General features: G+C 40.0%; 53 protein-coding genes and 1 rRNA gene. 20 read left to right on the plus strand and 34 right to left on the minus strand.

All coding sequences use genetic code 11. The features are described 5' to 3' along the window. A 16S ribosomal RNA gene (locus BLP46_RS02400) occupies positions 1–158 on the minus strand; the annotation flags it as partial. Between the two features lie 863 nt (positions 159–1,021). Between BLP46_RS02400 and BLP46_RS02405 the strand changes: the two genes are divergently transcribed. Next, a complete protein-coding gene (locus tag BLP46_RS02405) occupies positions 1,022–2,143 on the plus strand; it encodes a resuscitation-promoting factor (RefSeq protein ID WP_167669146.1) in 1,122 nt (373 codons plus the stop codon). Positions 2,144–2,270: 127 nt separating this feature from the next. Then, positions 2,271–2,843, plus strand: coding sequence for an LptM family lipoprotein (locus tag BLP46_RS02410; RefSeq protein WP_092975071.1), 573 nt, complete (start codon positions 2,271–2,273; stop codon positions 2,841–2,843). Between the two features lie 111 nt (positions 2,844–2,954). Here BLP46_RS02410 and BLP46_RS02415 read toward each other — a convergent pair whose 3' ends face one another. The 3 genes from BLP46_RS02415 to rplM form a co-directional block, all read right to left on the minus strand. Next, the gene (locus tag BLP46_RS02415; protein ID WP_092975074.1) at positions 2,955–3,470 is read right to left on the minus strand and encodes a GNAT family N-acetyltransferase; all 516 of its coding nucleotides are present in this window, start codon (positions 3,468–3,470) and stop codon (positions 2,955–2,957) included. 225 nt (positions 3,471–3,695) lie between these two features. Then, positions 3,696–4,097: a 30S ribosomal protein S9 gene (rpsI, locus tag BLP46_RS02420; RefSeq protein WP_092975077.1), complete on the minus strand. Its 402-nt coding sequence runs from the start codon at positions 4,095–4,097 to the stop codon at positions 3,696–3,698. Positions 4,098–4,114: 17 nt separating this feature from the next. After that, on the minus strand, positions 4,115–4,543 hold the full coding sequence (gene rplM, locus BLP46_RS02425) for a 50S ribosomal protein L13 (RefSeq protein WP_092975080.1): 429 nt from the start codon (positions 4,541–4,543) through the stop codon (positions 4,115–4,117). 267 nt (positions 4,544–4,810) lie between these two features. Here rplM and BLP46_RS02430 point away from each other — a divergent pair, with 267 nt between their 5' ends. Then, positions 4,811–5,227, plus strand: coding sequence for an adenine nucleotide alpha hydrolase family protein (locus tag BLP46_RS02430; RefSeq protein ID WP_092975083.1), 417 nt, complete (start codon positions 4,811–4,813; stop codon positions 5,225–5,227). Positions 5,228–5,394: 167 nt separating this feature from the next. Here the strand turns inward: BLP46_RS02430 and BLP46_RS02435 are convergent, their stop codons facing one another. The 3 genes from BLP46_RS02435 to BLP46_RS02445 all read right to left on the minus strand — a co-directional run bounded on the left by BLP46_RS02435 (position 5,395) and on the right by BLP46_RS02445 (position 8,525). Then, positions 5,395–6,255, minus strand: coding sequence for a Cof-type HAD-IIB family hydrolase (locus BLP46_RS02435; RefSeq protein ID WP_092975086.1), 861 nt, complete (start codon positions 6,253–6,255; stop codon positions 5,395–5,397). A gap of 52 nt (positions 6,256–6,307) precedes the next feature. Next, complete coding sequence (locus BLP46_RS02440) at positions 6,308–7,771, minus strand: sensor histidine kinase (protein ID WP_318259421.1); 1,464 nt, start codon at positions 7,769–7,771, stop codon at positions 6,308–6,310. Between the two features lie 70 nt (positions 7,772–7,841). After that, a complete protein-coding gene (locus tag BLP46_RS02445; RefSeq protein WP_092975089.1) occupies positions 7,842–8,525 on the minus strand; it encodes a response regulator transcription factor in 684 nt (227 codons plus the stop codon). 231 nt (positions 8,526–8,756) lie between these two features. Here BLP46_RS02445 and BLP46_RS02450 point away from each other — a divergent pair, with 231 nt between their 5' ends. Together BLP46_RS02450 and BLP46_RS02455 are read left to right on the plus strand one after the other, a co-directional pair. Continuing rightward, positions 8,757–9,602 (plus strand): fumarate hydratase, encoded by an 846-nt coding sequence (locus tag BLP46_RS02450; protein WP_092975349.1) that lies wholly within the window; start codon positions 8,757–8,759, stop codon positions 9,600–9,602. 16 nt (positions 9,603–9,618) lie between these two features. Continuing rightward, positions 9,619–10,167, plus strand: coding sequence for a Fe-S-containing hydro-lyase (locus BLP46_RS02455; protein WP_092975092.1), 549 nt, complete (start codon positions 9,619–9,621; stop codon positions 10,165–10,167). Positions 10,168–10,276: 109 nt separating this feature from the next. Here BLP46_RS02455 and BLP46_RS02460 read toward each other — a convergent pair whose 3' ends face one another. The 14 genes from BLP46_RS02460 to rpmH all read right to left on the minus strand — a co-directional run bounded on the left by BLP46_RS02460 (position 10,277) and on the right by rpmH (position 22,780). Next, positions 10,277–11,083 (minus strand): prolipoprotein diacylglyceryl transferase, encoded by an 807-nt coding sequence (locus tag BLP46_RS02460; protein ID WP_167669147.1) that lies wholly within the window; start codon positions 11,081–11,083, stop codon positions 10,277–10,279. A gap of 72 nt (positions 11,084–11,155) precedes the next feature. After that, positions 11,156–11,521, minus strand: coding sequence for a hypothetical protein (locus BLP46_RS02465; protein ID WP_092975098.1), 366 nt, complete (start codon positions 11,519–11,521; stop codon positions 11,156–11,158). Between the two features lie 174 nt (positions 11,522–11,695). Continuing rightward, positions 11,696–12,979, minus strand: a complete 1,284-nt coding sequence (serS, locus tag BLP46_RS02470) for a serine--tRNA ligase (RefSeq protein WP_092975101.1) — start codon at positions 12,977–12,979, stop codon at positions 11,696–11,698. 40 nt (positions 12,980–13,019) lie between these two features. After that, the gene (locus tag BLP46_RS02475) at positions 13,020–13,868 is read right to left on the minus strand and encodes a ParB/RepB/Spo0J family partition protein (RefSeq protein ID WP_092975104.1); all 849 of its coding nucleotides are present in this window, start codon (positions 13,866–13,868) and stop codon (positions 13,020–13,022) included. After that, a complete protein-coding gene (locus tag BLP46_RS02480; protein WP_092975107.1) occupies positions 13,868–14,635 on the minus strand; it encodes a ParA family protein in 768 nt (255 codons plus the stop codon). Before BLP46_RS02480 ends, BLP46_RS02475 begins: the two co-directional genes overlap by 1 nt. A gap of 342 nt (positions 14,636–14,977) precedes the next feature. Next, positions 14,978–15,802, minus strand: a complete 825-nt coding sequence (locus BLP46_RS02485; RefSeq protein WP_318259422.1) for a ParB/RepB/Spo0J family partition protein — start codon at positions 15,800–15,802, stop codon at positions 14,978–14,980. Between the two features lie 146 nt (positions 15,803–15,948). Next, a complete protein-coding gene (gene rsmG, locus BLP46_RS02490) occupies positions 15,949–16,665 on the minus strand; it encodes a 16S rRNA (guanine(527)-N(7))-methyltransferase RsmG (RefSeq protein ID WP_092975113.1) in 717 nt (238 codons plus the stop codon). Continuing rightward, the gene (gene mnmG, locus BLP46_RS02495; RefSeq protein WP_092975115.1) at positions 16,655–18,538 is read right to left on the minus strand and encodes a tRNA uridine-5-carboxymethylaminomethyl(34) synthesis enzyme MnmG; all 1,884 of its coding nucleotides are present in this window, start codon (positions 18,536–18,538) and stop codon (positions 16,655–16,657) included. Before mnmG ends, rsmG begins: the two co-directional genes overlap by 11 nt. Positions 18,539–18,638: 100 nt before the next feature. Beyond that, positions 18,639–20,021, minus strand: coding sequence for a tRNA uridine-5-carboxymethylaminomethyl(34) synthesis GTPase MnmE (mnmE, locus tag BLP46_RS02500; protein WP_167669148.1), 1,383 nt, complete (start codon positions 20,019–20,021; stop codon positions 18,639–18,641). Between the two features lie 41 nt (positions 20,022–20,062). Continuing rightward, positions 20,063–20,857, minus strand: a complete 795-nt coding sequence (gene jag, locus BLP46_RS02505; protein WP_318259424.1) for an RNA-binding cell elongation regulator Jag/EloR — start codon at positions 20,855–20,857, stop codon at positions 20,063–20,065. Between the two features lie 67 nt (positions 20,858–20,924). Beyond that, positions 20,925–21,923, minus strand: coding sequence for a YidC/Oxa1 family membrane protein insertase (locus BLP46_RS02510; protein ID WP_092975120.1), 999 nt, complete (start codon positions 21,921–21,923; stop codon positions 20,925–20,927). A 62-nt stretch (positions 21,924–21,985) separates the two neighbouring features. Beyond that, on the minus strand, positions 21,986–22,213 hold the full coding sequence (gene yidD, locus BLP46_RS02515) for a membrane protein insertion efficiency factor YidD (protein WP_092975123.1): 228 nt from the start codon (positions 22,211–22,213) through the stop codon (positions 21,986–21,988). Between the two features lie 21 nt (positions 22,214–22,234). Further along, positions 22,235–22,579 (minus strand): ribonuclease P protein component, encoded by a 345-nt coding sequence (gene rnpA / locus BLP46_RS02520; RefSeq protein ID WP_092975355.1) that lies wholly within the window; start codon positions 22,577–22,579, stop codon positions 22,235–22,237. A 66-nt stretch (positions 22,580–22,645) separates the two neighbouring features. Next, the gene (gene rpmH, locus BLP46_RS02525) at positions 22,646–22,780 is read right to left on the minus strand and encodes a 50S ribosomal protein L34 (RefSeq protein WP_092975126.1); all 135 of its coding nucleotides are present in this window, start codon (positions 22,778–22,780) and stop codon (positions 22,646–22,648) included. 318 nt (positions 22,781–23,098) lie between these two features. Here rpmH and guaB point away from each other — a divergent pair, with 318 nt between their 5' ends. Then, positions 23,099–24,580 (plus strand): IMP dehydrogenase, encoded by a 1,482-nt coding sequence (gene guaB / locus BLP46_RS02530; protein ID WP_207645196.1) that lies wholly within the window; start codon positions 23,099–23,101, stop codon positions 24,578–24,580. A gap of 19 nt (positions 24,581–24,599) precedes the next feature. Next, positions 24,600–25,556 (plus strand): ROK family protein, encoded by a 957-nt coding sequence (locus BLP46_RS02535; RefSeq protein ID WP_092975129.1) that lies wholly within the window; start codon positions 24,600–24,602, stop codon positions 25,554–25,556. Between the two features lie 123 nt (positions 25,557–25,679). Here the strand turns inward: BLP46_RS02535 and BLP46_RS02540 are convergent, their stop codons facing one another. Genes BLP46_RS02540 through BLP46_RS02550 form a run of 3 tightly spaced genes read right to left on the minus strand, consistent with a single transcriptional unit; the run spans position 25,680 to position 28,312 of the window. Next, positions 25,680–27,035 (minus strand): sensor histidine kinase, encoded by a 1,356-nt coding sequence (locus BLP46_RS02540; protein WP_092975131.1) that lies wholly within the window; start codon positions 27,033–27,035, stop codon positions 25,680–25,682. A 3-nt stretch (positions 27,036–27,038) separates the two neighbouring features. Then, the gene (locus BLP46_RS02545) at positions 27,039–27,710 is read right to left on the minus strand and encodes a response regulator transcription factor (RefSeq protein ID WP_092975134.1); all 672 of its coding nucleotides are present in this window, start codon (positions 27,708–27,710) and stop codon (positions 27,039–27,041) included. Next, positions 27,710–28,312, minus strand: a complete 603-nt coding sequence (locus BLP46_RS02550; RefSeq protein ID WP_318259425.1) for a GTP pyrophosphokinase — start codon at positions 28,310–28,312, stop codon at positions 27,710–27,712. Before BLP46_RS02550 ends, BLP46_RS02545 begins: the two co-directional genes overlap by 1 nt. 229 nt (positions 28,313–28,541) lie before the next feature. Between BLP46_RS02550 and BLP46_RS02555 the strand changes: the two genes are divergently transcribed. From BLP46_RS02555 to BLP46_RS02565, 3 genes are read left to right on the plus strand one after another with little or no spacing between them, the layout of a single operon-like run. After that, complete coding sequence (locus tag BLP46_RS02555; protein WP_092975139.1) at positions 28,542–29,027, plus strand: hypothetical protein; 486 nt, start codon at positions 28,542–28,544, stop codon at positions 29,025–29,027. A gap of 60 nt (positions 29,028–29,087) precedes the next feature. Then, a complete protein-coding gene (locus BLP46_RS02560; RefSeq protein WP_092975142.1) occupies positions 29,088–29,645 on the plus strand; it encodes a hypothetical protein in 558 nt (185 codons plus the stop codon). Further along, positions 29,645–29,902 carry a hypothetical protein gene (locus BLP46_RS02565; RefSeq protein ID WP_092975145.1) on the plus strand — a complete coding sequence of 86 codons (258 nt, stop codon included), beginning with the start codon at positions 29,645–29,647 and terminating at the stop codon, positions 29,900–29,902. Before BLP46_RS02560 ends, BLP46_RS02565 begins: the two co-directional genes overlap by 1 nt. Before the next feature lie 313 nt (positions 29,903–30,215). Here the strand turns inward: BLP46_RS02565 and BLP46_RS02570 are convergent, their stop codons facing one another. Further along, positions 30,216–31,748 (minus strand): alpha-amylase family glycosyl hydrolase, encoded by a 1,533-nt coding sequence (locus tag BLP46_RS02570; protein WP_092975148.1) that lies wholly within the window; start codon positions 31,746–31,748, stop codon positions 30,216–30,218. 288 nt (positions 31,749–32,036) lie between these two features. On the opposite strand from BLP46_RS02570, the gene BLP46_RS02575 reads away from it, so the two are divergent. Beyond that, positions 32,037–32,591: a hypothetical protein gene (locus tag BLP46_RS02575; RefSeq protein WP_092975151.1), complete on the plus strand. Its 555-nt coding sequence runs from the start codon at positions 32,037–32,039 to the stop codon at positions 32,589–32,591. A 90-nt stretch (positions 32,592–32,681) separates the two neighbouring features. Here the strand turns inward: BLP46_RS02575 and BLP46_RS02580 are convergent, their stop codons facing one another. Genes BLP46_RS02580 through BLP46_RS02590 form a run of 3 tightly spaced genes read right to left on the minus strand, consistent with a single transcriptional unit; the run spans position 32,682 to position 36,144 of the window. After that, positions 32,682–33,893 carry a glycosyltransferase 87 family protein gene (locus BLP46_RS02580; protein WP_092975154.1) on the minus strand — a complete coding sequence of 404 codons (1,212 nt, stop codon included), beginning with the start codon at positions 33,891–33,893 and terminating at the stop codon, positions 32,682–32,684. Positions 33,894–33,918: 25 nt separating this feature from the next. Next, a complete protein-coding gene (trpS, locus tag BLP46_RS02585; RefSeq protein ID WP_092975157.1) occupies positions 33,919–34,941 on the minus strand; it encodes a tryptophan--tRNA ligase in 1,023 nt (340 codons plus the stop codon). Positions 34,942–34,956: 15 nt separating this feature from the next. Further along, complete coding sequence (locus BLP46_RS02590) at positions 34,957–36,144, minus strand: aminotransferase-like domain-containing protein (protein WP_092975161.1); 1,188 nt, start codon at positions 36,142–36,144, stop codon at positions 34,957–34,959. Positions 36,145–36,469: 325 nt separating this feature from the next. On the opposite strand from BLP46_RS02590, the gene BLP46_RS02595 reads away from it, so the two are divergent. From BLP46_RS02595 to BLP46_RS02605, 3 genes are all read left to right on the plus strand, one after another. Further along, positions 36,470–37,870 (plus strand): DHHW family protein, encoded by a 1,401-nt coding sequence (locus BLP46_RS02595; RefSeq protein WP_092975164.1) that lies wholly within the window; start codon positions 36,470–36,472, stop codon positions 37,868–37,870. A 98-nt stretch (positions 37,871–37,968) separates the two neighbouring features. Further along, a complete protein-coding gene (locus BLP46_RS13255) occupies positions 37,969–38,664 on the plus strand; it encodes a bis(5'-nucleosyl)-tetraphosphatase (RefSeq protein WP_318259427.1) in 696 nt (231 codons plus the stop codon). A 365-nt stretch (positions 38,665–39,029) separates the two neighbouring features. Continuing rightward, positions 39,030–39,539, plus strand: a complete 510-nt coding sequence (locus BLP46_RS02605; RefSeq protein ID WP_092975167.1) for a hypothetical protein — start codon at positions 39,030–39,032, stop codon at positions 39,537–39,539. 227 nt (positions 39,540–39,766) lie between these two features. Here the strand turns inward: BLP46_RS02605 and ilvB are convergent, their stop codons facing one another. From ilvB to BLP46_RS02620, 3 genes are all read right to left on the minus strand, one after another. Then, positions 39,767–41,434 (minus strand): biosynthetic-type acetolactate synthase large subunit, encoded by a 1,668-nt coding sequence (gene ilvB / locus BLP46_RS02610; protein WP_092975171.1) that lies wholly within the window; start codon positions 41,432–41,434, stop codon positions 39,767–39,769. A 101-nt stretch (positions 41,435–41,535) separates the two neighbouring features. Further along, positions 41,536–42,231 (minus strand): 5'-methylthioadenosine/adenosylhomocysteine nucleosidase, encoded by a 696-nt coding sequence (locus BLP46_RS02615; RefSeq protein WP_092975173.1) that lies wholly within the window; start codon positions 42,229–42,231, stop codon positions 41,536–41,538. Between the two features lie 483 nt (positions 42,232–42,714). After that, complete coding sequence (locus BLP46_RS02620; RefSeq protein ID WP_092975176.1) at positions 42,715–43,440, minus strand: 16S rRNA (uracil(1498)-N(3))-methyltransferase; 726 nt, start codon at positions 43,438–43,440, stop codon at positions 42,715–42,717. Between the two features lie 236 nt (positions 43,441–43,676). Between BLP46_RS02620 and BLP46_RS02625 the strand changes: the two genes are divergently transcribed. The 3 genes from BLP46_RS02625 to BLP46_RS02635 all read left to right on the plus strand — a co-directional run bounded on the left by BLP46_RS02625 (position 43,677) and on the right by BLP46_RS02635 (position 48,297). Beyond that, entirely contained in the window at positions 43,677–44,234 is a 558-nt protein-coding gene (locus BLP46_RS02625) for a CinA family protein (RefSeq protein WP_502685981.1), read from the plus strand. Between the two features lie 205 nt (positions 44,235–44,439). Continuing rightward, entirely contained in the window at positions 44,440–45,927 is a 1,488-nt protein-coding gene (malQ, locus tag BLP46_RS02630; protein WP_092975182.1) for a 4-alpha-glucanotransferase, read from the plus strand. A 3-nt stretch (positions 45,928–45,930) separates the two neighbouring features. Further along, complete coding sequence (locus tag BLP46_RS02635) at positions 45,931–48,297, plus strand: glycogen/starch/alpha-glucan phosphorylase (protein ID WP_092975185.1); 2,367 nt, start codon at positions 45,931–45,933, stop codon at positions 48,295–48,297. 315 nt (positions 48,298–48,612) lie between these two features. Here the strand turns inward: BLP46_RS02635 and lepA are convergent, their stop codons facing one another. Continuing rightward, entirely contained in the window at positions 48,613–50,424 is a 1,812-nt protein-coding gene (lepA, locus tag BLP46_RS02640) for a translation elongation factor 4 (RefSeq protein WP_092975188.1), read from the minus strand. 236 nt (positions 50,425–50,660) lie between these two features. Between lepA and BLP46_RS02645 the strand changes: the two genes are divergently transcribed. Then, entirely contained in the window at positions 50,661–51,119 is a 459-nt protein-coding gene (locus BLP46_RS02645; protein WP_092975191.1) for a C-GCAxxG-C-C family protein, read from the plus strand. Positions 51,120–51,361: 242 nt separating this feature from the next. Here the strand turns inward: BLP46_RS02645 and BLP46_RS02650 are convergent, their stop codons facing one another. Together BLP46_RS02650 and BLP46_RS02655 are read right to left on the minus strand one after the other, a co-directional pair. Then, positions 51,362–52,114: a tRNA threonylcarbamoyladenosine dehydratase gene (locus BLP46_RS02650; protein WP_092975194.1), complete on the minus strand. Its 753-nt coding sequence runs from the start codon at positions 52,112–52,114 to the stop codon at positions 51,362–51,364. Positions 52,115–52,135: 21 nt separating this feature from the next. Further along, positions 52,136–54,985, minus strand: coding sequence for a YfhO family protein (locus BLP46_RS02655; protein WP_092975197.1), 2,850 nt, complete (start codon positions 54,983–54,985; stop codon positions 52,136–52,138). Positions 54,986–55,137: 152 nt separating this feature from the next. Between BLP46_RS02655 and BLP46_RS02660 the strand changes: the two genes are divergently transcribed. Continuing rightward, positions 55,138–56,109 (plus strand): glycosyltransferase family 2 protein, encoded by a 972-nt coding sequence (locus BLP46_RS02660; protein WP_092975200.1) that lies wholly within the window; start codon positions 55,138–55,140, stop codon positions 56,107–56,109. Beyond that, complete coding sequence (locus BLP46_RS13260; protein WP_318259428.1) at positions 56,099–57,454, plus strand: GtrA family protein; 1,356 nt, start codon at positions 56,099–56,101, stop codon at positions 57,452–57,454. The genes BLP46_RS02660 and BLP46_RS13260 overlap by 11 nt, the downstream gene beginning before the upstream one ends. The last annotated feature ends 217 nt before the right edge of the window (positions 57,455–57,671 follow it).

The following is a 57,671-nucleotide window of genomic DNA, read 5'->3' on the forward strand; positions in this document are numbered from 1 at the left end:
CCTCTTGAAGGCAGGTTACTCACGCGTTACTCACCCGTCCGCCACTAAACTGAATCAATGTCATTCCGAAGAAATCCTTCGAAGCAGTTCCGTTCGACTTGCATGTGTTAGGCACGCCGCCAGCGTTCGTCCTGAGCCAGGATCAAACTCTCTAAAATTTGTATCTTAAAGCTCTTTCGAACCTTAATATCAATTTCAGAGTTCTCTCTGCTCATCAACAAATACTTGACGTATCCGTGAATTTACGATGTTCTAAAGTACATCTTAAAACTTGTAATTCTTTGAGCTTTCCTCAAAGTCATTACGGGTTCCTTGTCTCTTTTCGTTGTTTAATTTTCAAGGTCCTGTTGTTCTCTCAAGCGCTTTCTCTCGCCTCTTCCTCAGCGTCTTGTCCGCTTCGTTTTGGCGTTTCGCTCGACCGAACATTTGCTATTATAGTACCTTACGCGACAAAAGTCAAGGGTTTTTTACAAATTTTTTTAAAAAATTTTTCATTAAGGATATTTAGTCTATAATATCTCTTTTGACACAATATATTGTATGCTTTAAAACTGATTCATATTAATTATTTCTTTTTTAATTTTATATATATGAAAATTTATTTCGAAATTTTTTAAAATTATTTTTTATTTATAAGATTAGACTTACTGTTAGCTTAATTTTTTATCCGTTTTATAGGATATTAATTGTTCTTATATATATGTGTATTTATCGACACAGATTAATGCAAATCCAACGGTTACAAAACGGTTATCAAAAAGCTACAAATATGTAACATTTTAATTTCTTGCAACTTGCCTATATTTTTGCAGGCTTTTGGCTGCTTTAACGCCCGAATAATATTGCTTTTTGAGAAAAATAGGCATTTTTATTGTGTATATTCACTAAAAATCTCTGCTTGTCCAGGTTTGACATTGCCAAGAAAGATAATTATAATTAGCAGCAACGTAAAAGCAGCCTGCATTACATGTTATTTTTGACGGGTTATGCTTTACGCACTAACATAATAAAGGAGAATTATATGAACAGCATAAAGCGATTTGGTATACTTCGCTCAGCTTGCGCATTAACTCTTGCAGGAATCATGGCAACAGGTTCTGCGCTTTCAGCCTCGGCTAATGCAAACGATGAGAAAATTACTACCGAACAAATTATGCAAGAAAACAAAACTCTTGATTTTTTAAGCAACACTGACACTTTTCATGTTTTGACCGCATACGAAGTAACAGTTGACAACTGCGGTACGGTACAAAAAGCTTTATCCGATGGCGGTACAGTCGGTGAATTGCTTGACAGGTCCGGAATTTTTGTTGATGAGAACCAGATTGTTGTTCCTAATTTGGACACAAAAATCAATTCTGACATCACAGTAAAAATTATAGACGGTAAAAATATTAATGTAACTGCTGACGGCGAAACAAAAACCGTTTTACTTGGTAACGGTAACATTGTCGAAGCATTAAACGCTGCCGGTTATAATGTATCGGATGACGATATTTTAAATGTTTCAAGATACAGTAATACCGAAGAGGTTTCGGATGTAACTATTCAGAGAGTTACATATTTAACAAAAAACTCTACTGAAAAAATCAAGTATGAAACCGAAGAGAAGAAGTCTGACAAACTTGACCTTGGCGACTCAAAGGTTGAGCAAAAAGGCGAAGACGGTGAAAAGCAAATCACCACAAAATACAAATATGTAGACGGAAAAGAGGACTCAAAAACTGTTGTTGATTCAAAAGTTGTGAAGGAAGCTGTAAATGAGATAAAACTCATTGGCACAAAGGGAGCCTCCTCCGATAAGTCATTGGGAACATTCACTGACAGTAACGGAACCAAAGTTTCATATACTAAGGTGTTAACAGGCTCAGGAACCGCGTATACGGCTCCTGCAGGCGCAGGCACGGCAACAGGGGTTCCTGCCTATCACGGAGGCGTTGCGGTTAATCCAAACATAATTCCGTACGGCTCTAAGCTTTATATCGAATCAACAGACGGAAGCTTTGTTTACGGATATGCAACAGCCGTTGATACGGGCGGAGCATTGATGGACGGTTCCGCAATTGTCGATTGTTTCTACAACACATATGATGAATGTGTTACGTTTGGCAGACGCAATGTAAACGTATATATAATAGGATAAGCTTTTGGGACGAACGTTGTTCGTCCTTTTTGCTTAATATGAAAAAGATTAAAGTATTGATTTATTTTGATGAATGAGTTATAATAATGTTTGAATTTAAAAATCTGCCCTTGAAAGGACTATAAGTATGAAAAGAATTTTTGCCGCTCTGTTATGCGCAGGACTGATGGCAGTTTCGTTTGCAGGTTGCGGATATAAAGACGCCCTTGATTCACAGCAAACAGCTCAGTCAACAGAAGACCAAGCAGAAGAAACAACAGCTCCCTTAGCCGAGGCTGCTGATTTTGAAGATAATTATGACGGATTATGCTCCTACTTTGCAAAACTCGGATATATCGCCACTAAAGACGGTGAGATTGACAATGACAAGGTTACAAAGATGGATGCATCATTGGTTGGTGCAAAAGAAGGCAAGAAGTTCACCGCAACGAATAACGGCAAGGCTGTAACAATAGAGCTTTATGAATATGATTTAAACAATCTGAATTATACGGCTAAAAGTGTTATCGATTCAGTAAAAAAAGACGGTTCGTTTGTAATTCTTGATTTGCCGGCTGTAACTGCTTATCTTTCTGACAACGGAAAATATATGATGATATATACCGATAACAGCATTGATAAGAAAAATCCCGATGAAAATTCAGACAGTTATAAGCACCGCGAACAAGTAATTGAGAGTTTCAAAGAATTTCACAAATAATTAATACAGTAAAATCAAAAGGTTAGATTGCACAATCGGCAATCTAACCTTTTTTGTTTTGAAAATAAAACATTATATACAACCTTTAAACATTGCCGTAATGCGTTATTTTTAATATTTTAATAAGTTTTCTTTTTTTATCTCCATTTCAATAATATTCCAAGGTTGACCATATACTATTTCCACTTCGTTAAAGCCGACCGATTTATAACACATAAGGGCAGGAGCATTATTTTCAAAAACACCTATGGTAACCCTCTCAACAGCTAATATATCAAATGCATATTTTAAACCTAACGTAAGCATTTGCTTTCCGTAACCTTTTCCTCTAAGGGCGTCATCTACAATAACCCATCCAAAACGCAATTGTCTGTTGTCTCCCCCTGTGTATCTCATAATAAAATGCCCGACAACTCTGTTATCATCATCAATTGCCGTCCAAGGATAAAAATTATCGGGCTCAACACAATCACCATTATCATTTTTGTATTTTGCATCAATAATATTTGCATTAACGGGATATTCACCAAAACGTTCCCCACCCCATTTTTGAAATACGGTTTCATCTTTTACCCACTCTGCGATTGCTTCCGAATCGCAGCTTTTATAAGGTCTTAATCTAATCATTTTAAACCTTTCTTAGTTTATTAAACAAAAATTAATTGCTTCTTGTTAATTGAATTTTAACAAAAAGGACATTTCCCAGTATTTCCACTGAAAAATGTCCTGTACATACCAATATAGTTGTTGCAAAGTTGTATTTGATGCAAATTTTGCCACACCTGACAACATACCGCAACTTTTGTAGCCCTTGTGAAACGAGCTTTTCTTGATATTCTTGTATCTGAAAGATTATCTCTTGGAGAACTGTGGTGCTCTACGAGCTGCTTTGAGACCGTATTTCTTACGCTCTTTCATTCTTGGGTCACGAGTGAGGAAGCCGGCTTTCTTAAGCTTGCCTCTGAGGTTCTCACTGTCATACTGGAGAAGAGCTCTTGAAATTCCGTGACGGATTGCACCGGCCTGACCTGTTACGCCGCCGCCTGCAACTCTGCAAACTACGTCGAACTTTTCGTCAGTTTCAGTCAAAGCGAGAGGCTGTCTTACAATCAGCTTGAGTGTTTCAAGACCGAAATAATCGTCAATGTCACGGTCGTTGATTGTGATTTTGCCTGTGCCCTGATAAAGTCTTACTCTTGCAACGGAGCTTTTTCTTCTGCCTGTGCCATAAAAATAAGCTGTGTTATCGTACATTATGTTCTGCCTCCTTCTTATGCTTCAACCGTCTGAGGCTTCTGAGCCTGATGGTTGTGTTCTGCACCCTCAAAGAGTCTTAATCTTAAAAGAGCTGCTCTGCCGAGTGTGTTCTTTGGAAGCATACCCTTAACGGCAAGCTCCATAGCCTTTGTAGGCTTTGTTGCCATAAGTGTATCATAGCGTGTTTCTTTAAGGTGGCCGATATAGCCTGTATGACGCTGCCATTTCTTCTGAGTAAGCTTATTGCCTGTCAAAACAGCATCTTTGCAGTTGATGATAATTACGTGGTCGCCGCAGTCAACGTTTGGTGTAAAAGTAGGCTTATGCTTGCCTCTCAAAAGTACGGCAGCCTGAGCAGCAACTCTGCCAAGCGGCTTGCCTGCTGCGTCAATAACGAACCAGTTGCGTTCAACTTCGCTTTTTTTAGCTAAATATGTTGACATATTAATTCCTCCTGTATTTTTCGTGTAAATATGATTATATTACATAAAACAGACAAAGTCAACACTTTTTCCGAAAAATTTAATTTAGCTCTTTACAATCTCTTGATTTTGCAAATATACTCTTTTATTCTCTTAAATACTCACAAGCTATTTTTGATAATTAATTTAATCAAAATGTTATATTTCACAATAAATTCACATTACCGATATATTCCTTTCAAAATGAGGGGGTATTATATAGCCACAATAACAAAGGAGGTGACACCGATGTTCAACGATAAGCCGTCAATACTCGCTTGCGTTACAAGTCAAACCGACTGCGACAGAATTATAAAAGCAGCAAAGATAATTGCTGACGAAGAGGATTGTGAACTAAGAGTTCTCAGTATTCTCAGACCTACTACCGAATATGTGAGTGTAAGCGACACTATTGAATACCTTTACAGCGTATCTAAAAGTGCGGGAGCAGATATGACCGTTTTATTTAACGGCAACGCACCAAAAGCCACGGCAGATTTTGTTAAAGAGAATAACATCAGTCGTATTGTAACAGGTATGCATGACGGCGGAAGCAAGAGTTTTCTTGTTAAATTTAATAAACTTGCACCTGACGTTTCAATAACTATGGTTGCTAAGGACAACCGTATCTATACAATAGAACTGTGCAAGACTTATTCAGATTAAAAGTTTCTCTCCTTATTTATATATATTTGTTAATTTCTATCTCCTTTCTTTCTAAGAAATAAATATAATCTCTCTCAAGACAAACGGGCTGGCAATATGTCAGCCCGTTTGTCATTTTATAAATTTGCACTTACATTATATAAACAATACAAAGTTATCAAGAAAAACTAAAATTCCGAATTGTGCCTTATCAAAATATCAATAAGTTCAGCCACGCCGTCCTCATCGTTAGAATTAACAACAGTATCGGAGTTTTTTATACATAATGGAGACGCATTTTTTACTGCCGCTCCCAAACCGGCAATATCAATCATATCCGCATCATTGTCGGCGTTACCGCAGGCAGCAACATTCGTCATTTCCAACCCTATGTTGTTGCAAACCCAGCTTAGTGCGCAGGCCTTGGTTGCCGATTTATCCATAAATTCAACAAAGTGTTCGGACGATGAGGTTATATACATACTGTGTGCCGAAACCTCAATCAAGTCTCTTACTTTTTCACGCAAACTTCTGTCATTGCAAACATATTCTACGCTGTCTAGCTTTTTGCGATTCTCAAAAATAAACTTTCGCATATTCTCAATATGCCCGTGCGACGCCTTAACATAATCAACATAGGCTTCGCTGCAACCGTATTTCATCGGGTCATCCGTGTAACGACGGTCGGTGTATGTCAGTCCGCCCACAAACGCTTCAAAAATCAAATCATAAGGCTCTGTAATTTTTAACAAAGAAAGAACATCGGATTCCTTTAGCAAAGAGGTGTGGAAAATCTCTCCGTTTTTATTACAGATTACGGCTCCGTTTGATGCGATAACGTAGTTTAAGCCGTCAATTTTAAGAACATCTTTATGCATTGAACCAAACGGTCTGCCGCTTGCCGCAACAACTTCAATTCCGTTTTTTATCGCTGTCTCAATGGCTGACCTGACTTTAGGCGAAAGCGTATTGTCGCTTCTCAGTGTTGTGCCGTCCAAGTCGAGTGACAGCAGCTTTATTTTTTCATTACCTAAAACATCTTTAATCATACTTCATCAATATAAATAGTAAGGGCGATGTTGAACACCGCCCAAGTTTTAATTACTGCTTTTTATTTTGTCTGAGCTTCTTTACGGAAACGTATTCAAGTTCAAACCAGAACGTACTGCCCTTGCCGGGAGTGCTTCTTACTCCATAGTGGGCATTGTGCGAATCCAATATGCTCTTTACGATTGACAAGCCAAGACCCGTGCCTATAACTCCTCGCTTGTGCTCCTTGTCAACCTTATAATATCTTTCCCAAATATATTCAAGCTTGTCGGCAGGAATACCCTCGCCGTGGTCTGTGACCTCAACAACAACCTTTTTATCCTTAACCTTTTGCGTTACGATAACGGTTTTGTCGTCGCCAACGTGATTAATTGCGTTATTAACAAGATTGTATATAACCTGAGAAATTTTAAGTTCATCGGCATTTACATATACATTTTCATTGCTTTCAAATGTTATGTTAAAGCCGTCCTGCTCGATAAGTTTTGCATATCTCTGGAAAATATTATTTATACTGTCGGTCAGGCAGAAAGTATGTTTATCCGGTTGGATTGCACCCGACTGAATTTTTGAAAGGTCAAGCAAATCATTAACAAGACTTGACAACCTTGTAGCCTCATCAATTATAATTTGGATATTTTCCGGTGTGTTCTCTCCGGGCAGGTCACGCATAACTTCTCCGTATCCGGTAATCATAGTCAGCGGCGTACGCAAGTCGTGTGAGATGTTTGCAATAAGTTCCTGCTGAAGCTTTTCGGTTGCCGCAAGTTCTGTTTTGGCATAGTTAAGAGTGTTGTTAAGCTCCTCTACCTCAAGATAACCTGTGGCATTAAAATTAACATCATAATTTTTCTTTGCAAGTTCTTTTGCCGACGTATTGGTCTTTGAAATAGGCTTTGCAATACGATGACTTGCATACAGTGAAAAAATAACAGACAACATTATGAACACAATTGAAACCATAAGCATCTGTCCTTTGATTATCTCAACCGTGTTACTGAGCGGAGTAATCGAAGAGGTGATAATCAAAAAACATTCTCTTCCGTTGTCCATGCCGATTATATCGGCATACACCATATTTTGGGAGCTTTCATTTTCGTTGCTGCGAAAATGTATCTGGCTCTTTGCAGTATCGTCTGTTGACTGGGTTCCCAACATATTTGCAAGTCTCTGTCGGGCAATTTTTGCATCATCATTGCTGGTAATGCACATATAGTGACCGCCGTTATCGCTTGCGTCTTTGTAATATCCGTATACATCGTGGTATTCAAGCTTTAATGCAGTAGACGGATTGTCGTACTCACAATCGTAAATAAGATTAAACAGCGAATTTGAGTCATAAACATAAACCGAAAGGTTGTTATAACTCGCAATATTCTCAATGGTTTCCTGTACATTCTTATTTTCCTGAATAGATTTTGAAATTACAGAAGCATTTCGCTCAACCTGAGAAGTTTTTGATATAGTATAAAACGATTCAAGAAAAAAAGACTGAAAAACCCAGAGAATAATCAAAATTATGCCGCCGAACAGCAAAAAGTAACACAAAAGCTTAAACTGAAGCGGCATTAAATTTAACTTAGACCTAAAGCGTTTCAAACCTGTATCCAACTCCTCGCAGGGTAACTATACATTTGCTGTATTCGCCTAGACTTTTTCTGAGCAACTTAATGTGAGTATCAAGGGTTCTTTCGTCGCCGAAGAAATCATACCCCCATACCTCGCTGATAAGGCTTTCACGTGTGAGCGCAAGACCTTTGTTTTTGACCATATAAAAGAACAAATCATATTCCTTTGGGGTCATCTCTACCCTTTTGCCGTCTACCGTTACAATTCTGGCAGAAAAATCAACCGACAGTCCCTTGTATGTAAATACGTCTTTTTTTACTTCTTTTTGTTCCGAAGTATGTGTGCGCTTTATTACCGCATTTACACGCATCATAAGTTCTTTCGGAGAAAACGGCTTTACAACATAGTCGTCGCTTCCTAACTCAAAACCGTGGATTTTATCGTATTCCTCTCCCCTTGCGGAAAGCATAATAATCGGGGTATTGGGTTTGAATTTTTTTATTTCACGGCAAGCCGAAAATCCGTCAAGTTCAGGCATCATAACGTCCATAATTATAAGATCAAAATTTTCTTTTCTGCAAACCTGAATTGCCTGCATACCGTCAACGGCTTCGTCAACTTCATAGCCCTCAAACTCAGCATACTTTCTGATTATTTGTCTGATTCTGAATTCATCGTCAACCACAAGTATCTTGTACATTTTAACACTTCCTCATTAACAGTATAACCTGTATTTGTGACAAAAATTTGATGTTTTTATGCTGATTGTATTATAACATACTTTGTCACATATTGAAATAGGTGCAGAAAAGATTTATAATATATAAACAGTTAATTGGGAGTACCGAATCAAAATTATCTTGCAATTTAATTTTTTAAGCGGTGACTGCCCAATCTATTAATTTATCCGAAAGGAATACACGGTATGGAAATAAGAACAATCAGTGCAGAAACCGTTACTGCGGCTGTAAAAAAGCTGTTTATGGATTGCAATTACTTTATCGGCAAAGATATTATGAACGCACTTGAAAATGCGGAAAAATCAGAGACTTCGCCTGTCGGCAAAAGCGTATTGTCGCAAATTATTGAAAACGACAAGATAGCTGCCAAAGAAGAAATTCCGCTTTGTCAGGATACCGGAATGGCGGTATTGTTTGTTGAATACGGAGACAAAGTTGCCATTGAAAACGGCAGCTTTGATGAAGCCGTAAACGAGGGTGTTCGTCAGGCATACGGCGACGGATACCTGAGAAAAAGCGTTGTTGCCGACCCTGTTTTTGACAGAGTAAATACCAAAGACAATACACCCGCAATCATTCACACCAAAATTGTAAGCGGAAATCAAATCAAAATAACCGCAGGCGGAAAAGGTTTTGGCAGCGAAAATATGTCGGCAATTAAAATGCTTACTCCGTCTTACGGCGTAGAGGGAGTAAAGCAATTTATACTTGACACGGTTCGCTCGGCAGGTCCTAACCCCTGTCCCCCGATTGTTGTCGGAGTAGGTATCGGAGGCACATTTGAGCGTGCCGCTCAGCTTGCCAAAAAAGCAACTTTTCGCCCGATAGACACTCATAATGAGGATGAAAGATATGCGGCTCTTGAAGACGAGCTTCTTGAAAAAATTAACAAAATGGGCTTTGGTCCGGCAGGACTCGGAGGCAACACAACCGCTCTCGGAGTTAACATTGAAACATCTCCCACTCATATAGCAGGAATGCCTGTTGCCGTAAACATCTGCTGCCACGCCGCACGCCATGCAAGTACAATTATTTGATTAAGGGAGTAGCATTATGACAAAAAAAATTAAACTTCCTATAACGGAAAACGATATAAAGGACTTAAAAGCCGGAGACAGCGTTTTGCTCTCGGGCACAATAATAACAGGGCGTGACGCCGCACACAAAAGATTTTTTGAATTAATCGAGCAAAACAAGCTTTTGCCGATTGACGTTAGCGGAGAGCTGATTTATTATGTAGGCCCCGCCCCTGCAAAACCGGGATATGCAGTAGGACCGGCAGGCCCTACCTCAAGCTATCGAATGGACAAATATGCCCCTGCGCTGCTTGACCTCGGACTAAAAGGAATGATTGGCAAAGGCGCAAGGAACAAGGATGTTATAGACGCAATAGTCAGAAACAAAGCAGTTTATTTTGTCGCAATCGGCGGGGCCGCCGCATTGATAGCCCAAAGTATAAAAGAAGAGAAGATTTTGTGCTATGAAGATTTGGGTACAGAAGCGGTAAGACGATATACTGTTGAAGACTTTCCCTGCATTGTGGCAATTGACAGTTACGGTAACAATGTTTATGAGACCGAACCTCCGAAATATCGCAAGTAATAACAGCTTGTATCACATCATATAAAAGTCGGGACAAAGTTTTTTACTTTGTCCCGATTCTATTTTTGTATAATTTAATTTTATAACGCTATCAATTCATATATTATCTTCATAATTTTGCGGTATTTTTGTGCCTACGAAAATAGCAAACAAAGTACACGACCGCTCCGACAAACAACAAAATACTGATTATCTGCGAAGTTGACAATCCAAAAAGAAAGCCCCGGTAGCTGTCTCCGCGCAAAAATTCATCAAAAAATCTTATGACAGAATAGATTAATAAGTAAAGTGCAAACAGGCCGCCTTTTAACTTGTTTTTTCTGAGTAGATACGCAAGCAGGAAAAACAATCCAAGATTTAACGCAGCTTCAAGAAGCTGGACAGGAAACCTCACGACACCGTTTATGCTTGGATTTAGGGTGTTATCTTTTGTAATAAAGCCAAAACTGCTTTCAATTCCGTAGCAGCAGCCGCCCAAAAAGCAGCCTATTCTGCCGAAAAAATGAAACAGCGGCACAAAACCTGCACAAATATCCGAGTATTCTGTCAAATCAAGCTTTTTAATCTTTGCATAAATAACGCAAATCAGCATACCTCCCAGCAATCCGCCGTAAAAAACCGAACCGCCGAATATGTAGGACACCATTCCGATAAAAGTAGTAAAACTTGTTATGTATTTTGACAGATGAGTAACCACTTCAATAAATGCCCGTATCTGCGTTATTCCATACATTATATGTCCGCCGAAGAAAACTCCGATTGCCGCAATAAGCAAAAAGACAATATAGTCATTATCATCATGCCCTCGTTTTTTAGCCGTGCGGCAAACATATATTCCTGAAACAAAGACTCCGGCAAGTACACACAGCATATATGTAGCCACATCTTTGCCAAATATATTAATATTCGGAAGCATAACCATTCACCTCAAAAATTAAGCCTCCCACAAATATGGGAGGCTTTGTTAAGTATTGCCTATAAAAATTAATTACTGAAGAGCACTGCTGAGCTCGCTCAAAGCGCTGTTCAATGCTGCATTATCAATACCTGAGCTTGCAATTGATGAAGCGCAAGCAACGGCACAAATAACACAAATAACAGAGAGACCTGACCAAGCGGTTGCAATAATGCCTGTAACCAAACCTGCTGTTGCCATACCCTTTGAAGTATTTGGATCTTTACGAGCTTTTACGCCCAATACAATTCCGACAATACCTGCCGCAAGTGCAACAAATACAAGGATAAACGCAACAACTACGTTACCGCTTGAAAGTGTTCCGCCGAATATTGATATTATGATAGCCACAATACCAACAATCATAGCAATTAAACCTAAATTACTCTTTTTTTCCATAGTTCCTACCTCCAAATTATTACTCTCTAAGAGTAGGATAATTATAACATTATTACCGTTAAATGTCAATCAAAAGCTGAGCATTTTATGCTGTTTGTATACTTAGATAACAAAAGTAGGCTATGTTTGTGATATGTGCACAAAGAGTTTTTGTCATATTTTAATAACTGTTTTTTACTTTCCGATAAACTCTTTGCCGCCCATATAAGGTCTGAGGGCAACAGGAATACTTACAGTTCCGTCTTCGTTAAGGTTATTTTCAAGGAACGCAATTAACATTCTCGGAGGAGCAACAACTGTATTATTAAGTGTATGTGCAAAGTATTTTTTGCCACCCTCGCCCGATACTCTGATTTTGAGTCTGCGAGCCTGTGCGTCACCAAGATTTGAACATGAACCGACTTCAAAATATTTCTTCTGACGAGGTGACCAAGCCTCAACATCCAAAGAACGAACTTTAAGGTCGGCAAGGTCGCCTGAGCAGCACTCAAGTGTTCTTACAGGGATATCCATTGAACGGAACAAATCTACTGTATTCTGCCAAAGTTTATCAAACCACATTTTGCTTTCCTCAGGCTTGCACACAACAATCATTTCCTGTTTTTCAAACTGATGGATTCTGTATACTCCGCGTTCTTCAATGCCGTGTGCTCCCTTTTCTTTACGGAAGCATGGTGAATAACTTGTGAGTGTATACGGCAGGTTTTCTTCTTTGTTTATAGTGTCAATGAACTTACCAATCATTGAATGTTCGCTTGTGCCGATAAGATATAAATCTTCTCCCTCAATTTTGTACATCATTGAGTCCATTTCGGCAAAGCTCATAACGCCTGTAACAACATTGCTTCTTATCATAAACGGAGGCACACAATATGTAAATCCTCTGTCAATCATAAAATCACGTGCATATGCGATTACAGCACTGTGCAATCTTGCAATGTCGCCCATTAGATAGTAAAATCCGTTGCCTGCTACCTTACGTGCGGAATCAAGGTCAATGCCGTTGAACTTCTCCATAATCTCTGTATGATATGGAATTTCAAAATCGGGTACAACCGGCTCTCCGAATCTCTCAATTTCAACGTTCTGGCTGTCGTCTTTACCTATCGGTACTGCAGGGTCAATAACCTGAGGAATCTGCATCATAATCTTTGTTACTTCTGCGCTGAGCTCGCTTTCCTTAGCTTCAAGCTCTGCAAGCTGTTCAGCCTGCTTTGTAACTTCTTCTTTAAGAGCCATTCCCTCTTCTTTTTTGCCCTGTGCCATCAATGCGCCAATCTGTTTTGAAATTTTGTTACGGTTTGAACGCAAGTCATCTGCCTGCTGTTTTACAGCACGACTTTGAGCGTCAAGCTCAATAACCTTATCAACAAGTGGAAGTTTGCTGTCCTGGAATTTTTTCTTTATGTTTTCTTTTACTGCGTCGGGATTTTCTCTCAAAAATTTTATATCAATCATTGTTCTTTGCTCCTTGTATATTTCAGCGCATAACGCCGTATTATTTTAATTTATTAGACAATTCTGTGAGTTCTTCGTCTGAATAAAACTCAATTTGCAAGACTCCGCCCTTTTTCCCTTTGTTCTTTGAAATACTGATTTTTCTTCCGAGACTTTCGGCAAGAGCAAGCTCTACCATACTGTAAAAGGAGGGTTTCTTTTCGGGTTTTTGCTCATTTTGAATTTTCGGTTTTGCCTTGCAGAGCTTTTCAACCTGTCTTACCGATAAATCCTTTTGAACTATCAAATCCGCAAGTTCAAGCATGTCTTTTTCATTGTCAAGCGACAATAATGCCCTTGCGTGGCCTGCTGAGATTTTGCCCTCTTTAAGATAATCGGCAATGCTGTTTGGCAGTTTTAGAAGTCTGAGTGCGTTTGAAACTGCCGGACGTGATTTTCCAACCGACTGTGCCACCTCATCCTGTGTAAATCCATGCTCTGTCATCAAAACATTGTAGCCCTCAGCCTCTTCAAGCGGAGTTAAATCCTCACGCTGCAAGTTTTCTATAAGGGCAAGTTCCATTGTTTCAGTATCGCCAAGCTCACGTATTATAACAGGAATATCCTTTAATCCTGCCATCTGACAAGCTCTGTACCTACGCTCGCCTGCAACAATCTGATAGCCTCCGAGAGTCAGCGGACGTACAAGCAACGGCTGTAAAAGCCCGTGCTTTGATATACTCTCAGCCAATTCGGAAAGTGCTTTTTCATCAAACTTCTTACGAGGCTGACTTCTGTTGGGCTCAATTTCGGAAATATTAAGCGTAACGCTTCCGCCGCCGTCTTCGTTATCATTTTCAAGAAAAATTGCGCCTAGTCCTTTGCCGAGACCGCCAAGTTTTTTTGCCATTAATGTCTCTCCTTTGCTATAATTTCTTCTGCAAGATGCGTATAAGCCAAGCTTCCCTTGCAGGATTTGTCATAGTAAATTACGGGCATGCCAAAACTCGGTGCTTCCGAAAGCCTTACTCCCCTTGTTATAACCGTGCTAAACACCTTGCCGGGGAAAAATCGTTTTACTTCTTCAACTACCTGCTGAGTCAGGTTAAGCCTGCCGTCATACATTGTCAGCAATACGCCCTCAAGCTCAATTGAATGATTATACTGTCTTTTTATGATTCTCACAGTGCTCATAAGCTGCGACAATCCTTCCAAAGCGTAATATTCACATTGAATCGGTACAATAAATGAATCTGCAAGCGTTAATGCATTTGCCGTGATTAATCCAAGTGACGGCGGACAATCAATTATTATATAATCATAATACTGCTTTATCGGCAATATTGCATTCTTTAGGAGTGCTTCTCTGTGACGCTTTTCCGCAATTTCAAGTTCTGCCGCCGCAAGGTCAATACTTGACGGTAAAACATGAAGATTTTGATAAGGCGTTGTAAGCACACATTCTTCGGCTTTTACGCCCTCAACCATTATGTCATATGTACTGTATTTAATTTTACTCTTGTCAATTGCAACTCCGCTTGTTGCGTTACCCTGAGGGTCTGCGTCAATAAGCAAAGTCTTCTTTCCTGCCGCACCCAAGCATGCAGAAAGATTAACCGCAGTTGTGGTCTTGCCCACACCGCCCTTTTGGTTGGAAATCGCTATTATTTTTGTCAAATGATCACCTTGCTATGCCGTAATGGTTTGTGTTCTGACATTGAGTTATTTCTGATAAATCATTTATCGTATCAAATTTAATCTATTATGTAATACAAAATGATTTAATCAACACATTATTTAAAGTATATCATATTTCAGTAGATTTTTAAAGTATATTTAATGAATTTGAGATAAAAAATATATTGTTTCACGTGAAACATATTAAAATTATCGTTTAACAAAAGCAAAGAGCCACACAGTTACCTGTGTGGCTCTTCGCAAGGGGTTAGATAAGGAAATGGGTATGAGTGGAACGGATGCTTTCGCATCCAACTGGAAAGTTAATTAATGCTTAGCGCTCTAAGCAGATTTATTGTTTGACACCTTCGTTTTTGGAATTCTTATTGTGTATTCGATATAATCCTCACTGTCTGTTTTGTCGTATTGTGCATTGATTCCTGACAAACGCATTGTGTCAATAGCTTTGTTGATGGTGTTTAAAAAAATTCTGACGTCCTTTATCACCGCTTTGCTGCTCCCCTGCTTCTTGTCGATTTTGGGAACTTTGTTTAATATCATACCGACAAGGTTTTCCGTCTGCAATACATTGAGATTATCTGAGATGATTTTTGACAAAGCTTCTCGTCTTAAATTATCATTCTCAATTTTCAGCAATGCCCTTGCGTGACGTTCGGACAAACCGGCATTGTCAATCCATTCCTGCTCTTCATATGTAAGCCGAAGCAGTCGAAGCTTGTTTGCTATTGTAGATTGATTTTTGCCGAGTTTTTTTGCTGCCTGCTCTTGGGTCAGACCATAACGTCTGATTAATCTTGAAATTCCGCGTGCTTCCTCAAAAAAGCTGAGGTCGCACCGCTGGAGGTTTTCAAGGAGAGCATAAACAGCAGACTCTTTTTCAGAGCACTTAATTACGATGCAGGGAACTTTTTTAAGTCCTGCCATAACCGAAGCACGCAGTCTCCTCTCTCCTGCAATTAATTCGAACTCTGCAACCGATACTTTTCGCACTGTCAAGGGCTGCAAAATTCCATTCTCTGCAATTGACTCGGAAAGCTGTGTGAGCTCGCAGGCATCAAACTGTCTGCGCGGCTGGGCTTTGTTCGGTCGGATTTTTATGATTGGAATTTCAGTGATAGTGTTTTCACTTTTGACTAAAAAATTCAACCGCATTCACCCCGTTATAATATCATCAGGGGTTGTCCCTGTGCTATTATAATACCACGGACTGAGTGCGGTCTTTGTCACAATGTGTATGAGTTTTTTATAATGTTTTGGTAATTATTGGTAATATATCGCATATTGTGTCGTTTTTACTTTAGCGGTGACGATTTTATTTTCCCTGCATTTCTCGGATACTTGTTCGGTGTTTCGGCAATTTTCTGAATCTGAACAATTGCTCGTTCGCCGCCGTCAAAAGGAAGAGCAAAATTATAAGTTTCGGCAATTTTGCCGCCAAGTTTCTTAATGGCCGATTTTGCGGCAGAAATTTCCGATTCGGCTCCCCTGCCCTTGAATGCCAAAAAGCTTCCGCCAACATGCACATACGGCAAACAGTATTCGCTGAGTACATTCATATTTGCGACTGCTCTTGATACTGCATAATCAAAGCTTTCCCTTAAATTTTTATCACGTCCGCCGTCTTCGGCACGGCTGTGTATCAAATCAGCAGATAGATTAATTTCACCAAGCACATTTTGCAAAAAGACAAGTCTTTTATTCAGGCTGTCAAGCAATGTGAGTTTTATGTCCGGACGTGCAATTTTAAGAACTACACCCGGGAATCCTGCTCCTGTTCCGACGTCAATTATTGAGCTGTTATACGGAAAATCGACATAATTCAGCACCGATACACTGTCGGCAAAATGTTTTACGACAACCCCCTGAGCATCGGTTATTGCCGTAAGGTTCATTTTTTCATTCCATTCCACAAGAAGATTATAATAGGTTTCAAGTTGTGTAATCTGGATTTCATTAAATTTAAACTTAAAATTTTCTGTTGCCTGCAATATATAATCCTTAATTTCCATTGCTGCTCCTGTTTATCCCGCTGAGCCAAATAAGCAGAACCGATATATCTGCCGGTGAAACGCCGGAAATTCTTGACGCCTGTCCTATATTCAGCGGTTTTATTTTATTTAACTTTTCCTGTGCTTCCAGTCTGAGGCCTTTTATGTTTTTATAGTCAAAGTCGTTAGGCAGATGTTTCTTCTCAAGTTTTTTCATCTGCTCAACTTGTTTTAACTGCTTCTGAATATATCCTTCGTACTTAATATCAATTTCAACCTGTTCAAAAATATTCGGATTAAGCTTAGGACGCCCTGTGTCAACTGGCGCAAGGCACTCGTAATCAAGCTGAGGACGTTTCAGCAATTCTATAAGGCGCACACCCATTGTTATTTCAGATGTTTCACGTGAAACAAGTATCCTATTCACCTCATCTGTCGGAGAAATAACGGTTGATTTAAGTCGCTTTATTTCCTGCCTTTTCTGTTCCTGCTTTTCAAGAAAACGTTCATAACGCTCGTCACTGATTAATCCGATTTCGTGACCAAGCGGAGTAAGGCGTTCGTCGGCATTATCCTGACGAAGCACCAACCTATATTCACTGCGTGACGTCATCATTCTATAAGGTTCATTAGCGCCCTTTGTAACAAGGTCATCAACCAATGTTCCGATATAAGAGTTGGCACGTGTGAAAACAACCTGCTCCCTGCCGAGCACTTTAAGCGCCGCATTAATTCCGGCAACAAGCCCCTGGGCAGCGGCCTCTTCATAACCCGAACTGCCATTAAATTGACCTGCACCAAACAAACCGTCAAACTCTTTATATTCAAGAGTTGGGTTCATCGCTAATGGGTCAACACAATCATACTCAATTGCATATGCAGGTCGCATGATTACGCAATGCTCCAAACCCTTAATTGTACGATAAAATTTAAGCTGAACTTCTTCGGGCAACGACGAGCTCATTCCCTGCATATACATTTCTTCTGTATTCAAGCCGCACGGCTCAATAAAAAGCTGATGTCTGGGCTTATCTTTAAAGCGCATAACCTTGTCCTCAAAACTCGGACAGTAACGAGGTCCAATGCCCTCAATTTTTCCTGCATATAAAGGCGAACGATGAATATTATCAAGAATTATCTGCTTTGTTTTCTCATTCGTCCAACTTATATGGCAAACCGCCTTGTTCTCACCAAGACTTTCGGTTTCGTAAGAAAACGGCTGTGGCGGTTCGTCTCCACGCTGTTCTTCAAGGTCGGTAAAATCAATAGAACTTCTGAGAACTCGTGCAGGAGTACCTGTTTTAAAACGACGCAACGGAAGCCCAAGCTCTTTTAGGCTTTTGCCAAGTTCGGTTGCAGGGAAAATTCCGTCAGGTCCGCTTTCATAGGATACCTCACCGACAAATATTCTTCCGCCAAGATATGTACCTGTTGCAATTATAACGGTTTTACAATGATATTGAGCCAACATACGTGTAACCAGCTCATATCCTCCGTCAATTTTTCTTATGTCGGTAATCTCAGCCTGATGAAGCTCAAGATTGGCTTGAAGTTCAAGCTTGTGCTTCATGGTTTCAGAATACTTACGTCTGTCAATCTGAGCACGCAAAGAATGAACCGCAGGACCCTTTCCCCTGTTTAACATTCTTGACTGCAAAAAACATTCGTCAGCTGTCTTACCCATCTCTCCGCCAAGAGCATCAATTTCACGAACCAAATGTCCCTTTGCCGTACCACCGATTGACGGATTGCAAGGACAGTTTCCGACAGCATCCATATTTATTGTGAAAATAACAGTCTTACATCCAAGCCTTGCCGAAGCAAGCGCAGCTTCAATTCCGGCATGACCTGCTCCGATTACTGCTACATCAAATTCTCCTGCAAAATACTCCATTTTTCTCTCCGTTATCCAAAATCTATTTCAACATAATTAGCGCCATATAAAAACAGACGACTAACTTAACTTTATATAATAGTTATGCTGTTATGATTTATCACTTGCCTACACAAAAATTGTGAAATACCCTGTCAATTACTTCATCGCTTGTTTTTTCTCCTGTTAATTCAAGCAGTTCCGATATTGCATCTTCAAGCGAAACAGTTATGGCATCATATGTCAAACCACACTTCACTGCCGATTTAGCTTCATCAACAGACTTTAAAGCATTACTGACGGCAATTCTCTGTCTTTCATTAGAGAGAATACCGTCGCTTGGATTAAGGTTTGACGTTCCTGCAATTTCTGCAACAGCCGAAGTAATTTCATCCTTACCCTCACCGTTAGCGGCAGAAGTAAAAATAACCTTATTTACTTTTGACTTAATCAGCTCAACATCAAGCTTTTGGGGCAAATCACTCTTATTTATAATTGCAATAGTAGGAATATCCGAAGCAAGATTCAACAGATTTAAATCCTCATCATCAAGCTCACTGCTGTTATCAAACACAGCAAGCAAAAGTCTGCACTGTTCAAGGCGTTTTCTCGCTCTGTCAACACCGATTTTTTCAACCATATCATTTGTATCGTGAAGACCTGCTGTATCGCTTAGCTTTAAAATTACGTCGCCGACAAGCACAGTGTCCTCAACAACATCTCGGGTTGTTCCGGGAATATCAGTAACAATGCTTTTGTCGCAACCGGCAAGCAGATTCATAAGCGTGCTTTTGCCAACATTAGGTCGCCCGGCAATAACCGTATCTATCCCCTGTTTTACTGCCTGACCGCTGTCATAAGTATCAAGCAATTTCTGTAATTGATTCTGCGCATTATTACACACGTCCAAAATCATATCATCGGAAACTTCTGCAATATCCTCCTCAGGATAATCAGCCCAAGCAGACAAATGCGCCGTAAGCGACAACAAGCTTTCTTTTATCTCATCAATTTTACGTCTGACAACTCCGTCCTTAACAAAAAGAGCGGCACGAGCGGCAATTCTGCTTTTGGCGCTTATAATGTCAATTACAGCTTCGGCCTCTGTCAAATCAATTTTTCCGTTTAAAAATGCACGCTTTGTAAACTCACCTGCCTGAGCCGGGACTGCACCGGCTTCAAAGACAGCCCGCAAAACCTGCTGAGTTATAAACACTCCGCCGTGGCAGGACAATTCAACAACATCTTCGCCCGTATAACTATGGGGTGCTTTAAACACAAGCGCAACGGCTTCGTCAACTTCTTTGTTATCTTGGTTGACGATTTTGCCGAAAGCAGCGGTATAACCTTTCATTGACGAAAGTTTCTTGCCGTTGACACCGCAAAACACCTTGTCTCCGATTGCCACAGCCTGTTCGCCCGAAATACGAATTACGCCTATTCCGCCTTCGCCCTGAGCCGTACTGATTGCGGCAATGGTTTTGTCAGAAATAAAATTACTCATAAAATCACCAAAAAAAAGGGCGGATAAATCCGCCCAAAATTTTATTTATCAATATCTATTCTGTCGTAAAGTCCGTTTTCTCCGCCTTCGTTGAGCGGCTTTCTGTCGGGATTAACGGGAGCAGGATGTGAACTGCGGTTTGCATTGTAAGGACGTCTGCCTCCTCTGCCTCTGCCGTAGTTATCTCTGCGGAAATTGTTCCTTACCTTTGGGTCAGGTCCAATCACAACGTGACGGTTTGCATTTTCGCCTTCGCTCCAAGAAATTGCACCGTTAACCTTTTGAACGGCAGTATGAATAATTCTTCTTTCATACGGATTCATAGGCTCAAGGTTTGACTTTCTTCCTGTTTTTGAAGCCTTAATTGCAAGCTTTCTGCCAAGAATTTCAAGAGTCTTTTCACGTTTTTCTCTGTAATTTCCGGTATCAATAGTAACCTTAAGGTAATCATCTTTACCGTGATTGGCAACCAAACTTGTAAGATATTGCAAGGAATCAAGAGTCTCGCCTCTTCTGCCGATAACAAATCCGACTTCTTCGCCTGAAAGGTCAAATTTTACGCCGTCATCTGTAACAGTTTTTTCGATAGCAATATCGGAAAGTCCCATTTTATCAAGAACATTTCTCAAAAACTCGTCTGCCTTATCTTCGGAAGATTCAGGCAAAGTAACCTTTACTTTAGCAGGAGCACCGCCGAACAAACCGAATTTCTTCTTTTCGGCACGCTGAATAAGTTCAAACTCAACATCAGCCGACTCATCAAGTCCAAGCTGTTTTTTAGCATCATTAAGGGCGTCAAGTTCAGTTTCACCAACGCCGATTGCTTCACGTATCACGTTAATTCTCCTTCTTAATATATTAATTGTAAAACATCTGCTCTGTTATACAAAGACATTCATAGCATTATTTTTTCTTCTTTTTAGAAGACTTAGTATTTGAAGCGTTATTGCTTGCTTCCGGTAACTCATGTGGAGCATAAACATACGGAACGGCTGCTTCGTTTTGATAGAGCAACGCAACGTGTCTTGCCTCGGAGTTTGCTGTAAGATTTGCCGGACTGAACACTTTGCCGAGTACAATCGACTGAACAAGGCTTAAAAGTGCCGAAATAATCCAGTAAAAGGCAACGGCTGCCGGAACAGTGTATGCGATATAAGCAGAGAACAAAGGCAAGGCAAAAAGCATAACCTTCATACAGCCCATCTGCTGATTCATCTGATTGCCGTTGATTTTTTGCATAATAATCTGTGAACCGACGTTTGACAAGAAGCACAATACAGGGAAAATTATATATCCTGACAGGAATCCGTAATCGCTTGGTATTGCCAGCAAGTCAACTCCGAATGTGCTAAAACCGTTTTCAAACATCTGGATTTGAGCAATTTCAGAAGAACTGAACAAGCCCTGAATTGTGTCGGTGTTCACAATGTTTGGAAATACATTAAGCAAGCTAACCTGTTGATATGTCGGGTTTGCATTTGTTACATAACCCGGAATTGTGTTTACGTAATTGATAGCCTGCTGAACGCTGTCGCTGTTAAGATGAAGCGTGTTTGTAAGCGGATATGCAACGGCATAAAACACGCCCAAAATTACTATAAGCGGAATGATTGTTGTAAGGCATCCGCCCATGGGCTTTACGCCCTCTTTTTCATAGAGCTTGTTAAGCTCTTCCTGAGCCTTTTGGCTGTTGTTGGCATACTGCTCTCTTATTGCCTGCTGCTTTTTGCTCAGCCTTGCAGTACCTGCCATAGATTTTTGCTGTTTAATTGAAAACGGAAACAGCAAAAGTTTAATAATCAGCGTAAATAATACAATTGAAAGTCCGAAGTTCTGAATTACATAGAAGATGCCCCATAAAATATATCCGAGAAATCCTCCGAGAAATCCAAAAATTTGCATATTCTACCTCACTTTAGGGCAGCACTCAAACATCACGCCGGATTGCGGCATAACCTGCCCGATTAATGCCTATTCTTTTTTTCGGGTACGGGGTCGTATCCACCCTTTGAAAACGGATTGCAGCGCAAAATTCTCCAAATCGTAAGTGCAGAACCCTTTAGCGCACCAAAACGTTCAATGGCTTCAAGACCATATTCGGAACAAGTCGGAATATACTTGCAGCTTGGCTTTGTATACGGAGAAATAGCAGCTCTGTAAAATCTGATAATTGCCAGAAGAACCTTTTTCATTATTATATACTGCCCTCAAACTTATAAAGACTGTTTTAAAACATTAGCGGCAGCAAGGTGCTGCCTCATCGCCTTGTAAACAACATTTGATTTAACATAAGGCGTTTTGCCTCTGGCAACAAAAATAATATCGTATCCCTGTTTAAGTTCGGGATAAAGCTCATAATATGCCGCTCTGATAACTCTTCTTGCTCTTGTGCGCTTTACCGCTTTGCCGATTTTTTTGCCTGTGGTGATTCCAAAACGCAGGTTATTGTGTTTGCTTTTCAATACATAAGTCACCAAAACAGGACTTACATAGGATTTTCCACGTCTGTAAAGCCTTGAAAAATCCCTGTTTTCCTTTATTGTGATATATTCACTCATAAACAATACCATCAGGCAACTTAATTGTCAAAAAAGAAAGACCACCGATTAAAAGTGGCCTATTCTTTAGTAAGACAACCTTTTTCTACCTTTAGCTCTTCTTCTTGATAAAACCTTCTGTCCGTTAGAAGTGGACATTCTCTTTCTGAAGCCGTGCTCTTTCTTTCTGTGGAGCTTTTTTGGCTGATATGTTCTCAACATAATTGAAAACCTCCCTTCAATCTTTCGGTATTCGGTATATAACCTTGCAATATAGCATTATACCTTAATTTTTTGATTTCGTCAACACTTTTTTCACATTAAGAAATAAAATAATTATAAACTTAATAATGCGGCAGAAAGCCGTTTTTCACAATGCAATTCACTGAACAAATTATCCTAAAATATTCACCCTGCAATAACAATTCAAAACATAAAAACAATCAAAAAAACAAATAAAAGTGTTGATAACACAATGCAAGTTTGATATAATAAAAGGTAATAATTATCATTGTAGAATTTGCAGAACGGAGGAAAAATATGCTGAACACAAACTACAACGAAAAATTCGGCAAAGAAGGACTTACCTTTGACGACGTTCTCCTAATTCCGGGAGAATCAGACGTAGAGCCGATGAATGTTGATGTTTCAACCAATCTGACAAAAACAATCAAACTTAACACTCCGCTTATGACAGCGGCTATGGACACCGTAACAGAAACCGAAATGGCAATTGCGATTGCCCGTGAGGGCGGCGTTGGCATAATCCACAAAAATATGCCTATTGAACGCCAAGCCGACCAGGTTGACCGCGTAAAGAGAAGTGAAAACGGAGTAATAGTTAATCCGTTCTTCCTCTCACCGGAAAACACCGTAAGAGACGCGGACGAGCTTATGGGCAAATATAAAATTTCGGGTGTTCCGATTTGCCGTGACGGAAAACTTATCGGCATCATCACCAACCGTGATATGCGTTTTATGACCGCCAAAGACTTCGGTCAGCCGATTTCTTCGGTTATGACAAAGGAAAACCTTGTAACAGCTCCTGTCGGAACAACATTAACAGAAGCTCAGGATATTCTTCGCCAGCACAAAATCGAAAAACTTCCTATCGTAGGCAAGGACGGAAGCCTTAAAGGTCTTATCACAATCAAAGATATTGAGAAGAGCGTTCAGTATCCTAACTCCGCACGTGACGACAAGGGCAGACTTATCTGCGGCGCTGCAATCGGCGCAACAAAAGATGTTCTTGACAGAGTTGCGGCTCTTGTTGAAGCTCAGGTTGACGTTGTTGTGCTTGATTCGGCACACGGTCACAACTCAAACGTTGTACGTTCGGTTGCAAAGGTTAAAAAGGCATATCCGAACCTCCAGCTTATCGCAGGCAACATTGCTACTGCCGAAGCTGCCAAAGCATTGATAGACGCAGGCGCAGACGCAGTTAAGGTTGGTATCGGACCCGGTTCAATTTGTACCACAAGAATTGTTGCAGGTATCGGCGTTCCGCAGATTTCTGCAATTTATGACGCAGCATGCGAAGCTTCAAAATACGGTATTCCGATAATCGCAGACGGCGGAATTAAGTACAGCGGAGACATTGTAAAGGCTTTGGCTGCCGGCGGAAACGTTGTAATGGTCGGCTCACTTGTAGCAGGCTGTGAAGAAAGTCCGGGAGAAAACGAAATTTATCAGGGCAGACAGTTCAAGGTTTACCGTGGAATGGGCAGTCTCGGCGCAATGGGTAAAGGCAGTGCCGACAGATACTTCCAGGCAAGCAACAACAAGTACGTTCCCGAAGGCGTTGAAGGCAGAGTACCTTATAAGGGATTGCTTTCAGACACTGTTTATCAGATGATGGGCGGTCTCAGAGCCGGTATGGGCTATACAGGATGTGCAACTATTCAAGAGCTTCACCAAAAAGCAAAATTTGTTCGCATTTCCGGTGCAGGTCTCAGAGAAAGCCATCCGCACGACATTCAGATTACAAAAGAAGCTCCAAACTATTCATACCATTTTAACTAATATAAAGGATTGATACACTATGTACAGACTTGGCATTGACCTTGGCGGAACAAACATTGTTGCAGGCGTGGTTGACGATGTAAAGCACAAAATTATTGCAAAAGCTTCCTGCAAAACAGCGGTTCCGCGCCCCGAAAGCGAAATCTGTGACAGTATGGCTGAAGTTGCCCTTAAGGCAATCGAAAAGGCAAAGATTACCATTGATGATATAAAATCAGTCGGTATCGGCGTTCCCGGCGCAGTTAATCCAAAAACCGGAGTTATTGAGTACTCTGCAAACCTTTTCTTCCATAACTGGGAAGTAGTAAAAATGATGGAAGAAAGACTTAACAAAAGAGTATTTATTGAAAACGACGCAAATGCGGCAGCTTTGGGCGAATATCTTGCGGGAAGCGCAAAAGGCGCAAAGAATGCCGTTGCAATCACACTCGGCACAGGCGTTGGCGGCGGTATTATTATCGACGGCAAAATTTACAGCGGTTCAAACTTTGCTGGTGCAGAGCTTGGACATATGGTTATTGTAAAGGACGGCAAAAAATGTGCCTGCGGCAGAAGAGGCTGTTGGGAGACCTACGCTTCCGCAACGGGACTTATTAACCTGACAAAGCAAAAAATTCTGTCTGAGAAGCTCGAATTCAGCTATATGCTGAAAATGTGTGACGGTGATATTAACAAGGTTGACGGAAGAACGGCGTTTGACGCAATGCGTGACGGTGACCCGACAGCAAGAGCTGTTGTTGAAGAATACATCAGCTACCTTGCCTGCGGACTTGTAAATATCATCAATATTTTCCAGCCTGATGTTCTTTGCATCGGCGGCGGAATTTCCAACGAGGGCGAAAACCTTCTTGGTCCGCTTCGTGTAATCGTTGAAAGAGAGCGTTACACAAAGCACAATGATAAGCAAACCGTTATTTGCAAGTGTACACTTGGCAACGACGCCGGAATCATCGGTGCAGCTAACTGTTACGAATAAACTTGTTTAACAAACATTTGGGAGAACGCTTAAAGCGTTCTCCTTTTTATTTTACTGACAAAAAAACTCCCGTCACCAAACTGAGTGACGGGAGTTTTTGTATAAACCTTGCATTTAAAAAATTCAGTTAGATTTTTCATATTTTTTAATTTGTCTTTTAATCGGCAGTTTAACTGTGAAGCACACCTTATCTTCACGATTTGCGGCGCTGATTTTCCCCCTGTGTTGGTCAACTACCGTTTTGGCAATTGATAAACCGATTCCGTAACCGCCTGTCTCTTTTGAACGAGAAGAATCCGTGCGATAAAATCTGTCAAACAGATGCTTCATATCATCCTGACTGAGCTTTTCACTTGTGTTTGCAACCTCAAGCTTTGCGTACGAAAGCGTTGAGTCAAGACAAACGTCAATTTCTCCGCCGCTTGAACAATATTTTACCGCATTATCACAAAGTACGGAAACGAGCCGTTCCAGTCCTTTGGCGTTGCCTATAACTTTAATGCCAGGTTTTATGTTAAGAATTAATTTTTTATCTTGGCTCTCTGCCCTTGTCATAAAATCAGAAACTTTTTCTTCAACAAGCGATGAAAAATCAATCTCAGAAAATTCTTCCTTTCGCTCTGCTTCACTGTCCATACGGGAAAGCGTGAGCATTTCTTCAACAAGACCGCTCATATTGTTTACTTGGCGCTTAATTTTATCAATCGTCGGATTTTCACCCATAGTAAGTTCAAGAACGTCGGCATTCACCTGAATTGCGGCAAGCGGAGTTTTAAGTTCATGGCTTGCATCGGTTATGAAACGCTTCTGAAGTTCAAGATTTTTTTGGAGCGGTGCAATGACCTGCTTTGATGTTATCCACACAAATGCAGTTGCAATAATCATTGCAATTGAGGCAATAAAAATTGATGTACGAGTCAAACTGTTTCTTGATTCAATCATTGAATAACAATCAACAAAATAAATTCTTGTTTTATCTTCTTCAGGAACCTTTAAATAATAGTATTTTCCCGAGTGACTTTCCAAACTGCTGCTCTTTACGGCGGCGTGAACATAATTTTGCACATCATAAACGGACTGTGCGGCAATGTGAGAAAGATCTTCGTCAATGATAATGTTGTTATCATCAAGCAACACCCAAAAATAACGTGTTGTGTAACGAGTTTCGTCTGAAAATCTAAGTCCAAATCCCAAATCAGAAAAATCCGAATCAAAGTGCTGGATTTTCTCATCATCGGTTGCAGAATCATTATCAGAAATAATTTTAATCTGAGTATTATCCTCGCCGTTTTCTGAAGAACTGTCTACCACCTTGGGAATTATGCCGCCGTATTTTTCAAGCATAGATAATAATTGATGCGCATTACGGTTAATCTGAGTTGTAAACCCAATGTTGATTGCAGCAACAATCAACACCGTGATAAACAAAAAAGCCCCCAGTTCAATTAAAATTATGTGCCAGCGCAATTTTTTGAACATAGCTTACTCCGTTTCCTGCAGGCAATATTCGTATTCTTTGTCCGAAACAATTTTAACAGACGCCTTTACAGATTTAAGTTTGTTTCTCAGATAACCTATATACAAGGTCACGGTATTTGAGTCACCGCCCTCGTCTCTCCATATTTTTTCAATCAGCTTTTCCGCTGAAATTGACTTTCCTTTGTTGTGTATCAAATATTCAAGCAGCTCAACCTCTTTGCCTGCAAGCCTGAGAGAGGTCTCGCCGTTAGAAATTTTAAGGGCTTCCGTGTCAAGCACAATGTTGCCGCAACTTAGCGTGTTTGAATTATACGTTTTGCTCCTGCGTAAAAGTACGTTGATTCTTGCAATAAATTCATCTTTATTAAACGGCTTGGTAAGGTAATCGTCAGCCCCCATATTAAGTCCGTTTACTTTGTCGGCAACCTGAGATTTGGCGGTCAGCATAAGCACAGGCGTGTTGTTGTTTTCATCCCTTAACTTTTTGAGGACATCAATCCCGTCCATTCCCGGCATCATAATGTCAAGAACTATGCAATCATAAACGTTTTCGTTAGCTTTACTATAGGCTGAAGTTCCGTCATATACGACATCACTTTCAAAATTGTTGAATTTTAAAATAATTCCTATTGCGTCTGCAATATCTCTTTCGTCATCAGCAACTAATATTTTCATTATATTTCTCCGTTAATCATCTGTCTGACAGTCTGCATTGTCAAATCCGTTGAAGCCATTTCTTCGGCACAGCGTTTAAGCTCATCCTGAATAAGTTCAACATTTTTAATCTCTTTTTTGTAGTGCAGTGAGTGTTCAAGCGCCGCCCAACAATCCTGGGCAATTGTTCTTATTTGAATTTCAATTGGAACTCGCTTGGTTTCACCGGGAAGATTCACATTAAAAAACACTATAATGTGAAAACTGCGGTATCCGTTAGGCTTTGGATTTGCAATATAATCCTTCTCTTCAAAAATCTCAAGCCCCTCCATACTGCGAACCATATTAACAATTGTATAAACGTCATCAACAAAGCTGCATATTATCCGCACACCGACAGCGTCGTGAATTTTGGTAAGGGCGTTTTCAATGGTGGGTTCAAGCCCTTTGCGATGCAGCTTTTCAATCATACTTTCTTCGGTTTTAATTCGTCCCTCAAAGTGCTCAATCGGGTCATGCATACCGATTGATTTGCAATAACACTTGATAAGGTCTATATTCGTAAGCATCTGTTTTAATGCGCTTTCAAGAATAAAAAGATTTTCACCGTAAAACCCACTCATTTTAAGCATTCCTCCCCTAATATATAAATAATTATAACTAAAAATATTTTTAATAGCAATAAATATCGCCAAAAAATCAGGTAAAAAACACAATAACAACTCAAATCAAACGAATACTGATAATCTGCTTTATATCAAAAAATTTACAAAATAATTACCAAACCATGGTGTTAAGAAAAAGCTTTGCGTGTTACAATCAAATCACAGTCAAAACAGGGGGTGACAACAGGTGAAAATCGGTAAAAAATTAATTATAATCATTCCGTCGGCAGTCGTGCTCTGTGCAATATGTGCGATAGCGGGAATATTTTTCGGACATCAGATAAATTATGACAACTCACAGGGAGTTGTACTTGACAACGATGCGTCTTCCGTTACCGAAACAACATCACCCGAAAACGGCTCACAGGGAATAAAAGTTCCTGGATATGCCGATATTGAAATTGATTCAGGCGTAACAAACTTTCCCATAACTCTGCTGAACCCAAGCGGTAATCCCTGCTATTTTAAATTCACACTTTCACTTGATGAAACGGGAGAAGAACTTGGCACAACCGACTATGTTAAACCCGGAGACGCAATCAAAGGACTTGAACTTTCTTCCCCACTTAAACAAGGCGAATACATGCTTGACATAAATATACAAACAAAATCTCTTGATACTCAGGAGGCCATGAACGGAGCTTCCGTACAGACCAAGCTGAAAGTAAACTGACAATAATCCCGATTGGGTTTATTATAGATTATTTTTTGGAACAAAGAAGGAGAAATCAAAATGTCAAAATTAGGGAGAAAAATAAGTATTGGAATTATCTCCGCAGTAATGGCGGCAACCGCAACAACAGCTTTTGCCGCACAGGAAACACCGATTGTTGATGAGAACACACCGAATGCAGAATATCAGCAGACACTAAACTATACAAAGGATAAATCCGAAATTATTCCGTATTTTACAGTAACTATTCCCGACACGGTAACACTTACAAAGGATTCAACCAATCTGCCGTATTCACTCGCTTTTGTTGACGATACATCGTTTATTCCAAGCGGAAAAAAGGTGAGCGTAAAGATTGACAGCGCAGGTTATTCGGGTTGCCTTACAAAACTTGCTGTATGGGACTCAAGAAATCTTCAGGAAGCAGAATACAAAATCTACAATTCGGACGCTGCAAAGAATCCTACATACTACAACATCGGCGATGAGGTTGCCTCATGGACAGGCTCAAACTGGGGTACAATCAACAGAAAAATCAAACTTGCCGATTACAGAAACGTTGGTGCAGGTAAGTACACAGGCGTAATTAACTACACGGTTTCATTAGAGGATAAATAATGAAACGCCTTGTGCACTGTGCGCTTATCGCTTCAATAGTGCTTACACTTCTTGCAAGCTGCTTTTCGCTGTCGGTTTTTGCCGACAGCAGGCAAAGCACACAGGTGATTTTAACGGTAGAAAACACGGAACCGACCAACACGGAGTGCCTGCAATCCGCAACCTTGGATTCAGACAAAAAAGCATTACAGGACAACAGCACGGTAAAAACAGGCTACAGCTACTTGGTAATCGGCACAATTGCAGCCGGGACCTGATTATCCGCAATAGTTCTTGCAATGCTGATTAAAAAATCAAATTCTAATTAATCCATATTTCAAATTCTTCACAACTTCACAACAAAATACCGACGGTAAAATTGTAGCTGATTTTACCGGCGGTATTCTTTTTAATCATAGAAAAGTATATGCTTTGTATACAAAAAGCAGAGCTTGCAATCGGTTACAAGCTCTGCAAAGAAGCGCATTACTCAGAATTTTAACAGTGAATTTCTTGCAACTCCCTGTTAAATTTTAAATAAAATCCGTCGCCTTAAAGGCATGGAACATCTGCGCTATATTATTAAGTTTATTATAATTCAATCATAACAAAACTTTGCGGCTTCATTTCTACCTTGCCGTCTGCAAACTCTGCACCGCCGATTTGATAAACAACCTTGCCGTTATATTCTGTCGAAATTTCAGCATCCTTGCCAAGAGGATTGAAGAACATCACAAGATTGCCACGCTTATAATAGAAAGGAATTTTGCCCTCTTCATAAACAAATTCAAGTTCGCCGTTGCCCTTTAAATCATCATACTTGTGGCGAAGTGCAATAACATCGGTTACAACCTTATAGATACTGTCGGCATCATCCTTTTGGTTTTCAACAGTAGGTGCGTCATCTGATTTATCAACAGGAAGATACGGTTCGTCACCTGTTGAAAAGCCGAGATTCTTTTGACTGTTCCACTGCATCGGAGTACGGGAACCCGTACGTGAGAATCCGCCCTCTTTGCTGACAAGGTTTGCCTGATATTTCATTCCGATTTCATCACCGTAATAAAGGAACGGTACACCCGGCATTGTAAAGATAAATGCACTTATTAATTTTATCGCATTTTTGTCAAGACCTGCCGTAACACGGGGCATATCGTGGTTATTGGTCATAAAGCTGATATATCCGTTATTTTTTGTGCTTTCGTAATTCGGCAGATATTCATCGGCAAATGCCTTTACGTCACCCTTGCCGTTCGGGTTAAACACAGCCTCACTGCTTCTTGGGTCGCCGTAACGGAAAAGTCTGCTGTATCCGTTTCCGTAGTGGTCAAGATAGAAGTCCATATGGAAACCTGCATTATTGATTGCTCTTTCGGGATTACACCATTCGGATACCATTGCAGCCTCCGGGTATTCCTTGTCAAGCATCTCTCTGACCCCGCGCCAAATTTTAGCCGTTGCAACTTTTTCATCATCATTCTTAACAAGAGAATCTGCCATATCAACTCTGAATCCGTCTGCGCCCTTATCAAGCCAAAAACGCATAACGTCTTTGATTGCTTCCACAGTTGCAACACAATCCGGGTGTTCCGGAGGAAGCTGCCATTCGTGGTGTGTAATTTCATTAAATCCATAGTTAAGCGCAGGCTGAGAACTGAAGTAATTTACAAGGTAATTTCCGTCACGCTCACATATTCCGCACATCATTCTGTACTGAGGCGGAGCGTCCCAAACGCTCTTGGTAAATACATATCTGTTTGAAAACTCGCTCTCTTTAGCTTTTTTTGCCTCCAAAAACCACGGATGTGTATCGGAAGTATGTCCCGGAACAAGGTCAAGCAAAATCTTGATGCCCATTTCATGAGCTTTATTGAAAAGATTAACCAAATCATCGTTTGTTCCGTAGCGTGGAGCTACCTTTTTGTAATCACGAACATCATAACCTGCGTCCATAAAAGGAGAATCGTAAATCGGATTGAGCCATATTGCGTTACATCCCAAACCCTTTACATAGTCAAGCTTTTCTATAATACCGTTGATATCACCAATTCCGTCTCCGTTGGAATCATAAAAGCTCTGTGGATAAATTTCGTAAAAAACAGCGTCATTGAGCCATTTCGGCATAAAAACACGTCCTCTCTGTGTGTTATTTTTAAGGATATTCAGTAAAGTTCTAAACACATAACTTTAATTTATTCGGTTATTTTTAAAAGCCTATAATAAAAAAATATATGTTTTTTTACATACTGCACATCCAATATTTTTTGCAATGTTTTGCAACTTCATTCTAGCATTTTTATTTTAAAATGGCAACATAAAATTCCATATTGTTTTCCATTAATAATTACTTGCAAACCTTGAATAATCGGCATAATATGATAACAGCAAATTACTATGCCGGAGGGAAAGACTTTGACAGTAAACAGATTATCTGACAACAGAGTTCTGATTATTTTATGCGGAAAAGATATGGAAGAATTTTCGCTTAAATATGACACAATGGACCTTGAGGATTTACATTCACGTAAAATCTTGATGAGGCTTATGCAGGTTGCGTGCAGGAAGTCAGGCATTGAAACTATCGGAAAGAGGATAAATATCGAAGCCCTGTCGCTCGAAAGCGACTGCTATCTTTTAATAACCGTTAAAGACAAAAAAAGACGCACATTCAGAATGAAGCAAAAGGGAAAGTCAATCTGTTATATGCTTGGAAACGGCTCAAGATTTCTTGACACAATTGAAATTTTGTATAAACAAAATATTTGCTGCAACAAAAATTCCGCATATGTTTTAAACGGAAAATATTACCTTATTTTTGATTATCCGTCAATTCCCCAAAAACTAAAAATGACTTTATCTGAATATGCGGAACTATGTTCGGGAAGAATCGTTACGGCAAAGATACGTGAAAACGGAACTCCGATTTGCACTCAAAACGCAATACTTCAAATAGGAAAATTCTTATAATAAGATATAAAAAGGGTCGGAAATTTAAAACTTTCCGACCCTTCAAAAGCTATAAAATATTAAGTACAATCAGTGCCACAGTACTCACTTTTAAGCTTTAATCAAATTGAGAACTGCTTCGTTTTCATTATCGTCGCTGTTAAGAACAACATCTTTAACAAACAAATATGACACGTAAATATAGATTGCGACATATACAATTGCGGTAAATCTCATACTGATGTCATAATTAAACATATAGTGACAATAACCTCTTAGCGAAACCAAGTTGCATGCTGCTGCCAACCAGTAATGCTTTCTGTTTGAAATCACATAGACTATCAACAGTATATCAAGCAAGTATCCGTATCTCTCGTGCATTGACGAAAGATACATCAAGCAGGTAAAAGCTGTCCAAATTGACGTAAGCATAAACTTATTTTTATCGGCAAGGTTCACTCTTTTGCGAATCAACATACACAAACCTATTCCGAGAATTACAACCGTAAGTGCAATAGAAACAGTTTTCAGCAAATCATAATTTGAAGTATCGCTTGCATCACAAATTAAAGCGTATATATTCGGACAATTCATTTGAATATACTTGCCGTAATCGGTCTGTTCCACATATATTTTTATAATGTCCACAGGATTTCTTCCAAGGAAAACAACCGGCAGACACATAACAACATCTACGGCAGGCGCAATAAGAAAATGAAGAATTGAAACCTTGCGTGTTGTAATATAGTAACACAAAAAAACAGGAAGAATAAATATTGTCTGAAGTTTAAACGCAAGTGAAACGCCAAGCAAAACAAATGAGGCTATGTTTTTGTTTTTCAACAGAAAATAGATTGAAAGCAAAATAAACGAAACATAGATTGAATCACACTGTGCCCAAAAAGCAGAGTTAAAGCAAACAGTAATTGAACAAAAAACCAGTGAGTATGTTAGTGCAAAGACAAAATCTGATTTTTTGCCGCTCACTTCATTAACAAGCAAGCCTGCGCTGATTGCAAGCACAACATCAAACACGATTGATACTAACTTATACGTATACAATGACTTTAAAGGAAACAAAGTAAGGATATAAATAATTATCTGATACGGTATGTTGTAATTACCCACCTGAGTTTTAAGTCCGCATAATCCGCCGGCTTCAATTTGAGACCACCACGGATTAAGAAAAGATATAAAGTCGCCGCTCTGGTAACTTCTGCCACAATAACGAATTACCATTCCGAGTATTGTCGCTGCCGCAATTAAAAAAATCGGCAGATGTCTTTGAACAAAATCAAAAAATTTACTTTCTATTTTTGTCATAAACTATCCTTTCACATCTAAAGCATTAAAGAATAAATCCGACTTTTTTCATTGTCTTTGAAAGTGTTCTGCTGCTTATTTTAAGTGCGATTTCGTCTGCTTTGCGATAGCACTCTTCAAGGTAAGCTTTATCTTTGATAAGTTTTTCATAGCGTTCACGGATTGGTCTTAATTCTTCAACAACAGCCTCTCCTACCGCAGTCTTAAAGTCACCATAACCCTTACCGTCAAAGTCATGTTCAATCTGTTCATAGCTGAGTCCTGTTATTGCACTGTAAATTGCCATAAGGTTGTTTATGCCGTCTTTTCCCTCTCCGTAACGAACACAAGCCTCGCTGTCCGTAATGGCACGCTTGAATTTTTTCATAATAACTTCCGGAGTGTCAAGCATATGAACACAGCCGTTTACGTTTTCGTCAGACTTGCTCATTTTTCTTGTCGGGTCCTGAAGGCTCATAATTCTTGCGCCGTTCTTTGGAATAAATCCGTCAGGAATTTTGAACACATTTCCGTAAAGTCCGTTAAAACGCTCGGCAATGTTTCTGGTAATCTCAATATGCTGCTTTTGGTCTGCGCCTACCGGAACTTTGTCAGCCTGATACAGCAGAATATCACAAGCCATAAGAACAGGATATGTAAATAGTCCTGCATTTATATTGTCGGCGTGCTTTGCAGACTTGTCCTTAAACTGAGTCATTCTTGAAAGCTCGCCAAACTGAGTGTAACAGCTCAAAATCCATGACAACTCAGCGTGAGTGTGAACATGGCTCTGAATAAAGAAAAGGCTCTTTTCAATATCTATTCCGCAGGCAATTACGGACGCATATGCCTCAATTATATTCTTTCTCATCTGAGCGGGATTCTGTCTTACTGTAATAGTGTGCAAATCCGCAAGAGAATAAATGCAATCGTATTCCTCCTGCATTGTTACCCAGTTGCGCAGAGCACCCAAATAGTTGCCCAATGTAATTGTACCGCTGGGCTGAATTGCGCTAAATACGATTTCTTTCTTCTTTGGAGTTTCAATAGTTTTGTTTTCGTTTTCCATAAATATTACCTCTCATTAATTCCAGTTATTGGCAAGCTCTCCGAGAATTTTTATTCCCTTTTCAAGCTGTTCGTCAGTCGGAGTTGAAAAATTAATTCTAAAGCTGTTGCAAGGGTCGCTTTCGTCAGTCAAAAACGCATTGCCGGGAACCACGCAAACCTTGTGCTCAATAGCCTTTTTGCAAAAATCCTGCATATTAATACTCTGCGGCAAATCGCACCAAATAAACAATCCGCCGTCAATTCGGTTATACGTAATTGCAGGTTTGCAGTATTTGTCGAGCAAATCCATACAAAAATCAGCTTTTTTGGTATAAATGCTTCTCAGTTTTGCAAGGTGAGAATTAAAATCATATTTTGTAATGAACTCATCGCAAACATACTGCGACCATATATTTGTATGCACATCGTTGCCCTGTTTGCACACCACAAGCTTCTGAAAAACAGGCTTTGGCGCAATACAATAAGCAACACGCATACCCGGTGAAATAACCTTTGAAAACGAACCTGCATAAATTACAATTCCGTCTGTATCAAGCGACTTGATGTTCGGAATATTTTCACCGCTGTATCTCAAATCTCCGTACGGATTATCTTCAAGAATCAGAACTCCGTATTTCTTTGCAAGCTCATAGATTTTTTTGCGCTTTTCAAGACAGGTTGTAACGCCTGACGGATTCTGAAAATTCGGAATTGTATATATAATCTTTGCGTTCGGGTTTGTTTTGAGTGCATTTTCAAGCTCCTCAATATTCATACCGTCGCTTTCAACCGTTACTCCGACAAGTTTTGCATTGTAGCTTCTGAAAGTGTTGAGTGAACCGATAAACGACGGAGCCTCGCAAATTACAACGTCTCCCTCATTTAAAAGCGCCTTTGAGCACAAATCCATTATTTGCTGTGCTCCTGTTGTTATGATAATATCATCATTCTCGCTTCCCGTGTTATTTTCACGCTTCATATAATCCCTTAGATGCTGTCTTAGCGGCGTATATCCCTCGGATACGCTGTACTGCAATACAGAAATAGGGTTGTTTTTGAGCACATCATCTGAAATTTCGGCAATTGCCTTAGCAGGAAATGCATCCGGCGACGGATTTCCTGCCGAAAGTGAAACCACTTCCGGGTCTGCGGCATATTTAAAAATTTCCCTGATTGCACTCGGTTTAAGATTAGATACTCTGTCAGAAAATTTATACTCCATAAAATACCTCTTAATCAATGCGGCTAAGCACTTTTATTTGGTAAACAAATCAAACAAATTCTGCCGCAAATATACACTAAAATATACACTATATATCTTATCACTAACACCGATAACATTCAAGAACTTTTTGTGCCGTAATCGGCATTTTGAAATGATAACAGGTCGGTAATTGAGCAATTTTAAACTTTTTTCGGTAAGTGCTGTTTGCAATATGTATAAAAAATTGGGAATTTATATTGTTTTTAGTCGGTTTATGTAGTATAATTAAAGTATATTTTTTGAACCCAAGTTTAATTACTTGCTACCAAAAGGAGCAAATATAATGAGCAATCGCAACGATTACGATTACTACGATTTTGATAAAATGGATGACGGCTATGATAGCAGGGACTACCGCAGACGCCGCCCCGAAAGACGACAGGGCAGCTATAACAAACGTCCTTCATATAATCCGCGCAGCTCTCGTTCCTCATATAATTCAAGACCCGTGCGCAAAAAACGCAGCCCGCAGTCTTCATATAATTATAATTCGTATCCACAATCCGCATATAAAAGACGCAAAAAATTCAACAAGAGAAGATTTAAAAATCGCATGATAATAATCGGCGGCGGAATATTTATTCTTGTCTTGGTTATTCTGATGATTGTGGCAATGTTCCGAGGATGCGGAATAATGCGGAAAGACCCGTCAAACGTTTCAAAAGACACAATTTCAAAACAAGAGTCCACAATTGACACAGCTCAGTCAAATTCATCTAACAATTCAGCCGAAGGAGACCTTTCGCCTGCCTATTTTAAAACGCCTGAAATAAAAGACGACAACTCCAAGGGTGAAATGGTGTATAACATCTATGTTTGGAACAAAGCAGGCTATGAATTGTTCGGAAGCACGGATGACAAGGCACAGACCTATGCCGACACGATAAACGGATTTGCCGACAAGCTTTCGGATATTAAAGTTTATGATATGGTAATTCCAAATCATACAGAATTCGGACTTCCTCAGCGACTCAAAGACGGCGACGCTCCGTCAACGTCTCAGGCAGATAATGTAAAGGCAATATATTCAAAGCTTTCAGACAAGGTAACACCTGTTAATGCTTATAACTACCTTGCCGACCACAACAGTGAATATATATACTTTAAATCAGATCATCATTGGACAGGACTGGGCGCATATTACGCTTACAAAGCCTTTGCAGACACAAATAAACTGACTGCTTTGTCGCTTGACAACTGTACCGAAAAGACCATTGACGGCTTTACCGGAACATTTTCAAATACCGCAACCGGACTTGACACCGACTCTGTTCACTATTGGGAATTTCCGTATTCGGTAACTATGGACATTACCTCGGAGGACGGCACCACAAACACATATGACAGTCCGTATTACAGCGGTGCAACCGCCGGTTCACTGACATATGGCGCATTTATTATGGGCGATAATCCGTTGACAGTGCTTAAATCAAGTTCGGAAAATGCCGAAAAAGGCAAGAAAATCGCAGTTGTAAAAGAAAGCTACGGCAATGCGTTTGTTCCGTATCTTACAAACAACTATGAAGAAGTACACGTAATTGATTTCAGAACATTCCGCAACGTTCAGACAGATTTAAATTCTTACTGCAAACAGAACGGAATAGACGAGGTGTTGTTCTTAAACGGCGTTATGAGCGCCAATACTCAGATTCAGCTTGACAGTATGAGCGGACTCTTTAATTGATATAATATCAATCTGTTAAAATTTTTGGAGTTTGATAAAACATCATACAAACAAACCTGAATTTTAAAATAAAAGAATTTTAGAAAGGAGGCAACAGAATGATTGCAGAGCGTGTGCAAGCAACATTGTTCGGAAAAATTGGTGAGCATCTTTATTCGGCGTTCATAAATTCACCGAAAATCAACAACAAAAACGCCTATGCAATCTCTCATAACGAATTACCGGAAGTTTTTGACGCCGTTGTGATAGCTGTTGCCGAATTTGACGGCCTTGACGGAGAGCGTGCAATTGTTGCTCCTCACGGAGAGATATTTTACGAACCGGAAATACGCAATATGCTTGCAAGGCTGAGAAATGTAAAACTTATAAATATATCCTGTCTGTATGAAAAATCCTGCGGTGCGGTTATATTTTATAAAACCAGACAGGATACAAAAATTCTGTTAGTAAAAAATAATAACGGAAGATATTGGAGTTTTCCGAAAGGACACATTGAGGACGGCGAAAACGAACACCAAACAGCCATCCGCGAAATTAAAGAGGAAACAGGACTTGACGTTACAATATTCAACGGATTTCGTGAAGTCAGCGAGTATTGTCCGTTTGGCAAAATACGCAAAAGGGTTGTCTTTTTCCTTGCAAGAGCATTTACAGATAATGTAAAAATTCAGGAAGAAGAAATTGACAGCTATATTTGGGTTGATTTGCAGCAGGCGCGAAAAATGTGTTCTTATGATAACGATTTAAGGATTATTGATAAAGCAGAAACAGCAATTCACCTTATGCGAACCTAAAATTCTTTGCGAAAATCAAAGAATTTTGGGTTTATTTTTTTATTTTTAAAACACAAAAAAATATTTTAAAAAACTTCAATTTTTTTATTTTCACACTTCAAACATATTCGTAATAAAATAGTCAAAAATTAAAATTCAAGTAATTGTAATACGTTAATTGTGTTCAAATTACGGTTTCAAAATTCAAAATATTTTTAAATAACATAAATTTGAGTATAATTATACAAAAAACGATAAATATGAAATCTTAATGCAACTATTATTAAAGCAAATTGTTATTTATCATTACATTCTCCTTTGATATACTTTAGGCACATTCAAGGCAACAAACTCGACTGAAAATTAATATTAAAGGAGTTTTTTAAATGAAAAAATCAGTAAAGTATATGGCAGTAGCAGGCGCAGTTCTTACAATGGCAACAGCAGCACTCGGAACAACAGCATTTGCAGCAAGTGCAGATTCAAACACTTCTGTTTCAGCAAGTGCATCAGCAAGCACATCTAACGTAACTTATGTTGAAAATCATTCAAAGATTGATTGCACAAACCGTTACAAGATGAATGACGGCAAGTACAACTACACAATCAAGACTCCAAAAATGGTTTCCGCTAATGATGTCAAAGTAAATCTTACAAGCAATTCAGAAGGTACAGCCTCTTACGGTACATATGCACTCAGCGATTTGAACGCAACTAAGATTAACGAAGATGAGACAAACAATTATTATCAGCTCATTCTTGACAAGCCAAACGGCGTAGGTGTTAAGCTCTACTGTGTTGAAAACAGCGGTTCATATATGGCAAGCTATTATATGGCAACTGATAACGCTAACCTCCAGACAACAGAAGGCAGAGGTTACTGGTTGGGTGCTTAAATCTATTTAATTGATTCACCGAACATCCTATAAATTTAACAAAGCGCTTGATATTCATCAAAATGAGTATCAAGCGCTTTTTGTATATTACTGTTTTTTGCAGCAAATGGATAAAGTATAATGATATTCAAAAATTTTCCTTAACAATAAAGGCAACACCAAGTAATTTTCGGTGTTGCCTTTTTGTATTATTTATTCAGATATAAAAGTTAATCAAAAACTATCAATTACATTTCAGTGATAATATCATCAACAGTTTTTCCCGGAGGAATCATCGGAAGAACGTTTACATCCGGGCTTATATGGCAGTCAACAACAACAGGTCTATTGAGGTCAAAAGCCTTTTTAAGCACAGGTTTGATTTCTTCGGGCTTGGTAATTCTCATACCATCAATACCAAAAGCATTTGCAAGGGCAACAAAATCAGTTGCACGGTGCGGGTCGGTCTGAGAAAAACGACTTCCGTAAAACAGCTTTTGCCACTGGCGAACCATACCGAGAACCGTGTTGTTCATAACAAGTACTATGACAGGTAAATCATATGACTTGAGCGTTACAAGCTCGTTGAGATTCATATGGAAACTTCCGTCACCTGTTACAAGAAACACACGCTTGTCAAGGTGAGAAACCTGTGCGCCGATTGCTGCGCCCATACCAAAGCCCATTGTTCCCATTCCGCCGGAAGTAAGAAGCGTTTTCTTGCTTTCAAAGCGGCAATACTGAGCTACCCACATTTGGTGCTGTCCAACGTCTGTTGCGATAATATCGTCGTCAGCCTTTATCTCGTTTACAACTTCAAGAATCTCGCGGGGCTGCGGATAAATATCATCGGCAGGATTTGGAGTACTAAGAGAATCTTTCCAATCTTCAATTTGACTGAGCCATTCCGGATGACTTTGCTGTTCAAGACCGACTGTAAGTGCAATCAAAATATTCTTTATGTCGCCGAGTATGTATTCATCAACCTTAACGTTTTTGTTGATTTCTTTCTCATCAATTTCAAGCTGAACAATCTTTGCCTGCTCGCCAAATCTTTCACGGTCACCTGCTACACGGTCGGAAAATCTTGCGCCGCAAACAATCATAAGGTCACATTCGGCGGTGATTTTGCCGGTTTCGTATCCGCCGTGCATACCGATATTTCCGATAAACAGCGGATGACTTGCGGGAATACAGCCAAGGCTCATAAGAGAACAACATACCGGAGCGTCGATAAGCTCGGCAAACTTTCTAAACTCATCGCTTGAGTTTGCACTGAGTATGCCTCCGCCGGCGTAAATCATCGGACGTTTTGCATTTTTAATCATATCCTGAACAACACGAATATTTTCGGGATTTTTAATTTCAAAAATTTCGGGCTTTTTAGGTTCTAACGGCTTAAATTCTGCCTTGTCAGATGTTATATTCTTTGGAATATCAACCAAAACAGCGCCCTTTCTTCCCTCGTTGGCAAGTTCAAATGCCTTACGAAGAGTCGGAGCAAGGTCTTTGACATCTTCAACAAGGAAACTGCCTTTGGTGATAGGCTTTACAATTTCTACAATATTAACTTCCTGAAAGCTGTCACGGCCAAGCTGGTCGGTTGTGACATTTGCGGTTATTGCAACAACAGGAATACTGTCAATGTTTGCCGTTGCAAGACCGGTTACAATATTTGTTGCACCAGGACCGGAAGTGGTAATAACCACACCTGTTTTTCCGGTTGAGCGTGCGTAGCCGTCAGCCGCATGTGAAGCTCCCTGCTCGTGAGCAGTCAAAATATGATTAATTCTGTCGCTGTACTTGTACAGTGCATCGTATGTGTTAAGAGCGGCACCGCCTGGATAACCAAAAACCGTATCAACACCTTGTTCAAGCAGGCACTCGCAAATTATTTCTGCACCTGTAAGTTCCATTTTACCTAACTCCTTATAAAACCCGCAAATGTCCGTAAATGCGAATTAATGTAATCTAACAATTAATTTTAATGATTTAAAGCGTTATTGTCAATAGCCAATCAAAACTCCTTGACAAATTCGGTTACGGCATAAACCGTTTTTTTGCTTGCAAGTTCACAGAATTTTACAAAGTCCATACCTTTGTTTTCGTCAAGGTCATCGGAAATTGCACGAATGATTCCGTACGGTACACCAAAGCAATAACAAACGTGACCGATTGCCGCACCCTCCATCTCACAGGCAAGTGCACCAAACTGGTCGTTAATGCGCAGTCTCTTGCGGCGGTCAGATACAAATATATCTCCGCTTGCAATAATTCCCTGCGCAACCTTTGTGTCGGGAATTTTCTTACAAACCGAAGCAAGCCTTGTTGAAGCTTCTTTGTCACATTCAAAATATGTAACCTTGCCGTTTGAAAACGAAACTTCGCCCTTCTTGTCGCCAAGAGCAGTTGTGTTCATATCGTGTTCAAGCGACTTTGTTGCAATAACTATATCTCCTATGCTGACTATCGGAGACAAAGAACCGGCAACTCCGCTGTTTATTACCACATCGGGAGAATAACGCTGAATAAGAGTTGCAGCGCACATTGCGGCGTTTACCTTGCCGACACCGCACACAACAATAACAATATCCTTGCCGCAAAGTTTTGCCGAAATAAACTTCATTCCGGCAATTTCTTCGGCATTTGCCTGTTCTGAACGTGCAATAATGCCGTCAGCCTCAATCTGCATTGCACAAATTATTCCTATCATTTCAATCTTCCTTTTTATCCGTTATGTTTTTTATGATTTTCTATTAAGTGTTATTATTAATTTAATCATTGAAAAATGATTTAGCAAGTAAATTTTCGGCGCTGACAAATAACTTATAGGAGTTACGATTAATCCATTCGTATATGTACTGTTTTATAATCCGCAATTTTGTTTACTGCTGACTAAAAAGTAATAGTAATGATGTGTTCAAAACTATCTCCTAACTAATAAACTTCTACGTTGCAGACCAAAAAGTAAGGTTCAGCAGTAATAGTGAGGACGTGCTCAAAATTATCCTATAATCTGTAAATTTCTACGCTGCTGACCAAAAAGTGAGAGTCAGCGGTAATAGTGAGGACGTGTTCAAAATTATCATATTAATCAGTAAGTTTCTACACTGCTGACCAAAAAATTAAGAGTCAGCGGTAATAGTAAGGACGTACTCAAAATTATCTCCTAACTAATAAACTTCTACGCTGCAGATTAAAAATTGTCGGTCTGGTACATTATTATTGATAAGGCGGCAAGCGGTGCAGTTTCCGCACGAAGGATTCGTCTGCCCAAGGTTGCGGCAACGCCTCCGACAGAGATGACTTTCTCAACCTCGCCTGCTTCAAATCCGCCCTCGCTGCCAATAAACATTCCAACGGTTTTAGGTTTGTCCGATAAAATGGTTTTTACGGATTGACCGCCCATTTCATAAAAAATAACTGTCTTTTCGTTTTGTGCAGAAAGCTCGGCAGCCGAGTTAAAGCTTACACAATCACATACTTGGGGAATTATGCCTCGGCGGGATTGCATTGCCGCCTGAAGAGCAATTTTCTGCCAGCGTTCACGCTTTTTGGCAAGAGATTTTGAATCCGGACGTGAAACACACCTTGCGGAAATAACAGGAACAATTCGGCTGACTCCAAGTTCAACGCATTTTTGAATTATGTATTCCATTTTATCGCCTTTTGGCAGAGCCTGATAAAGCGTGACAAAAACATCAGGTTCATTTTCGCACGGCATTTTATAAAGAACGTCAACCGTAACGCAGTCAGAATTGATGTTTGTAATTTTGCAGGAACATTGAACTGAATTTGGAGTTACAAGAGTGAGACTCTCCCCTATTTTCATACGCAAAACTTTTGAAATATGTTTTGCGTTTTCGCCCGATATTGCATATTGCTCACCGTTTATTTCGTGTTCAGTAAAAAACCAAGCCATAAAAACCTCAAAAAATTCTCGAATTTGAATAACCAAAACATAAATATACAATGCTTATTAAAGTAATTACCAATTAAATCACATATCTGTACAAGCTTTTGTTAAAACTTTTCACAAATGTTAACAAATACAATTAATCGGTATTACTTATATATAATACCAAAGTTCAAAATTAATTGCAATAAGTAATATGAGGTGTTAAAATAAACCAAGGAATACTTTTTGGAGATGATTTTGTGGTAACTCTTACAGATATTGATATTATCCAATTGCTGAGAAAAAACAACCTTAACGCCGACACCCTGGAAGAAACCGTTGTTGAAAGGCTTGCAAACAATAATCTGCACGCCGCAACCGCAGAAAGCTGTACGGGAGGTCTTGTAAGCGAAAGGATAACACGTGTGAGCGGAGCAAGCTCCGTGTTCGACTGCGGAATATGCTCGTACTCCAATGAAATTAAACATAAAGTGCTTGGTGTAAACAACGAAACGCTTGCCGTGCTGGGAGCGGTTTCGGCAGAAACTGCAATGCAAATGGCAGAGGGCGTAAGAAAGATTTCAGGCGCAGATATAGGCATCAGCACAACAGGAATAGCAGGTCCGACAGGAGGAATCGAAGAAAAACCGGTGGGGCTTGTTTTTGTCGGTATTTGCACAAAGGATAAGTCGTATGCGGTCAAGTTAAACCTGGGCGGCAACGAAAATATGGTAAATTCAAGAAGCTACATCAGACGCCTTACCTCGGATATGGCGCTGTTTGCAATAATAAACGAAATTCACAATATGTCAAAATAAGGTGTTTTACTGTGCAATTCATACAGTAAAATTGCGCATTTATGTATAAAGTTACAATGTGTAGCAAACCTTTTTGCACAATACGAAAATACTTGAAAAATATAATATTGTATGATAAAATATGATTGTTATTATGGGTTTTTGTGTTGAAAAATATACAAATTCCGAAAAGAATTAAATATCCGTTTGAAATGGAGTTGATTTTATGGCAAGAAGTGCAGGTGTACTACTCTCTATTACTTCACTTCCTTCCCCCTACGGTATCGGAACGATTGGCAAAGAAGCCCGTAAATTTGCCGACTTCCTAAAGGCTTCAGGACAAACTATATGGCAGATTTTGCCCGTAGGTCCTACAAGCTACGGCGACTCACCTTACCAGTCGTTTTCAACTTATGCAGGCAATCCGTATTTGATTGACCTTGATACTCTGTGTGAGGAAGGTCTTGTTACCAAAGAGCAAATCGAAAGCTATGATTGGGGCAGCAACGACAGCGAAGTTGATTATGAAAAAATTTATAACAACAGATTTGATGTTTTAAGAATTGCTTATAACAATTTTAAACAGGGCGACCAAAAGGAATTTAAAAGCTTTAAACGCAAAAATTCAAGATGGCTGAAAAATTATGCGCTGTATATGGCTGTTAAAGAAAGCTTTGATATGCGTTCTTGGACAGAATGGCCGGACGAAGAAATTAAAATGCGTGACGAAAAAGCTGTTGCACGTTATGAGCGCAAATATAAAGACGAAGTTGACTTTTGGAAATTTATTCAGTTTAAATTTTATGAACAATGGGAAGCTTTCCGCGCATATGTAAACGGATTGGGCATCAAAATTTTGGGAGATATGCCGATTTATGTTGCAATGGACAGCGCAGATACATGGGCAGACCCGGAGATTTTCCAGCTTTATGACGACGGAGACCCAATTGCAGTGGCAGGCTGTCCTCCGGATTATTTTTCGGCAACAGGTCAGCTTTGGGGAAATCCGCTTTATGACTGGGATTACCTTGAACAAACAGACTATGACTGGTGGTTTGAGCGCATAAAGGCAGCTTCAAAGCTTTTTGACATTACAAGAATTGACCACTTCAGAGCATTTGCAAGCTATTATTCAATCCCGTTCCCTGCCGAAAACGCAGTAAACGGCGAATGGATTGAAGGTCCAAGAATTAAGTTCTTCAATATGATGGAAGAAACTCTCGGGAAAATTGATATCGTTGCAGAAGACTTGGGCACTCTCACACCTGACGTTACCGAGCTTATGCAGCAAACAGGCTATCCGGGAATGAAAGTTCTTGAATTTGCTTTTGACAGCGGAGAAGAAAATGATTATCTGCCGCACAAATATAATGAAAACTGCGTAGTATACACAGGAACCCACGACAACGACACTGTAATGGGTTGGGCAGAAACCGCAAATCCAAACGACCTCAGATATGCAAGAGAATATTGCAGAATGCCTGAGGACGAGCCGTTTAACTGGGGACTTATCAGAGTTGCGTACGAAAGCAAAGCAAACACGGCGATTGTTCCTATGCAGGATATTCTCGGACTTGGGAAAGAAGCAAGGATGAACACGCCGTCTACACTCGGCAACAACTGGACATGGAGACTGAAAAGCGATGCTCTTACACAAGAGCTTGCAGATAAATTAAAAACAATGTCTGTAAATAGCGGACGACTGGAGGACTAAATAATGGGTAATATTATGGAAAAGCTTGAGCTGACAGCACAGTCAATGTACTGCAAAAAGGTTGAAGAACTTACCCCTTCCGAACTTCACCTTTCACTTGGCAAAGCAGTTATGGGCGAAATCGCTCCAAACTGGGAAGCAAGCAAAGCTAAGCACAACAACAACCGCAGAGCTTACTATTTCTCGGCTGAGTTCCTTATGGGCAGAATGATGTACAACAATCTGTACTGTCTCGGCATTCTTGACGATGTTAAGAAGCTTCTCAAGAAAAAGGGCGTTGACATCAATGTATTTGAAGACATTGACGATGCTGCTCTCGGTAACGGCGGTCTCGGAAGACTTGCCGCTTGCTATCTTGACAGTGCCGCAACTCAGGAAGTTCCGCTTGACGGCTACGGAATCCGTTACAAGTACGGTCTTTTCAAACAGCTTATCAAGGACGGCTATCAGGTTGAAGTTTCAGACAACTGGCAGAGATTTGAAGATCCGTGGTGTCTGCGCAGAGAAGACGAAGCTGTTTTGGTTTCATTCAAAGACCAGACTGTAAGAGCTATTCCTTACGATATGGCTGTTATCGGCTGCAAGACAAGCAACATCAACACTCTCAGACTCTGGCAGGCTGAAGCTGTTAATGACTTTGACTTTACAGCATTTAACGATACTGAATATGACAAGGCCGTTAAGGAAAAGAACGACGCTGAAAACATCACAAAGGTTCTTTATCCGAACGACAACAAGTATGAAGGAAAAGTTCTCAGACTTAAACAGCAGTATTTCTTCTGCTCTGCTTCACTTCAGGACATTATGCGCCGTTATAAAGCAAAGCATGGCAACGATTTCAGCTACTTTGCAAAAGAAAATGCAATTCAGCTTAACGATACACACCCTGTATCATGCGTACCTGAACTTGTAAGACTTCTTATGCTTGAGAATATGAACTTTGACGAAGCATTTGAAATTGCAAGAAAGACTTGCGCTTATACAAACCACACAGTACTCGGCGAGGCTCTTGAGAAATGGCCTGCTGACCTTATGACTCAGGTTGTTCCTGAAATTTATCACATCATTTGCCTTATCGCTAACAAGTGCCAGGAAGAGCTTACTGCAAAGGGTATCAGCGAAGATATGAAAGCTAAGATGCGCATTGTTGACGGCAACGTTGTTCATATGGCAAGACTTGCAACATACGCTTCAACTTATGTAAACGGTGTTGCTCAGCTTCACACAGAAATTCTTAAGGACGACGTTCTTAAAGAGTGGTATCAGGTATATCCTGAAAGATTCCAGAACAAGACAAACGGTATTACACAGCGCCGTTGGCTTGGTCTTTGCAACCCTGAGCTTGCAGCAATGATTACAGACAAGGTTGGTTCTGACGAATGGCTTACAGACCTTTCACTTATTTCAAAGCTTAACGAGTCTGTAAACGACACAAGAACAATCAACAAGTTCAATACAATTAAGAAGAAGAAGAAAGTTCAGCTTGCTGAATACATAAAGAAGATGGACGGTTATGATGTAAATCCTGACACAATCTTTGATATTCAGGTTAAGCGTCTTCACGAATACAAGAGACAGCTTCTTAACGCTTTCTCTATCATGACAATTTATTACAGACTTAAGGAAAACAAACTTAAGAACTGGACACCAACAACATTTATCTTTGGCGCAAAGGCTGCTCCGGGATATGCAAGAGCAAAAGCAATCATCAAGTACATCAACGAGATTGCTAATCTTGTAAACAACGATCCTGACACAAAGGATTTGCTCCAGGTTTACTTTATTTCAAACTACAACGTATCTTATGCAGAAAAGATTGTTGTTGCCGCTGACATTTCAGAGCAGACATCAACAGCAGGTCTTGAAGCTTCAGGTACAGGTAATATGAAGTTCATGCTCAACGGTGCAGTTACACTCGGAACATATGACGGTGCAAACATCGAAATTGCAGAGTGTGCAGGCGAAGAGAACGAATACATCTTCGGTGCAAGAGTTGAAGACATTGAAAAGCTCAAGGCTGAGGGTTACGATCCTAAGAAGCTTTACGACGCTAATCCGGAAATCAAGAGAGTTGTTGATACACTTATCGACGGCACATTTGATGATGACGGAGCACAGGGCGAAGGTAGCTTTAAGGAACTTCACGATTCACTTCTTAAGGATTCAAGCTGGCAGAAAGCCGACAACTACTTCCTTATCTATGACCTTCCGCTTTATGTTGACGCAAAAATTAAGGCTAATGCAGATTATGCTGACCGTAAGGCATTCGGTAAGAAGTGCCTTATGAATATTGCAAATGCAGGTAAGTTCTCATCTGACCGTGCAATTGTAGAGTATGCTAAGGAAATCTGGCACGTAAGCCACAAGTAATTTAAAACAATTACAAAATAACTAATTAAACGGGTTGCTGCTGCAGCCCGTTTTTCTTATAGAAATTTTCAACATAGAATGTTAATTATCACAGCGCTGAGTATCCTTAAACTATATAAAATACCGATTGTTTGACTTTTTGAAGCAAAAACAAAAAAATTTCAACATATAATCAACAGAAATTTAACAGAGCTATTTGTGTTATAAAATGTTGATAAATCGCAATGACACAAAAATAAAGCGAAGCACAAGTTTATGCGCTTCGCTTGTTAATTATGTGTTAAACATTGTTGAAAATTTTGCAGTCTGATGTTATTAATCGGTATCCAGTTTCAGCACTGCCATAAACGCCTCCTGCGGAACCTCAACGGAACCTAACTGGCGCATACGTTTCTTACCTTCCTTTTGCTTTTCAAGCAGCTTTTTCTTACGGCTGATATCACCGCCGTAGCACTTTGCAAGCACGTCTTTACGCATTGCTTTTACGGTTTCTCTGGCAATAATTTTGCCGCCTATGCACGCCTGAATTGGTATTTCAAAGAGCTGACGCGGAATTTTTTCTTTCAACTTTTCCGCCATTTTTCTGGCTCTTCCGTACGCTTTGTCCTTGTGAATAATAAACGAAAGCGCATCAACAACCTCGCCGTTAAGCATAATATCAAGCTTTACAAGCTGGCTCGGAACGTATTCTTTCATCTCATAGTCAAAAGAAGCATAGCCTCTTGTACGTGATTTAAGAGTGTCAAAAAAGTCATAGATAATCTCGGCAAGCGGCAAAATATAATGCAAATCCACTCTGTCAGCATCGATATACTGCATATCAGCAAAAGTTCCTCGTCTGTCCTGACATAATTCCATAATATTTCCGACATACTCTTTCGGAGTATAGATATGTGCGTCGGTAACAGGTTCTTCTGCCATTTGAATCAACGACGGGTCAGGATAATTTGTTGGATTATCAATCATTTCAACGGTGCCGTCGGTGCGTGTAATGCGATAAATAACGCTCGGAGCAGTTGTTATAAGGTCAAGCTGATATTCACGTTCAAGCCTTTCTTGGATAATTTCCATATGCAAAAGTCCCAAGAATCCGCATCTGAAGCCGAATCCAAGTGCAATCGAGGTTTCAGGCTCAAACGAAAGCGCAGCATCGTTGAGCTGAAGTTTTTCAAGCGCATCCTTTAAATCACCGTACTTTGCACCGTCAACCGGGTAAATACCGCAGAAAACCATTGGATTTGCTTCTCTGTAACCGGGAAGAGGTTCTTCGGCAGGGTTTGATGTTAACGTTACAGTATCGCCAACCTTTGCGTCAGCCAATGTCTTGATTGAAGCCGCAATATAGCCAACCTCGCCTGCATAAAGCCCGTCGGTGCTCTCCATTGTTGTGGCATGCATAAGTCCGCACTCAACAACGTTAAATGTACTTCCTGTTGCCATAAGCTTAAATTCATCACCCGGATGAATCTGACCTTCTTTAAGTCTTACATAAATAATTACACCCTTGTAGCTGTCATAATAACTGTCAAAAATCAATGCGCGCAAGGGTGCGTCTTTGTCACCTGTCGGCGCAGGAATATCTGTTACAACCTTTTCCAAAACCGCATGTATGTTGATTCCGGCTTTTGCGGAAATCTTCGGCGCATCCTGAGCAGGTATTCCGATTACGTCCTCAATTTCATTAATTACCCTGTCAGGGTCAGCACTGGGCAGGTCGATTTTGTTGACAACAGGGACAATTTCAAGACCGCTGTCAACCGCAAGATATGTGTTTGCAAGGGTTTGAGCTTCGATTCCCTGTGATGCATCAACGACAAGTATTGCACCCTCACAAGCGGCAAGCGAACGGGAAACTTCATAGTTAAAGTCAACGTGACCGGGCGTGTCAATCAGATTAAAAAGATATTTTTCGCCGTCATCGGCAGAATATACAACGCTTACTGCACGTGCTTTTATTGTAATTCCACGCTCACGCTCAAGCTCCATATCATCAAGAAGCTGAGCTTCCATATCACGCTTTGAAACCGAATTGGTTTGCTCAAGAATACGGTCGGCAAGTGTGCTTTTGCCGTGGTCAATATGAGCAATGATGCTGAAATTTCTTATTTTATCCTGTGGAAAGGACATAGCGTCACCTAATTTCATCTATAATCTTAAGTGCAAATGTTTCGGCTTATAAAAATAAAGCTGAGGAGCGATGCTCATTTGCACTGATTTTAATTCATCTCAAGCTCTGCTCGTTGAAAGCAAAGCAGGGCATAATAATCAGGATAATTATATCACACACACACCGAATTAACAAGTGAAAATCGGTTGAAAAAACTTGTCCAAGGTGATATACTTATGCCAAAAGGGATGATGATATGAGTAAAGGCGATATTGCAAAAAACTATTTTGAAAACGGATATAACTGCTCTCAGGCAGTTGTACTTGCATTTTGCGAAGATTTTGGGCTTGAAAAAGAAACAGCAGCAATGATTGCCGCACCGTTTGGCGGCGGAATCGGCAGACTCAGGGAAGTTTGCGGCACATTTTCGGGAATAAATATGATTCTCGGACTTGCCGAGGGAAAAAACACTCAGGAAAATCGTAGCAAAAAGACAGAACTATACAAGGATGTACAAGCCCTGGCTGAAAAATTCAAGGCAGACAACGGCTCAATTATATGCAGAGATTTGCTTAACCTGCGCATAAAAATCAAGGATAACCCTACTCCCAGCGAACGCACCGACGAATACTACAAAGCCCGCCCGTGTTCGGAACTTTGCAGATATGCGGCTGATTTACTTGAACAATTTTTGGCTGAAAACAAAAAAGTTTGAAGCATTAAACAATAAATTGATATTAAATAGAACTATGCCCTGCTTTGCTTGCGATTAATTGCAAACATTGCTAAGGAACATTAGCTTTTCAAGGGTTAAAAAATGAAAAATCAACTGAAACTCTGATTTGGCACCCACTTCAGATGCGTATTTTATTTTTAATTTAGATTATACATAATAAAACAGGCACGACAGCTTTATTCTAACTGTCGTGCCTTTGCTTTATATTTTTTAACAATTATTTAACGAATTAGGTCTTTGACAACCTCGCCTGCAATAATCAATCCTACCACAGACGGGACAAACGCCGTACTTCCGGGAACCTGGCGGCGTTGAGTGCATTTTCTTGCCGTTCCCGGAGGGCAAATGCAGTGTTGCTTACAGCTTATTGCCATATCGTCAACAGGCGTAATCGGTTTTTCTTTTGAGTAAACAACCTTCAAGCTCTTGATTTTGCGCTTTCTAAGCTCGGTTCTCATTACCCTTGCAAGCGGGCATACGGACGTGCTGTATATGTCGGCAACCTCAAAAGCCGAGGCATCAAGTTTGTTACCTGCGCCCATTGAACTAATAATCGGAGTTCCTGACTTGTCGGCATTAACAACAAGCGTAATCTTTCCTGTCACCGTATCAATTGCATCAACAATGTAATCGTATTGTGAAAAATCAAACTGCTCTGCCGTATCAGGCATATAAAAAGTTTTGTGAGTGTTTATTATCACATCGGGATTGATGTCGTGAAGCCTCTCTTCTGCAACATTAACCTTATACTTTCCGACAGTTTTGCGTGTTGCAAAAATCTGTCGGTTAATATTGGTAAGGCATACCTTGTCGTCATCAATCAAATCAAGGGTGCCAACTCCGCTGCGAACAAGTGCTTCGGCTGTATATCCGCCGACGCCGCCTATTCCGAATATAGCCACCTTTGAATTGTTGAGTTTTTCCATAGCCTCTTTGCCCAAAAGCAATTCGGTTCTTGAAAACTGATTAAGCATTATAATCTCCTGTATCTCGGATTAATTGTTATTATCTGTTATTTCAGCAGGTTTTTCCTGCGGTTTGTTTTTGCGTTTTTTAAAGATATAAACATATACGCACAATGCCGCAAATGCCGCAGCACAAATTACAGAAACCGCAAATCCCGGCCAGAATCCCTGAGGATAGTAATAAAGTTTTATTGTGTGCTCACCGACAGAAAGCGGAAAAGCAACCAATGAATTGCCAACCGGTGTGATGTCAACCTTTTTGCCGTCAACAACAGCGGTCCAGCCTTTTTCGTATGGAATAGATGTGTAGAACAATCCGTCTTTTGTTACGTTTATTGTTCCCTCCATAGAACTGCCGGTAGCCTTTGTTGTGGTCATAACACCACGGCTTACTGCTTCATATCCTTTTTCAAACACATCCTGATTAAACAGGTTTACATAAACTTTTGCGGTGCCTGCCTGTCCCTGTTTGAGCTGTGAATATACAGAAATCTTATCGCCCTGATTAAAGTAACCAATGCAGGCAATATATGAACGTCCCATTCCGTATGTCTTAGGCTGAGCCACATCGTTTTGCATAATTGTAATATCGTCACCGCCGGTAATGTCGGCATACATACAATAAATACCGTCTTTCGGAGCTGTGTAATTCCACTTTACATTCGGTGTGATTGAGCCGTCAAGACAGCTGAACGAATAGTTGCCGTATGCGGTTTTATTAACGGTAAACTTGCTTGAATCATAGTGACCCTGACTTTCAACCTCAAGCGGAGTATAAACGTTCTCGTCCACTCCCGTTGCAAGCTTAAAAAATTCACTCTGAGTATCAAACGGATTAAACTGGTCTTCGTTGTCGTTTTCTACCCACTGTGACAGCTTGCTGTCTGTCATAAATCCCATAGGAAGATAATGATTGTTTTTAAGAAGTTTTTCGTTTGCAAGGGTGTAAACCTCGCTGAGGTCATAGGTATTCTGATAGGTTACGTCACGTGCAACAAGATATTTAAGGTTCATAAACAGGTTGGCAACAGGTGAGCTCTCGGCGTATGTGTAACGGTTTCCACTCTTCCAGCCCATCAAACCGAAGTTTTCAAAGAATCTTGTCATATTAACATTAGCCATTGAATTGAACATTGAAAGTCCGTCATAGTGGTTAAGCGCACCGTCGTTGAGAGTCTGTGTTGACGTCATCTCTGCACGCCAAAGCTCTGTTGTATCCTCCTCAAGATAGTTCATATAATCAAGAACCGCCTCGGTGGTTTCTTCGCCTCTCGGATAATCTGTTGTGGTTGTAACGGTGGTAACGGTTACGCTGTAATATGCCGTAACTGCGCTCTGACCGATTACAAGCACGGTTAATACAATACTGAGCACCGTTTTGGGAATAATACGCTTTGTGTAGAACAGTACAATAATTGCAGTAACTGCCAAAAACAGCGCAGATGCAACCAATGTAGGAGTAATCCACTCGGCATGTTCGGTAAACTGAGTCTTAATTCCGTCGTCATTAATTGCAAGCGCAAGCACAACCGCGCTGCAAGCCGCAGCAACAATAACATTAAGTGCAGATGAAAAATCAATGATAGAAAATGCTCTGAACGCCATAACAATAAGCACAAAGCTTATAAGATAGCTGAAACGGTACGGAATCATATTTGTGAAGTGAAAGCCGTGCCAAATATAGTCAAGCTGTCTGATAACACAGCTTATCATCATAAAGAACAGCAAACCAACATCAACAATTTTTTCTCTTAACTTAATCTTCTTAGAGGTAAGGAACAAGAAGCCAAAGAATATACAAATTGCTCCGCAGGAAATGTTCGGAATTGCGTCGGCAGCCTTTGTTGCGGCGCAGGTGAAATTAACAAGGTTTGCAACTATGCTCTTCATAGCCTTGAGAACGCCTGCCAAATCATTTGTTCCGCCGATATTAATTGCAAAGGTTGACGGGAACGCACTGCCGGAAGCATTTGTGTTTTGAAGTCCGAAAAATGCCGGCAACAGGAAAAATGCAGTCAATCCTATGCCTATTACCGAAAATACAGCAACTTTTACCAAGCTTCTGAAAAATTCTTTGACATTTTGCCAATGAACAATATGGTACGCTATAAAAATCAACAGCGTAAAAATGCAGGTAAACAAACCGATATAGTAGTTTGTGAGGAGCGAAAGAGCAAGAGTTACCGTGTAAAGACGGAACTTGTTTTCTGTAAGAAGTTTTACAACGCCGAGAACAACAAGCGGAGTGATACAAACCGTATCGAGCCAGATTGTGTTCCAGTAATATCCCATAAAGAATGCGCAGAATGAGAAGCAACATCCGAACAGCATGAGAGATATATCATTCTTCTTATAAACACTGCGCAGAAAGATTGCAGTAAACATACCGCCAAGAGCAATTTTGATTGAAACAGAGAACATAAGAAATTCTCTTAGCCATGCAGACGGAATAAATACCGTTAAAAAGTTAAGCGGACTTGCAAGATAATAGGACATCAGCGCAAAGTAATTTGTACCTCCGCCAACCGCCCAGGTCCAAAACAGCGACTCGCCGTTTTTCAGCTTGTCCTGAAAGTCTGCAAGAAACGGAAAATATTGGTGCCACAAGTCAGTAACTAGAATCTGTTTGTCGGCAGTGCCAAACGGCGAAACATTCATAAGTCCAAACGCCGTAACCATAAGAATAAACGGTACTGCAAATGCAAGAATAATGTAAATGTTTTTTAATACAAATCCCTTAAAACCATTTGGATACTGCTTTTCAATCGGCGGGTTAACCTCTGTATTTGCAGAAGCTTTTCCGGCCTTTGCCGCAGCCTTTGTTCTTGCGGCAGATTTTGCCTTAGAACCGGCTTTTGAAGCGGATTTTTTGTTCGCCATAGCTTTCTTACCTCCATAAATATTTTTAGCTATAATTAATCCAGTATATTTTAACACGTTTTTACTGCAAGGTAAATAAAAATATAAAAAAATCCAAAAAAAATGGACTTTTGCTTTTTACTTTGATATAATGGGTGGATAGAGGTGATTTTATGAAAACCATTGATTTGGTTGTTCCCTGCTTTAACGAAGAAGAGGGACTTGAACACTTTGTACTTGAAACAAATAAGGTAATCGACACACTTCCCGATTACAGTTTCAGATATATTCTTGTCAACGACGGAAGTCGTGATAAAACTTATTTGATTATGAAACAGCTTGCCACACGTTTCAGCAATGTCAAATACATTTCTTTTTCAAGGAACTTCGGAAAAGAAGCGGCAATGTACGCAGGACTTCAGCACGCAACGGCTGATTATGTTGTTGTTATGGACGCCGACTTGCAGCACCCGCCGCAGGTGTTCCCGCAAATGATAGAAGCCCTTGAAAAAGAGGGTTACGATTGCTGCGCAACAAAGCGTGAAGAACGTGAGGGAGAAAGCTTTTTCAGAGGATTTTTCTCAAAGCTTTTCTTCAAAATCTCAAACAAGCTGACTGACGTAAAAAATCCGTACGGAGCAATGGATTACCGTATGATGACTCAGCAAATGGTTCGCTCCATTGTTGAACTGGGCGAAGTTCAGAGATTTTCCAAGGGAATATTCTCTTGGGTTGGATTTAACACTAAATGGATATCGTTCAAAACGGTAGACCGTGAGCTTGGAACATCAACATGGAAATTTTCAAGCTTGTTTAAGTATGCAATTGACGGCATAACCTGTTTTTCGGTTGCACCGCTTAGGTTTACTGCCGTTATGGGCGCTATAATATTCTTTATATCGCTTATCTATATAATAATAACATTAATTCAAACTCTGTTTTTCGGAGTTACTACTCCCGGATATGTTACAACCCTGTGTGCGGTACTGTTTTTGGGAGGAATTACTGAAATGTCAATCGGTATTCTTGGCGAATATATAGGAAGAATTTATCTTGAAGCCAAAGACAGACCGATTTATATTACAAAGTTCTCAAACTTTGAAGAAGAAAATAACGAAGAAAAGGAAGAACCCAATGAAAAATAAGTCAAAAACCATAAGTTTTTCATATGCTCTTGTAATAACCGCAATCGTAGTTGTGCTTTCATTTATATGCACCTGCTTTGCCGTAAGCTCCGCTTCAAACAGTTCACAGGCTGACCTTAACGCTGCATTAAGCTACGCTGATGACAAAGTTAAAGATTTTAATTCTCAGGAATCTAAAATTAAATTTGATTTTGCCGACAAAATTTATTCAAAAGCAAATGCGGTAGCTTTACTGTACAGCAAAGACACAACTGATGAAGATTTGCAGAAAATCACAAGAGATTTGTATATTGATTCGGTAGTTATTGTTGACAGCAACAACAACTGCGTAGCTTCATACCCGGAAGACTACAAGGGTAAGAACATAAAGAAAACAGATGATTATGCATCATTTTCAAAAATCGTAAAGGGTATGGCTGTTAAACTTATGAGCGAACCTGTTCTTGCCGAGGACAGCAGCAATGAATATTCATTGCTTGCAGGCGTTCCGCAGAGCGACGGAACAGGCGCAGTTATTATCGGAATTACCACTGATGATTATGCAAACGTAAACGGTGCCAACCTTGCCGAAAATTGCGGAAGAAACGTTATAATAGCAAAAGATGGAGAGATTATAAGCTCTACCTTCGGTTCTGAAAAGAAAGCCAAGCTCGAAGACCTCGGCATAAACGACAGCGACCTTTCAAAAGACAGCTTTAATTTGAATTATGACGGCAACAGCTATCTTTGCAAAACATCCGTTCAGGGAGATTACACAATTATTTGCGCTTCACAGCAAAGTTCTTCTGCCGCTGTTTGGGTAATTCTTATTATTGAAATAGTTTTACTTTTGTGTGCAGCCGTTATGTTTGCGTTAAGTCCGAAATTCTCAGAATTTTTTTCTAACTTTTTCGATATAAAGTTTTGGAAATTTATCCTTGTGGGCATTATCAATACATTGGTAGGAAACGGACTCCAGTTTGTATTCTACGCCTGCTTTGGCTGGGACAAGTTCCAGTGGGGCGTTTGGCTTGCGTCTGCACTCGGATATTTAATCGGAAGCATTGTAAGCTACTTCCTCAATAAATACTTTACCTTTAAGAATAAAGAAAAGGGCTGGAAACCGATTGCACGCTTTGCACTCAACATTGCAATTTGCTATGCGATTGCATACGGAATTGCAATTCCTGTTACAAAGTGGATTTGCGTTGCAAACAGCTTTACAATGTTTGGTTTAAGACCGGAAGTATTTGCAGACTACGCTTCGATGCTTATCGGCGCTTGCCTGTTTGTTGCAACAAACTATATCGGTCAAAGATTCTTTGCTTTCCGTGAAAAGAAAACCGACAGCAACGAGACAAAGTAAATTTAAGACTTTAGTATTAGGGACGATGAAAATCGTCCCTTTTGTTAATTGCAATATAGACAGACAATATAATAAAAATCGGCTGTAAAAACAGTTAACTATTCCGAGATAAATTAAGTAGCTTGAGCAAAATTATTTTGACTGAAAACAGCAGGAAAAAAAGCGTTAAAATCAGCGTTTTCTCAAAGTTATCCTAAAAGTCAAAGCCCTTGCATTT

This window comes from Ruminococcus sp. YE282 (genome assembly GCA_900101355.1).
Classification (GTDB): Bacteria; Bacillota; Clostridia; order Oscillospirales; family Acutalibacteraceae; genus Ruminococcoides; species Ruminococcoides bromii_A.

Coding starts and splice junctions, on each gene's coding strand:
- BLP46_RS02435 (WP_092975086.1), bottom strand. CDS start 6,255: ATGATTAAAGATGTTTTAGGTAATGAAAAAATAAAGCTGCTGTCACTC.
- yidD (WP_092975123.1), bottom strand. CDS start 22,213: ATGAAAAAGGTTCTTCTGGCAATTATCAGATTTTACAGAGCTGCTATT.
- BLP46_RS02645 (WP_092975191.1), top strand. CDS start 50,661: ATGAGTAAAGGCGATATTGCAAAAAACTATTTTGAAAACGGATATAAC.
- rplM (WP_092975080.1), bottom strand. CDS start 4,543: ATGTCAACATATTTAGCTAAAAAAAGCGAAGTTGAACGCAACTGGTTC.
- BLP46_RS02660 (WP_092975200.1), top strand. CDS start 55,138: ATGAAAACCATTGATTTGGTTGTTCCCTGCTTTAACGAAGAAGAGGGA.
- BLP46_RS02595 (WP_092975164.1), top strand. CDS start 36,470: ATGAGCAATCGCAACGATTACGATTACTACGATTTTGATAAAATGGAT.
- rsmG (WP_092975113.1), bottom strand. CDS start 16,665: ATGGAAATTAAGGATTATATATTGCAGGCAACAGAAAATTTTAAGTTT.
- BLP46_RS02410 (WP_092975071.1), top strand. CDS start 2,271: ATGAAAAGAATTTTTGCCGCTCTGTTATGCGCAGGACTGATGGCAGTT.
- BLP46_RS02620 (WP_092975176.1), bottom strand. CDS start 43,440: ATGGCTTGGTTTTTTACTGAACACGAAATAAACGGTGAGCAATATGCA.
- BLP46_RS02655 (WP_092975197.1), bottom strand. CDS start 54,985: ATGGCGAACAAAAAATCCGCTTCAAAAGCCGGTTCTAAGGCAAAATCT.
- mnmE (WP_167669148.1), bottom strand. CDS start 20,021: ATGAGTAATTTTATTTCTGACAAAACCATTGCCGCAATCAGTACGGCT.
- malQ (WP_092975182.1), top strand. CDS start 44,440: ATGGCAAGAAGTGCAGGTGTACTACTCTCTATTACTTCACTTCCTTCC.
- BLP46_RS02560 (WP_092975142.1), top strand. CDS start 29,088: ATGTCAAAATTAGGGAGAAAAATAAGTATTGGAATTATCTCCGCAGTA.
- lepA (WP_092975188.1), bottom strand. CDS start 50,424: ATGTCCTTTCCACAGGATAAAATAAGAAATTTCAGCATCATTGCTCAT.
- BLP46_RS02545 (WP_092975134.1), bottom strand. CDS start 27,710: ATGAAAATATTAGTTGCTGATGACGAAAGAGATATTGCAGACGCAATA.
- BLP46_RS02615 (WP_092975173.1), bottom strand. CDS start 42,231: ATGATAGGAATAATTTGTGCAATGCAGATTGAGGCTGACGGCATTATT.
- guaB (WP_207645196.1), top strand. CDS start 23,099: ATGCTGAACACAAACTACAACGAAAAATTCGGCAAAGAAGGACTTACC.
- BLP46_RS02580 (WP_092975154.1), bottom strand. CDS start 33,893: ATGACAAAAATAGAAAGTAAATTTTTTGATTTTGTTCAAAGACATCTG.
- BLP46_RS02430 (WP_092975083.1), top strand. CDS start 4,811: ATGTTCAACGATAAGCCGTCAATACTCGCTTGCGTTACAAGTCAAACC.
- rpmH (WP_092975126.1), bottom strand. CDS start 22,780: ATGTTGAGAACATATCAGCCAAAAAAGCTCCACAGAAAGAAAGAGCAC.
- rpsI (WP_092975077.1), bottom strand. CDS start 4,097: ATGTACGATAACACAGCTTATTTTTATGGCACAGGCAGAAGAAAAAGC.
- BLP46_RS02415 (WP_092975074.1), bottom strand. CDS start 3,470: ATGATTAGATTAAGACCTTATAAAAGCTGCGATTCGGAAGCAATCGCA.
- BLP46_RS13255 (WP_318259427.1), top strand. CDS start 37,969: ATGATTGCAGAGCGTGTGCAAGCAACATTGTTCGGAAAAATTGGTGAG.
- BLP46_RS02405 (WP_167669146.1), top strand. CDS start 1,022: ATGAACAGCATAAAGCGATTTGGTATACTTCGCTCAGCTTGCGCATTA.
- BLP46_RS02510 (WP_092975120.1), bottom strand. CDS start 21,923: ATGCAAATTTTTGGATTTCTCGGAGGATTTCTCGGATATATTTTATGG.
- BLP46_RS02570 (WP_092975148.1), bottom strand. CDS start 31,748: ATGCCGAAATGGCTCAATGACGCTGTTTTTTACGAAATTTATCCACAG.
- serS (WP_092975101.1), bottom strand. CDS start 12,979: ATGATTGATATAAAATTTTTGAGAGAAAATCCCGACGCAGTAAAAGAA.
- BLP46_RS13260 (WP_318259428.1), top strand. CDS start 56,099: ATGAAAAATAAGTCAAAAACCATAAGTTTTTCATATGCTCTTGTAATA.
- BLP46_RS02565 (WP_092975145.1), top strand. CDS start 29,645: ATGAAACGCCTTGTGCACTGTGCGCTTATCGCTTCAATAGTGCTTACA.
- BLP46_RS02590 (WP_092975161.1), bottom strand. CDS start 36,144: ATGGAGTATAAATTTTCTGACAGAGTATCTAATCTTAAACCGAGTGCA.
- BLP46_RS02455 (WP_092975092.1), top strand. CDS start 9,619: ATGACAAAAAAAATTAAACTTCCTATAACGGAAAACGATATAAAGGAC.
- BLP46_RS02445 (WP_092975089.1), bottom strand. CDS start 8,525: ATGTACAAGATACTTGTGGTTGACGATGAATTCAGAATCAGACAAATA.
- mnmG (WP_092975115.1), bottom strand. CDS start 18,538: ATGGAGTATTTTGCAGGAGAATTTGATGTAGCAGTAATCGGAGCAGGT.
- BLP46_RS02635 (WP_092975185.1), top strand. CDS start 45,931: ATGGGTAATATTATGGAAAAGCTTGAGCTGACAGCACAGTCAATGTAC.
- BLP46_RS02460 (WP_167669147.1), bottom strand. CDS start 11,083: ATGCTTCCGAATATTAATATATTTGGCAAAGATGTGGCTACATATATG.
- BLP46_RS02650 (WP_092975194.1), bottom strand. CDS start 52,114: ATGCTTAATCAGTTTTCAAGAACCGAATTGCTTTTGGGCAAAGAGGCT.
- rnpA (WP_092975355.1), bottom strand. CDS start 22,579: ATGAGTGAATATATCACAATAAAGGAAAACAGGGATTTTTCAAGGCTT.
- BLP46_RS02475 (WP_092975104.1), bottom strand. CDS start 13,868: ATGGCAAAAAAACTTGGCGGTCTCGGCAAAGGACTAGGCGCAATTTTT.
- BLP46_RS02605 (WP_092975167.1), top strand. CDS start 39,030: ATGAAAAAATCAGTAAAGTATATGGCAGTAGCAGGCGCAGTTCTTACA.
- BLP46_RS02535 (WP_092975129.1), top strand. CDS start 24,600: ATGTACAGACTTGGCATTGACCTTGGCGGAACAAACATTGTTGCAGGC.
- BLP46_RS02550 (WP_318259425.1), bottom strand. CDS start 28,312: ATGAGTGGGTTTTACGGTGAAAATCTTTTTATTCTTGAAAGCGCATTA.
- BLP46_RS02465 (WP_092975098.1), bottom strand. CDS start 11,521: ATGGAAAAAAAGAGTAATTTAGGTTTAATTGCTATGATTGTTGGTATT.
- trpS (WP_092975157.1), bottom strand. CDS start 34,941: ATGGAAAACGAAAACAAAACTATTGAAACTCCAAAGAAGAAAGAAATC.
- ilvB (WP_092975171.1), bottom strand. CDS start 41,434: ATGGAACTTACAGGTGCAGAAATAATTTGCGAGTGCCTGCTTGAACAA.
- BLP46_RS02540 (WP_092975131.1), bottom strand. CDS start 27,035: ATGTTCAAAAAATTGCGCTGGCACATAATTTTAATTGAACTGGGGGCT.